The following is a 56,209-nucleotide window of genomic DNA, read 5'->3' on the forward strand; positions in this document are numbered from 1 at the left end:
CTGCCCGACAACCACCGGATGATCCAGACCTTCCGCGACGCCGGCTACAGCATCGCCAGCGAGTACGACGAGGGTGTGCTGGTCCTCGAGTTCCCCATCGACCCGACCGACACCGCCATCGGGGTGATGCGTGGGCGCGAGCACCGCGCCGAGTCGGCGTCCATCGAGCGGTTCTTCAACCCGCGGTCGGTGGCCATCATCGGCGCCAGCCGCCGTCAGGACACGATCGGCCAGGCGCTGGTGCGCCACCTGGTGACCGGTGACTTCACCGGCCGCGTCTACGTCGTCAACCCGAGTGCCGCAGCCGTCTCCGGGATGCCTGCCTACAAGACCGTCGGTGACATCCCCGACGACGTCGACGTCGCGATCGTGGCGGTGCCGGCAGACGCCGTCGAGGACGTGGTGCTCGACTGCGCCGCCAAAGGCGTCCACGGCCTGGTCGTCATCTCTTCGGGCTTCGCCGAGACCGGCGAGGAGGGCCGCAAGCGACAGCGCCGCCTGGTCGGGCTCTCTCGCTCCTACGGCCTGCGCCTGATCGGGCCCAACTGCCTCGGCATCATCAACACCGACCCGGCGGTCTCCATCAACGCCTCGCTGTCCTCGGTGATGCCCGCCCGCGGTCGTGCCGGGTTCTTCTGCCAGTCCGGCGCCCTCGGCTCGGCGATTCTCGAGAAGGTCGCCAACCGGGGCCTCGGTCTTTCCACCTTCGTCAGCGCCGGCAACCGTGCCGACGTCTCCGGCAACGACCTCCTCCAGTACTGGGAGGAGGACGAGTCGACCGAGGTCGTCCTGCTCTACCTCGAGTCGATCGGTAACCCCCGCAAGTTCTCCCGGATCGCGCGCCGAGTCTCCCTGCGCAAGCCGATCATCGCCGTGCGCTCGGGCCGCACCACCCAGGGCGTCCCGATGGGCCACGCCGTACGCCGGATCGCCGCGCCGCCGCAAGCCGTCGACGCGATGTTCCGCCAGGCCGGGGTGATCCAGGTCGACACCCTCGATGAGATGTTCGACGTCGCGCAGCTCCTGGCCCACCAGCCGCTGCCGCGCGGCCGTCGCGTGGCGATCGTCGGCAACTCCGACGCCCTCGGGCTGCTCGCCGCCGACGCGGCCGTCGCAGTCGGGCTGGTCGTCAACAAGTCGGTCGCGCTCGGCGCCGAGGCCACGGCCGAGGACTTCGAGGACGCGCTCGACGCCGCCATCGACGACCCCGAGATCGACTCGGTCATCGCCGTCTACATCCCGCCGCTCAACGTCTCCGGCGAGGACGTCGCCAACGTGCTCGCCGCGGTCGGTGAGCAGTCGGACAAGCCGCTCGTGTCGTCGTTCCTCGGTGCGGAGGGTGTGCCCGAGCTGCTGCGCGTGCCCGACGTGGCCGGATCGACGGCTGGTCGCGGCTCCGTGCCGTCGTACCCCGCCGTGGAGGCAGCCGTGCGCGCCCTCGCGCGCGTCGTCGAGTACGCCGTGTGGTTGCGCACCCCCGACGGCCCGGCGCCCGACCCGGCCGAGGTCGACCTCGGCTCGGCGCGCCAGCTGGTCAACTCCGTGCTCTCCGAGCACCCGCAGGGCAGCGGCCTCACACGCGAGCAGGTCGGCGAGCTGCTCGGTGCCTACGGCATCAAGCTGTGGGCGGCCCGTCCCGTCACCACGCTGCGGCAGGCCCAGGCGGCCGGTCGCGAGCTCGGCTGGGACGTCGTGCTGAAGGCGACCTCCCACCCGCTGCGCGAGCGGCCCGACCTGGCGCACGTATGGCGCAACATCGACTCGACCGCGGTCATGCGTGACGCCTGGGAGTCGCTGACCCAGCTCGTGGGCGACCCGGTGGCGGCCGGCTTCGTGGTCCAGAAGAACTCGCCCCCGGGCGTGCCCGTGGCAATCCGGAGCCTGGAGGACCCGCTCTTCGGGCCGGTCGTCTCCTTCGGGATCTCGGGGCCGATCATCGAGCTCCTGGCCGACAAGTCCTACCGGATCCCGCCGCTCGGGGCCCGGGACGCGGCCGCCATGGTGCGCGAGGTGAAGAGCTCGCCGATGCTCTTCGGCTACCGCGGCGCCGACGTCGTCGACGTCGAGGAGATCGAGCGGCTGATCAGCCGCGTGGCCCAGCTGCAGAACGACCTGCCCCAGATCAGCTCGCTCGAGCTGGGGCTCGTCCTGGCCGGCACGCACGGCTGCACGGTCCTCACCGCCGAGGCTCGGGTGGAGCAGGTGGCCGAGCTGCGCTCGGACCTGTTCGTGCGCCGGATGCCCGACCTGCTCGGGGACACGATCCCGGGCTGAGGCCTCGTGACAGACTGCCGCCATGCGCAGCACCCGCACCGACGACCGCGACCGGATCCTGGAGCTCAGGGAAGCCATCGACCGCACCGGCTACTACCCCGAGGTCGTTGCCGACGGGGTCGTCGCCGCGATCGCCGGTGAGCAGGTCGTGTCGTTCTTCGTCCACCACGAGCCGACCTTCGAGCGGGACGAGGTGCGCCGCCACCAGAGCGTCATCGTCCTCACGCCGTCGCGGCTGGTCCTGGCCCACACCGACGAGCACGCCGGCGACGACCTGCTGCCCGAGCCCTACACGTCCACCTCCACCGAGGCCGTGCGGCTCTCGGCGGTCAAGTCGGTCGTGGTCACGCGCATGACCGCCAACCCGACCGGCGGCCCCACGCCGCCGGCCGAGGCCGTCATGACCATCGGGTGGGGCGGCGTCAGCCGTCTCGACCTCGAGCCGGCCGGCTGCAGCGACCCCGAGTGCGACGCCGACCACGGCTACACCGGGGTGCTGGCCTCCGACGACTTCTCGCTGCGGGTCTCGGCCGCGGCCGACGGCCTCGACGCCGTCGCCGGGCTGCTGTCCTTCGCCGAGTCGCTCTCGGCGCGGACCCACTCCGGGTGAGCCACCCGCACTTCCTCGAGCCGGCCTACGGCCAGCGTTCGCTCGGCGACGTCGTCCCCGCGGTCGCCGCAGCACTCGGCGTCCCGGGAGCCGCGGAGCCGACGGGTCTGGTGCTGCCCGACGCCGCGTCGTACGTCGTGTTCCTGATCGACGGGCTCGGGGCCAACCTGCTGACTCGCTACGCCCACGCGGCGCCCTATCTCTCGGAGCTGCTGGCCGACCAGCTGCCGGCCGCCCCGGCGACGTGCGGGGTGCCGTCGACGACCGCGACCAGCCTCACCTCGCTCGGCACCGGACTGTCGCCCGGCTCGCACGGCCTGGTCGGCTTCACCTCGCGGGTGCCCGGCACCGGCAAGCTGCTCAACGCGCTCCTCTGGGACCAGGACGTCGACCCGCTGGAGTGGCAGCCGCACCAGACGGCGTTCGGGCGGCTCCAGGCGGCCGGTGTGCCCGTCACTGTCGTCAACAAGCGGGAGTTCGAGCGCAGCGGGTTGACCCGCGCAGCGCACCGGGGCGGTGACTACGTGGGTGCCGACCTGGTGGGGGAGCGGATCGCGGCCGCCGTGGCCTCGTCGGCCGTCCGACCGTCGCTGACCTACCTCTACGACGGCGACCTCGACCGGACCGGCCACCAGTGGGGCGTCGCGTCGAGCCAGTGGCTGATGCAGCTGTCGATGATCGACGCCGAGGCCGAGCAGCTGCGCGAGACCCTGCCGTCCCACGTGCGCCTGGTCGTCATCGCCGACCACGGCATGGTCGACTCGCCGACGGACCGCCGCATCGATGTCGACGAGCACCACGAGCTCCGGGACGGGGTAGCCCTGATGGGTGGTGAGGCTCGCTTCCGCCACCTCTACTGCCAGCGCGGCGCTATCGACGACGTCGTGGCGACGTGGTCGTCCGTGCTGGGGGAACGGGCCGAGGTGATGACCCGCTCGACCGCGATCGGTCGTGGCTGGTTCGGCCCCGTCGACGCCCTCGTCCTCCCGCGCCTCGGCGACGTCGTCGTCGCGTGCCGCTCCGACCACGCGATCCTCTCCACCCGCGACTTCGCCTACGAAGCCACCCTCGTCGGCCTGCACGGCTCGCTCACGCCGGACGAGATGCTGATCCCGCTGGTCGTCGACTGAGGCTTCCTCGGTGGTCGCGGCTCAGGGCAGGTCCACCTCAGGATCGTTGAGCCGCCAGATCGCGTGCAGCTCCTCCTGGGTCAGGTCGGAGAGCGCGAGCACCCGCTGCAGGACCTCGGACTTGCGCGCGGTGTAGGTCGCCACGTCGAGGCCGCCCTCGTCGGCGAGCGAGCGCTTCACCGCGGCGTAGTCCTCCCGCAGGTCAGACCGCTCCCGCAGGACATCGCGCACCGCGAGGTGATTGCGCACGTTGAGCGAGCCGGCCGTGCAGACGTAGACGTTGCGCCGTGGAGTCTCGTCGGGTGGTCGGAAGGCCTCGCGACCCGGGACACCCAGGTCGCCGCGGTGCACGTAGCCGACCGACACCAGCGCCTCGACCGCCGCGGGCACCTCCTGCTGCGGCACGACCACGTCGACGTCGATGATCGGCTTGGCCGCCAACCCCGGCACCGAGGTGGAGCCCACGTGCTCGACGGTCGCGCCCGGGACCCCCACCAGCACGGCGCGCAGGTCGCCCGCGATCCGCTCGAAGGCCAGCGGCCACGCGTCGTCGTACGACGTCACCTCGATCATGCACCCAGGCTTTCACGTCGCGTCGGAGATCTCGCCGGGCGAGGCTGGGCGGGAGCGATCGCCCCTGTCGCCCGGGGGTTCTCGTATGCGGTGGTCAAACGTTTGACCACCGCACGAGGGTGAGGTGTCGGCGGCCGGGGGTCTGGGCGCTGGGCTGCGACATCGCGCCGACTCGGGCTACTGCAGGACCATCCGCGGCTCGCCGTTGACGAGGCCGGTGCCGGCGATGGAGCAGCGGCCACCGCGGACGGCGCCGGCGTTGTAGGCCTGGCGGACGCAGGAGCGGGTTGCGAGCTGGGCCCAGTAGTTGGGGTGCAGCGACTCCTGGACGTAGTAGGGGCTGTCGGAGCAGCAGGTGGTGACGGTGCGGATCTGGTTGACCCATTCGGTCTGGTCGACCGCGCCGGCCGACTGCCAGCTCGCCAGGCCCCGCTCCTCGTAGAGCCCGACGGTGCCCTCGCAGAGCCGGCGGCCGTTGAAGGCCGACGACAGGTCGAGGATCTTGGCGTTGGGCAGGCCGGAGGCGGTGACGGCGCCGGTCACGGTGGAGTTGATGGTGGGTAGTGCGTAGTCGTTGGCCCAGTCGGCGTCGGCGTTCCAGAAGCCGCACCCGCCGGTGCTCTGGCGGGAGAAGCCGCTCTCGGAGTAGCGGATGCCGCTGCCGCGGGGGAGCGGCGAGGGGTAGGTCTGCACCAGGAGCGTCCACGACGTGTCGGCGTAGCCGGCGTTGCGCATGGCGGTCTGCACGTTGCGGAAGGCTCCGGCGACGCGGGCCTTCACGGCGGCGATGTTGGCGGCGGTGAAGTTCTCGACGACGGAGCCGTCGTCCTTGCAGTAGTCCTTGGCCCAGGTGGGGGAGGAGAGGAAGTCCACGACGCAGGACTGCACGATCGAGGCGAATTTGAAGTCGTTGCCGCCGATCGAGACCGACACCATGTCCACGTTGTGGGTCGCGGCGAACTGCTGGAGCGCCTTGGCCTGCCCGACCTGGCCGGCGCCGTTGTCGTAGAAGTCGAGGCCGGGCTTGAAGGTGTCGCTGTTGCCGCCGCCCGTGGCCGTGGTGGCGCCGGAGCAGGCGAGGTTGAGGCCGTTGACGCCGCCGCCGATGAAGACCTCGGCCGACCTGCTGCGGTGGCAGCGGGCGATCTGCTCGCCGGTGCCGGAGGCGTTGTCGAAGTACGCCGTGGGGCCGAGCGCGTCGGCCCGGCTGGAGGAGGCGTTGGAGCTGCCGGCCCAGCGGCCGGCCTCCCCGCTGATGTAGGAGTCGCCGAGGCTCACGACCCACGGTGCACCCACGCCGGGGCCGTCGGCCCGCGCGGGGCTCGAGGTCACCGGCACCGCCAGCAGCGCGATGACGAGCGCACCGAGCAGGGCGAGGCAGAGCCGGGGGGAGAGGATCGTGGGAAGTCCGAGAGAGGTCACGAGCCGACCGTAGGGAGCGCGTGCTGCGCGTCACAAGAGGGATGTCCCTTGCACCTGGCCCGGGATGAGAGGATCCGCCGGTGGCTGAGCTGACCTTCTGGACCGGGACGATGGATGCAGGCAAGTCGACCCTCGCGCTGCAGACCAACCACAACCACGCCGCGCGTGGTCGGTCCGGTCGGATCTTTACCTGCAAGGACCGTGCCGGCGAGGCGCACATCTCCTCGCGGCTCGGGCTGACCCACGACGCGATCGAGGTGACGCACGACTTCGACTTCTGGCGCTACGTCGTCGATTCGCTGACCCAGGGCGGGCGCATCGACTACCTGATCTGCGACGAGGTGCAGTTCTACTCCCGCGACCAGGTCGACGGCCTTGCCAAAGTGGTCGACGAGCTCCAGATCGACGTCTTCTGCTTCGGCATCCTCACCGACTTCCGCACCCAGCTCTTCGTGGGCTCGCAGCGGCTGGTCGAGCTGGCCGACCGCACCGAGGTGCTCCAGGTCGAGGCTCTCTGCTGGTGCGGCAAGCGAGCCACCCACAACGCCCGCACCGAGGACGGCATCATGGTCACCGAGGGCGAGGTCATCGTCGTGGGGGACGTCGAGGCCCAGGACGGCCCGCCGGCGGAGGTCGCCTACGAGGTCCTCTGCCGCCAGCACCACCGCCGCAAGCTCACCGCGGCCAGGGCCAAGGCCGTCAGCCTCGCGCCGGAGCCGCTGCCCTTCGGCTGACCGCGCCGGGCGGTCACACCACCGGCAGGTGAACGCTGGTCGACACCGCGGGGAGGTCCGTGACCTCCGCGCCACCGGACTCGTTGCGCCCTGCGTGACTACTCGCCGTACCGTCCTCGCCTCGGGTGCCGGGGCCTCCGCCGCCGCCCTCACCGCCCGCGCCACCGGCCCCGCAAGCTCCGCCGGCCCCGCAAACTCCGCCGACGCAGGCGCAGCCCGCCGCGTCTTCACCCACGGTGTCGCCTCGGGCGACCCGTTGCCCCAGGCCGTCGTGATCTGGACCCGCGTCACGCCGACGCCGGCCAGCAAGCCCGGCTCCGGCAAGGGCCCGCAGGTCGCCGTGCGCTGGGAGGTCGCGCGTGACGCCGGCTTCCGCCACGTCGTACGACGAGGGGTCGCCCGCACGGGGCCCTCCCGGGACCACACGGTCAAGGTCGACGTCACGGGCCTGACGCCCGCGACCTGGTTCCACTACCGCTTCGCCCTCACGACCGTCGACGGCGTCGTGCACAGCCGCACCGGTCGCACCCGCACGGCACCGGCGGCCGACAGCGACCCTGGCCACCTGCGACTCGGCTTCGCCTCCTGCTCCAACTTCCCCGAGGGCTTCTTCGCCGCCTACCGCGGGCTCGCTGCGCGCGACGACCTGCACGCAGTCGTGCACCTCGGCGACTACCTCTACGAGTCCGGGACGAAGAAGCTGCGGGCTCACGTGCCCGACCACGAGATCGTCTCCCTGGCCGACTACCGCCAACGCCACGCGCAGTACAAGACCGACCCGGACCTCCAGGACGCCCACGCGAAGTTCCCCTGGATCGTCACCTGGGACGACCACGAGGTCACCAACGACGCCTACCGCGACGGCGCCGAGAACCACACGCCGGGCAGCGGACCTGACGGCGAGGGCAGCTATGCCCGCCGTCGCGCTCGCGCGCACCGGGCGTACGACGAGTGGATGCCCGCGCGCCTCGACGGCACGGCCGCGCTGGGTGACGGCACCCGCCTCTACCGCAGGATCCGCTTCGGTCGGCTCGCCGAGCTGAGCATGCTCGACCTGCGGACCTACCGTGACCAGCAGGTGACCCAGACCGGCACCGATGCCACCGTCGACGACCCCGACCGCACCATCACGGGCCAGGCGCAGCTCGACTGGCTGACCGACGGGCTCGACGACGGGCGGGCGCAGTGGAAGCTCGTGGGCACCTCGGTGATGTTCGCCCCGCTCAAGGTGGTGGCCCTGCCGCGTGACGTCGTGGCAGCCATCAACACGCTCTCGCCCCTGCTGCCCGAGGACGGCGCCTACGTCAACCCCGACCAGTGGGACGGCTACACCGCCGACCGGCGCACCGTCATCGACCACCTGCAGGAGGCCGAGGTCTCCGACACGGTCTTCCTCACCGGCGACATCCACAGCGCATGGGCGATGGACGTGCCGGTCGACGCCGGGAGCTATCCGTTGACCGGGTCGGTGGCGGTCGAGTTCGTCTGCACCTCGGTGACGTCCGACAACCTCAAGGACGCGCTCGGCACCCCGCCCCGCTCGGCGCCCAACCTGGCGGCCGAGCAGGCGATCATGGCGGCCAACCAGCACATCAAGTACCTCAACTTCGACGATCACGGGTTCTGCGTCCTCGACGTCACCGCCGAGCGCACCCAGTGCGACTGGTTCGTCATCGGGTCCCGCGCCGACCGGCGCAGCCCGGTGCGCTGGACCCGCTCCTTCCGCACGCTCTCCGGCTCCAGCACGGTCCAGGAGGTCGACCGCCCTGTCTCCTGAGCCGGGCGTGGGTGAGGATGACGTGGTGACCGGACCTCTCATCGACACTGCCGAGCTCCGCGACCTCCTCGCCGCGCAGCAGCCCGTGACGTTGCTCGACGTCCGCTACCGGATGGGCAGCAGCACCGGGCCCCAGGAGCACGCCGAGGCGCACCTGCCCGGGGCGGCGTACGTCGACCTCGACGCTGACCTCGCCGCGCCCGCCGGTGAGGGCGGGCGCCATCCGTTGCCCGACCCGGGCGTGTTCGCCGAGGCGATGTGCCGCGCGGGGGTCCGCCTCGACCGCCCTGTCGTGGTCTATGACGACTGGGCGGCGCACGCGGCCGGTCGCGCGTGGTGGCTGCTGCGCTTCCACGGCCACTCCGACGTGCGGGTCCTCGACGGCGGCCTCGCCGCGTGGCGTGACGAGGGCGGCGAGCTCGGGCGCGGGCCGGTGCACCCCCAGCCCGGGGACTTCGCCTGCTCCGGCCGGCAGGGCATGCCCGTCGTCGACGCAGAGACCGTGCTCGATGTGACCGTGCTCGTCGACGCCCGCGCGGCCGAGCGCTTTCGTGGCGATGTCGAGCCGGTCGACCCGGTGGCCGGCCACATCCCCGGTGCCGTGAACGTGCCGACCTCGCGCAACCTGACCGCCGATGGGCGCTTCCGCTCGCCCGAGGAGCTCCGGGCGACCTATGCCGACGTCGGGGCCGTCGACGGCGCCGACGTGGCGGCGTACTGCGGCTCGGGCGTCACCGCCACCCACGACCTGCTGGCCCTCGAGGTCGCCGGCGTGCGCGCCGCTCTCTACCCCGGCAGCTGGAGCGGCTGGATCACCGACCCGACACGCCCGGTGGCCACCGGCTGAGTCCGCCACCAACGGGTACCGGGACGACATGTCGACACTCAACGCCCTGGTCCTCAACTGCACCCTGAAGAAGTCGCCCGCCGCGTCCAGCTCCGAGCTGCTCGCCACGGAGCTGGTCGCCGCGCTGGCCCAGCACGACGTCGAGAGCGAGATCGTGCGGGTCGTCGACCACGACGTCCGATTCGGCGTCTCCACCGATGAGGGCGACGGCGACGGGTGGCCCGCGATCCGAGCGAAGATGCTGGCCGCCGACATCTTCGTCGTGGCCACGCCGATCTGGATGGGCCAGCCGGGCTCGGTTGCCAAGATGGTCCTCGAGCGGCTCGACGCCGAGATCAGCGAGACCGACGACGAGGGCCGCATGTCGACCTTCGGGAAGGTCGCCGGTGTCGCGGTCGTGGGCAACGAGGACGGCGCCCACCACACCTCCGCCGAGCTCTTCCAGGCCCTCTGCGACGTCGGATTCACGATCCCCGCCAACGGCGTGACCTACTGGGTCGGCGAGGCCATGCAGGGCACCGACTACAACGACCTCACCGAGCGGCCCGAGAAGACCGCGCTGACCACCCGCACGCTCGCGGCCAACGCCGCGCACCTGGCCCGGCTGCTGAAGGGCTCGGACTACCCGCCCGTCAGCTGAGGTCGAGCGCCACGGCCATCACCAGTGGATGCCCTTGAACACCTTCGCCAGCATGATCTGCTCCGACTCGCGCGTGCCACCGGTGGCATCCGCGCCCTTGGCGGCCGCTGAGTCGGGGAAGACGTGATAGGCCATGTTGAGCACCCGGAAGGCGAGCTTGGGCGCGACCGTGTGCGCGATCGCTCCGGCATTGCCGAGCATCGTGTTGATCTCGTGGGGGCGCTCGACCATCGCGGTGACCACCAGGTCCGCGGCCTGCGCCGGTGAGATCGTGGGGAACTTGTCGTAGAGCTTGGTCGGCGCGATCATCGGCGTCCGCACGAGCGGCATGTGGATGTTGGTGAAGGTCACCCCGTCACCCACGAGCTCCGACGACACGACGTTGCTCCAGGAGTCCAGCGCCGCCTTCGAGGCGACGTACGCCGAGAACCGCGGCGGGTTGGTCTGCACCCCGATAGAGCTGATGTTGACGACGTGCCCGCGGTGCTGGTCGCGCATCGTCGGCACCAGCCCCATGATCAGCCGGATGGCCCCGAAGTAGTTGAGCTGCATGGTGCGCTCGAAGTCGTGGAAGCGGTCGTGCGAGAGCTTCAACGAGCGGCGGATCGAACGGCCGGCGTTGTTGATGACGAAGTCGACCGACGGCAGCTCGGTGACCATCTGCTCGCACAGCCGGTCGATCGCCTCGAGGTCGGAGAGGTCGCAGGGGTAGACGTGGGCGGTGCCGCCGCGCATCTCGATGGTGGCCTTGGTGTCCTCGAGCTTGTCCTTGCCGCGCGCGACGAGGACCGGGATGCCGCCGGCCTGGGCGACCTTGAGCGCCACGACCTGGCCGATGCCCGAAGATGCACCGGTGATGACCACGTGCTTGCCGGTCAGCGCCGCGCGGATCTTGGGGTCGCGGCCGGTCGACTCGTCGAGGTGCTCCTCCCAGTAGTTCCACAGGGTGCGGGCGTAGGACTCGAGGTCGGGCACCGCGATGCCTGACCCGGCCAGCGCCTTCTCGGTGCGGCGGGAGTCGAAGGCGGCCGTGAAGCCGGTGTGGGCGAGCACCTCGGCGGGGATGCCGAGGCGGCCGACGGTCTGGTCGAGCAGCAGCTGCACAGCCGGGTTCTTCACCAGGCCGGTGAGCACGTTGGAGGGACGCAGGCGCCGGGGGAGCAGCGCCATCGGACCGCCCTGGGTGAGCGAGCGGTCCAGGGGCATCACGAACGTCGGGGCGCCCGCCGCCTTGCAGAAGGCGTTGACCATGTCGAGGGTCGGCTGCGGCTCCGGGTTGACCAGGTGGAAGGCCTCTCCGTCGTGGCCGGGCAGGTGCGCGAGGTGGTCCATCGCCTTGGCGACGTAGTCGACGGGCACCACGTTGGTGTCGCCGAGGTCCATCCCGACCAGCGGCAGCCAAGCCGGCAGGGTGTCGCGCATGAGCTTCATCAGCGGGAAGAAGTAGTAGGGGCCGTCGACCTTGTCCATGGCCCCGGTCTGGCTGTCACCCACCACGATCGCGGGGCGGTAGACGCGCCACGGCACGCCCGCCTCCTCGCGCACGATGCGCTCGGACTCGAACTTCGTGCGGTGGTAGGGCGACGGCAGGTGCTGGCCCTCGTCGAACATCGTCTCGTCGAAACGACCCCGGAACTCCCCGGCCGCCGCCACGGAGGAGACCTGGTGGAAGCACCCGGCGCGCAGCGCGTCGGCGAGCGAGACCGCGTTGCGGGTGCCGCCGACGTTCATTGCCTCGTTGGTCGCGTCGTCGGCGGTCATGTCGTAGATCGCCGCGAGGTGGAAGAAGTGGTCGACGGACCCGGCGTGATCGGTCACCCAGTCGTCGTCGACGCCGAGGCCGGGCTCACCGAGGTCACCGACGACCGGCACCACCCTGGCGGAGCCCCAACGCTTGATCAGCGCCTCCATGCGGTTCATCGAGCCGGCGCGCACCAGGACGAAGATGTCGCCCTCGCGGTGGTCGACGAGCTCTTGGACGAGGTGGCGGCCGATGAACCCGGTGGCGCCGGTCACGAAGTACGACATGACCGGAGAGTACTAGCAGGTAACCCTCGGGGGCAGGGGTCGAGCGGGTCGGGCTACTGGTCGCCGCCGCCGAACATGATCTCGTCCCAGCTCGGCACCGAGGCACGCCCACGCTTCTTGGCGGGACGGCGGGCCGGCGGCTCGTTCTCGGCGGGGTCGTTCTTGTCGGGGTCGTTCTCGTCAGGGCCGCTCTCGGTCACGGACTCGGCGGCACTCTCCGCAGACGGCGCCTCGGCGGCGGCGGCCTCGGTGGCCTCCTCGCGTGCCTCCGGGTCGTCGGAGGCGGGGGAGTCGTCGAGGAACGCCTCGAGCGGGATGTCGCCGCCGAGGTCGGCGGTCGCGCCCTCCGGCTGGGGGTCGTCGCTGACCATCTCGATGACGTCGTCGCCCAGGGGCAGCTCGTCGGCAGGGACGGCGGACAGGCGTCGGGTGCGCGCGGAGCGCAGGTCGTCACGGGGCTCGGGGGCGGACGCGACGGCCTCGCCGACCAGCCAGCGGGCGTCCTCGTTTGCGAGGAGCACGAAGTTGCCCGGGGCGTCGAAGGTGAGCTCGGCAGTGCCCTTGCGCTTGATCGACTCGAAGGTCCCGCGCAGCGACCACCGCCCGTCCTCGCGCCGCCAGGCGTCCCACGTCACCGTGGTGGGGTCGACGTTGAGCGAGCGGAGGTGCGCCTCGACGGCGTCGCCGAGGGTGCGGGCACCGCCCGCCGGCTCGCCCGTCGTGCGACGCACGGTGGAGCGCTGCGCCCGGTCGGCGATGTGTTCACGCTCGGCGAGCACCGGCCCGGCGTAGATCATGATCTTCTCGATGCTGGTCTGCGCGGCCTGCGCGACGGCTTCGGGCGACTCGCCGGCCCGGATGCGGGCCTGGATGTCGCGGGGACGGAGGGATGAGTCCATCTGAATCTCCAACTGGCCGAGGCGAGAGCTGTCGCCGCGGAGTGCGGCCCGCAGGCGGCGGTCGAGGTCGAGGGTGAACTCCACCCCCGCATCGCTGACCAGGAGCAGGCGCTGTCCGTCGTCGCTCACTCCTGCGAGCGTGAGGTGCGCCATCGTTCTGCTTCCTGAGTCCTGCGGTGTGAGGTGGGGTGCCCTTGTGGCCGGGTGGCCTGCGGTGAGGACGACCCTACGCCAGCAGACAGGTGCTGCCCGGTCACCGGGCGGCGTGCCCACCGGCCAATCTCGGGCTGCCGGGGGCACTATTCTTCCCTGGTGCCGAGCACCCTGGTCGTCCTGGATCTGGTGGGGATCTTCGTCTTCGCCATCTCCGGCGCGCTGGTGGCCGTTCGCAAGGACCTCGACGTCTTCGGTGTGCTCGTCCTGGCCGGCACGACGGGCCTGGGCGGCGGCTTCCTGCGCGACGTCCTCATCGACGCCACGCCCCCCGCCGCGCTGGCAGACTGGCGCTACCTGCTGGTCCCCGCGGCGGCCGGACTGCTCGCCTTCGCCTTCCACCCGCTGCTCGGGCGGATGGAGCGCATGGTCAACGTCTTCGACGCCTTCGGGCTCGCGCTCTTCTGCGTCGCGGGCGCGACCAAGGCGCTGGAGTACGGCCTGGGTCCCTTGCCTGCGGCGCTCATGGGCATGCTGACCGGCATCGGCGGCGGGATGCTGCGCGACCTGATGGCCGGGCGCGTCCCCGTGGTCTTCCGCGGCGAGCTCTATGCGACCCCGGCCCTCGCCGGCGCAACCGTGGCCGTCCTCGGCACCCGCGCCGACCTGCCGGTCGTCGCCGTGGCCGTCACCGGTGCCGCGGTCTGCCTGACCTGGCGGCTGCTCGCCATGTGGCGTGGCTGGCAGGCCCCGATGCCCACGGGGCCCGCCAGCGTCTGAGCGTCGGGGTGGCTCAGCTCAGCCGCCCAGGACCTCTCCGACGGGCAGCTGCAGCTCGCCCTCGACCCCGGCGCCGTCGATCAGCAACGTGCAGCTCGACGTGGCGATCGAGCAGGAGAACAGGTCGGCGCTCGCCTCCTCGCTCTCGAGCGCGATCACCCGAACGGTCTCCTCGTCGACCCACTCGTAGACCGTGGAGAAGAAGTAGCGGGTCGGTATGCTCGGGGAGAGGTCGGTTCCGTCGCGGTTGACGACCTTCACCCACTCGCTGTCGGGGGCATAGCTGGTCGCCAGGGGCGACAACACCCCGCTGCCTTCCAGCACGCCGGGCAGCGGGCGTGCGGTTCCGCGGGTCTCGCCCAGCTCGACGCCCTCCTGCCCGTAGAACGCGAGGACGCCGGCCTGCACGTCGATCAGGTCGAAGCCGTTGACGGCGCGGGCGTCGACCACCGTGGTCCCACCGGTCGCGACGTCGACCGCGACCAGCCCGCGGGTGTCGCGCCAGTAGGCCGTGTCCCCGTCGATGGCGTAGAAGTAGGCCGGGTCGGTGTCGTCGGCCAGGTTGCTCATCCCCGGGCGGGTGGCCGAGTCGTCGTCGAGCACGATCTCGTCGTCGTCCTGGTCATAGACCTGGAACGCCGGCTGCTCCCCGGACCGGTCGACCCAGCCGACCAGCGAGCTGTCGTGGTCGCTGACCAGGCGGGGGTCCGTTGCGTCGACCGTGCCGACCTCGGTGACCTCGCCGCCGACGACGGAAAGCACGCGACCCCGGGCGTCGGCCACGACGTAGCCCACGTCGGTGCGGACGAAGGCCCGGATCGTCTCGCCGAGGTCCGTCTCGGCCGGACCGGCGTGCAGGATCGATCCGTCGGCCCAGGACACGAGGTCCGTGGGCAGCACGTCGGTGGCGAGGGCCCCGGCCGGGTCGGGAGTGCCGTCGTCGGAGACCAGGGCGGGGACGACCACCGCGGCAGTGACGGCCAGCGCCGCGAGGGAGCCGGCGGCGACGAGGCCGCGCCGGCGGCGTACGCGCCGGTCGCCGGAGCGCACCAGCAGGTCCAGGTCGGGGGGCGGGAAGTCCACGTCGACAGCGCGGTCGTGGAGCAGGTTTCGGAGCTTCTCGGTCATCGGTTCACCACCAGGTCAGGGAGGGGGAGGAGGTCGGCGTCGTCGCCGAGGTGCTCGCGGAGCTTGGCGATGCCGGCTGACACCTGGCTCTTGACCGTGCCGACGGCACAGCCCATCGCGTCCGCGGTCTGGACCTCGGTGAGGTCCTCGTAGTAGCGCAGTACGATCGCGGCACGCTGCCGCGGCGGGAGCTGCTGGAGGCCGTCCCAGAGCCACTGGCTCTGGGTGACCGCGTCGTCGTGGCCGCTGGTCCGGCCGGCGGGCAGGACCTCGGTGGTGCGCTCGTGGCTCCAGCTCTTGCGGCGGAACCACGAGATGGCCGTGGTCGTGATGGCCTTGCGGCAGTAGGCCTCCGCGTTGCCCTTGTCGCGCAGCCGCGGCCAGGCGGCGTAGGTCTTGACCAGCGTCTCCTGCACCAGGTCCTGTGCGAGGGCCTGGTCGCCCACCATCAGGTAGGCCGCTCGGTGCAGGGCGCCCGAGCGCCCGGTCACGAACTCGGCGAACTCGTCGCGTCGTGTCATCGCAGCTCCTTCGTCATCCTCATGCCCACCAGACGAGGTGACGTGAGGGAAAGGTTCGCCGGGTGGCTCAAGGCCCCAGGACCCGGCGCAGGTAGCCGTTGGAGAAGACCCGGTCGGGGTCGAGGCGGTCGCGCATGGCGAGGAAGTCGTCGAAGCGGGGGTAGAGCGGGGCCAGCCCGTCGGCCTGGCGCGTGTGGACCTTGCCCCAGTGGGGGCGGCCGCCGTGGACACGCATGACCTGCTCCATCAACGCGAAGTACGCCGTGTGGTCGGCGCGGCGGTGCGTGTGGAAGGCGAGGTAGAACGAGTCGCGCCCGCTGGCGGTCGACAGGGGCAGGTCGTCGGCGGGGGCGACCCGGATCTCGACGGGGAAGCTGACGGTCAGGTCGGAGGCGTCCAGGGCCGCTCGTGCCTCACGCAGGGCCGAGAGGCCGGCCGCACGCGGAACGGCGTACTCCATCTCCTTGAAGACGACATTGCGCTCGGTGGTGAAGACCCGGTGGGCCACGTCGCTGTAGGTGCGGGCGCCGAGCATCCGGGCGTTCATCCGGTTCATCCGGGGGATGACGCGCGGCGCGCGGTTGGCGGCGGCCGTGAGCAGCCCGAAGGCCTTGTTGGAGAGCAGCTCGTCGTCGACCCAGGCGCGGGTGCGTGACAGCGGCTCGGCCTCGGAGAGGTCGGCGGCGAGCCGGTCGTTGCGCTTGGTCAGCATCCGGTCGGAATGGGGGAACCAGTAGAGGTCGACGTGGTGGCTCTCGGCCACCATCTGGTCGAAGGAGCCGAGCGCCTCATCCCACCGCATCGGACGCTCGGTGGCCTCGAGCAGGAAGAGCGGCTCGACGCGGAAGGTGATGGCGGTGAGGACGCCGAGTGCGCCGAGGCCGATGCGGGCGTGCTCCAGGACGTCGGCGTTCTCCTCGGCCGTCGCACGCAGGACCTCGCCGGTGCCGGAGACCAGCTCGAGCCCGACGACCTGCGCCGCCAGGCTCGCCGCGACGCCGCCGGTGCCGTGGGTGCCGGTCGAGATCGCGCCGGCCAGCGTCTGCTCGGCGATGTCACCCATGTTGTGCAGGCTGAGGCCGAGACCCTCGAGGGCCGCGTTGAAGACCTTGAGCCGGGTGCCGGCCAGGGCGGTGACCGTCATCGCCTCCCGGTCGACGGCGACGATCCCGCTGAGCGAGTGGGGGAGCAGCATCGTGTGCTCGGGGGCCGAGATCGCGGTGAAGCTGTGGCCGGTGCCGATCATCTTCACCGTGGTGCCCTCGGTGCGCGCGCGGTGCACCTCGGCCACCACCGCGGCGGTGTCGACGGGCTGCGCCACCCGCTGCGGGCGCGCGCTGGCGAGGCCCGACCAGTTGACCCACTCAGTCACGTGTCACCACGGGCACCACGATAGGGCGGATCGCCTGGGCCGCCAGCAGGGCGAGCAGACCACCCGCGACCGGCACCAGGTAGGCGGCCGACGCGCCCTGGGTGTCGATCACGACCCCGGCCAGCGCCGCGCCGGGGGCGACGCCGGCGACCAGGCCCGTCTGGAGGAAGGCCATCCCCTCGGTGAGTCGCGAGGGCGGCAGCACCTTCTCCGAGAGCGACATGGTGGCGATCAGGGTCGGGGCGATGGCGAAGCCGGCCACGAAGAGCACCGCACCCATCACCACCATCGAGTCGATGAAGGTCAGGGGAAGCATCGCCACGGTCATGGCCCGTGCCCCCCAACGCAGCCGGTGGTCCGGGCCTCGGCGCCAGGTGACGGCACCGGTCATCACACCGGCGATCAGGGAACCGGCCGCCCAGAGCGCGAGCAGCACTCCGGCGTAGACCTTGGCGCCGCGCTCCTCGGCGAAGGCGACCGTCGCCACCTCGGCGGCGCCGAAGAGGAGTCCCAGGGCCGCGGAGACGACGGTCAGGGGGATCAACGTCCCCCACGGGATGCCCGGACGGTCGGCGCCCGGCTCCGGGCGCCGATGGGTCGGCGGCTCCGTACGACGCTGCGCGGCGAAGGCGTAGGTGCCCAGGACGCCGGTGACCAGGGCGGTGGTGAGACCGGCGACCGGGTGCACGGCCGTGGCGAGCACCGTGACCAGGATCGGACCGGTGATGAACACGGCCTCGTCGGCCACGGCCTCGAGCGCGAAGGCGGTCTGGAGCTCGTCGGGGTCGCGCGTCGCGTGCGACCACCGCGCTCGCACGCAGGTGGCGACCGAGGGCAACGAGGCGCCGGCCAGCACTGCGAAGAGGTAGGTCAGCAGGATCGGCCAGTCGGACTCGACCGACCACATCAGCAGCGCCAGCGCGACGCCCCAGATCGTGATGACCACCGGCAGGACCCGCGACTGCCCGACGCGGTCGATGAGGCGCCCCTGCAGGATCGCGAAGAGCGCGTTGGCCAGCAGGTGGGCGGCCGACACGGCTCCCGCGACGCCGTAGGAGCCCGAGGCGTCCTCGACGAGCAGCACGATCCCGAGCCCCACCATGGAGATCGGCAGGCGCGCCACGAGACCGGTCGCGCTGAAGAGGGCGGTGCCGGGGCGGGCCAGGATCCGACGGTAGGTGGCGAGCATGGGAGGTTGAGGGTAGGTCCATACGATGGGGTAGTGCCCAATCCTGACTCGTCGGTCCCCGCGGCCAACCCCGCCACCAACCCCGCCGCCAATCCCGCCGCCCCCTACGACGCCCTCCTCCTGGTCTCCTTCGGAGGCCCGGAGGCGCCCGAGGACGTGGTCCCGTTCCTCGAGAACGTCACCCATGGCCGGGGCATCCCGCGCGAGCGGCTCGAGCAGGTCGGCGAGCACTACTCCCTCTTCGGCGGCAAGTCCCCCATCAACGACCTCAACCGCGACCTCCTGAAGCGGATCGAGGCCGACCTGGCCGGCGCCGGGATCGACCTCCCGGTCTACTGGGGCAACCGCAACTGGGACCCCTACCTCAAGGACACGCTCGCGCAGATGGCCGCCGACGGCGTCACCCGAGCCGCCTGCTTCGTCACCAGCACCTACTCGTCGTGGTCGAGCTGCAGGCAGTACCGCGAGAACCTCTACGACGCCGTCGACGGCCTCGAGGGTGCCCCGCAGCTGGACAAGCTGCGCCACTACTTCAACCACCCGGGCTTCATCGAGCCGATCGTGGACGCCACGCTGGCCTCGCTCGCCGAGCTGCCCGAGGACGTCCGCGCCGGCGCCCACCTGGCCTTCGTCACGCACTCGATACCGCTCTCGATGAACGACACCAGCGGACCCGAGGGCGGCGCCTACGTCGACCAGCACCTCAGCGCCGTCACCGAGATCGCGCGCCAGGTGTCGCTCGTGACCGGCGTCGAGCACCCGTGGGAGCTGGCCTACTGCTCGCGCTCCGGCGCACCGCACGTCCCGTGGCTCGAGCCGGACGTCAACGACCACCTTGCGTCCCTGAAGGAGGCCGGTGCCCCCGCCGTCGTGTTGATCCCGAGCGGCTTCATCTCCGACCACATGGAGGTCATCTACGACCTCGACACCGAGGCACTGGCGACCGCGGAGGAGCTCGGGCTGCCGGCGCGACGCGCCGCGACGCCTGCCACCGACCCGCGCTTCGTGACGATGGTGCGCGACCTGCTGCTCGAGCGGGCCACCGCCGAGCGCGGCGAGGACGTCGTGCGCGCCAGCATCGGCCGACTCGACGCCCGGTGGGACAGGTGCCCCGTCGGGTGCTGCGCCAACCCGCGTGCCGACCGCCCCGCCCTCTGCGGCGACGCCTGAGCAGGCACCGAGATGACGATCGACATGACCGACGAGCTCGCAGACCTGGCCCTCGGGGCCGCCCGCCTGGCCGCTGACCTGATCCGGGGCCGCAAGGCCGACGGGGTCAGCGTCGCGGCCACCAAGACCAGTGACGTCGACATCGTCACCGAGGCAGACCGGGCCGCGGAGGCGCTGATCCGCGACACGATCCGCGCGCGACGGCCCGACGACGCGTTCCTCGGCGAGGAGGGCGACGACGAGGAGGGCACGACGGGAGTCCGCTGGGTCATCGACCCGATCGACGGCACCGTCAACTTCCTCTACGGCCTCCCCAACTACGCCGTGTCCATCGCCGCCGAGGTCGACGGCGAGGCCGTGGCCGGGGTCGTGCTCAACGTCGTCACCCGCACCGAGTACGTCGCCCGCAGCCAGGACGGCCACCTGGTCGCCCTGCGCGACGGCCGACAGATCGGCGTACGCGATCAGGCGCCGCTGTCACACCGCCTGATCGCCACGGGCTTCTCCTACGACCGCGAGGTCCGCGTGCTGCAGGCGGAGGCCGCCAGTCGGTTGCTGCCCCACATCCGCGACCTGCGTCGCCTCGGCTCGTGCGCCCTCGACCTGTGCCTGGTCGCCGACGGCTCGCTCGACGGCTACGTCGAGGAGGGCGTCAACCTGTGGGACCACGCGGCCGGTGGACTGATCGCCCGGACCGCCGGTGCGACGACTCGACTGGGCACGGGCGTGGGCGGCATGACGCTGCTCGTGTGTGGGCCCGCTCACGGCTTCGAGGAGCTCCACGCGGCCGTCGTCGACGCGGGGTTTGCCGCGCCTGGCACCATCACGGAACGCGGGGAATAGCAGCCGTTCACCCAACGTTCCACCGACCTACCGCCTAGCCGGTGTCGGCGGGGCCACGACGGTGGTGCACAATCTGGCCCGCCACACACACCCGCCCCACACAGCCGAAGGGAGTGAGCGACGCATGGCTACTGATTACGATGCACCGCGTAAGAACGAGGAAGACCAGTCCGAGGAGAGCATCGAAGAGCTCAAGGCGCGTCGCCACGACAAGAACTCCGGCAAGGTCGACGAGGACGAGACGGAAGCCGCCGAGGCCTTCGAGCTCCCCGGGGCCGACCTGTCCCACGAGGAGCTCGCCGTCGAGGTGAAGCCGAAGCAGGAGGACGAGTTCACCTGCATGAGCTGCTTCCTGGTCCACCACCGCAGCCAGCTGGCTGACAGCAAGAAGATGATCTGCCGCGACTGCGCCTAGGGACTTCTCCCTGGCCCAGCACGCCCCGGCTCACGAGACCGGCGTCGGCGCCTTCGGGTCCTGGCCGTCCCTCTGGAGGCCCGGGGGGAGATGTCCGGTCGACTTCGCGTAGTAGTGGGCCGCCTTGCGGGTGGCCATCATCCGGGCGAGCGCGATGAACGTGCCGCTCACCGTGGCCCAGGCCACCGCCTCCCACACGTCCACGTCGGGATCGGCGGGGTTGGCGGGCGGGTTCTTCCCCGTGGCGGCCTTCCAGGACGTGTTGAGTCCCTTCTTGGCGATCGCGGCCGCGCCGAGCGCGGCGGCGAGGGAGAAGACGGACCAGAGCTTGGAGCTGTCGGAAGCCATGGGCCAACCCTAACCAGGCGTCGTGTCACGCCTTCGGGGTGAGGTGCGGGTGAGCTCGCCGACGGCCGCCGCCAGCCGCTCCGGGTGCCGGGTGCTGAGGAGCCAGTAGGGCGTGGGGTCGGCCGCGTCGTGCAGCGAGATCTTGACCGAGCGCTTCAGGTAGGGACGCAGCAGCAGGAACGCGCGGACGTCGGCGTCCCGACCCGCCGTACGACGGGTGGCCTCGGCGTCCAGGGCCACCGCGACGCCGAGGTGGCGTGCCTCGATCGAGGCGCGACCGGCACGCAGGACCCCGTCGCGCACGGAGATCTGGGCGGACCCGAAGGAGATCATCGCGGCGGAGAGCAGCAGCATCGCGACGGCCGTGATCACCGAGGACAGCAGCCCGGGGAGGGCGACGACGAGAGCCAGCCACAGGCTCGCGACCAGCATCGTGCCCTGGACCCACCAGCGCAGGGGCACGCCGAGGCGCTCGCTGTAGGAGGAGGTCTCGGCGGTGCTGCTCACGAGACGAGTCTCCACTAAGGTCCCAGCGTGCTCACGCCCGACCCGTTCGCCCCGGTCCCCGTGGAGGTCGTCCGGCTGGATGCCGACCTCCCGCTCCCGTCCTACGCCCGTCCCGGCGACGCGGGAGCCGACCTCCTCACCACCGTGGACGTGACGTTGGCGCCGGGCGAGCGGGCGCTGGTGCCGACCGGCATCGCGATCGCCCTGCCCGACGGCTTCGTGGCGCTGGTGCACCCCCGATCGGGCCTCGCTGCGCGCCACGGGCTCTCGATCCTCAACACCCCCGGCACCATCGACGCGGGCTACCGCGGCGAGATCAAGGTGTTGCTCATCAACCACGACCCCACCGAGGCGATCGAGCTCCGGCGCGGTGACCGGATCGCGCAGCTGGTGATCCAGCGCTTCGAGCGGGCGGCGTTCGCGGAGGTCCGGGAACTCCCCGCCAGTGTGCGAGGAGACGGGGGTTACGGTTCTACTGGTGGCTTCGGCCATCCCACACCTCGAGGAGACAGTTCGTGAAGTTCCGCCGCAAGTCCGACGTCGACACCACCGCCGAGGCAGTGGAGGACGTGACCGACGAGGTGAGCGTGCCGGCAGGTCCCTTCGACGCCGAGGAGCTGCAGGAGGACGGGGTCGACCGTGTCGACCTGGGCTCCCTGGTCCTCACCCCCGAGCCGGGCCGCGAGCTGCGCCTCCAGGTCGACGAGGCCTCGGGCAACGTGCAGTCGGTCGTGCTCGCCGGCTCCGACGGTGCCGTGGAGCTGCGCGCCTTCTCCGCACCCCGCAACGGTGACCTCTGGGCCGACGTCCGCCCGCAGATCGCCGCCGACATGGAGTCGCGCGGCGGCACGGCCACCGAGCGCGAGGGCCGCTTCGGCACCGAGCTGCTCTGCCACATCGTGATCCAGCAGCCCGACGGCACCAAGGGTGCCCAGCCCTCACGGATCATCGGCGTCAACGGCTCCCGCTGGCTGCTCCGCGCGACCCTGCTGGGCCGCCCGGCCATCGACCCCGAGTCGTCGGCCGCCTGGGAGGAGACGATCGCCAAGGTCGCCGTACGGCGGGGCGCGCACGCCATGCCCGTCGGCGAGGCACTGCCGGTGGTCATGCCCGAGAACGCCCGCCGCGTCGAGCCTCCCACCGCCTGACGAGCGGGGCCGACGATGAGCAAGCTGCGCCGCACGATCAGCAAGTGGGCCAACAACGACGACGCCCATGCCCGCGACCTGCGCAAGACCTACAGCGGTGGGGAAGGCGTCGACTGCATCGTCGACGCGCCCGACCGTGAGGTCGTCCGCCTGCGCGGCACGCTCCGCACCGTCACGTTGCGACCGCGTGGAGGGGTGCCGGCCCTGGAGGCCGAGCTCTACGACGGCACCGGCGTGATCACCGTCGTCTGGCTCGGTCGTCGCCGGATCTCCGGCATCTCGCCGGGACGCTCCATCCAGGTCCAGGGCCGCATCGGCGCCCACGACGGGGTGCGGATCATCTACAACCCGCGCTACGAGCTGATGCCGTGAGCGAGCCCGACCCCGGGGCGGGGGAGCGGACACCGGAGCAGGCGCACGCCTCGGTCGCCACGGTCGAGGAGGTCGTGCGCGCCCAGCTGTCCAAGGCATTGGGTGGGCGCCGCGGGATGGTCGAGGCGGCGGTCCCGACCCTGCTCTTCACGGTGATGTGGCTGACGACCCGCGAGCTGGTCCTGGCCCTGGTCATCAGCATCGCCGCGGCCGTGGCGATGCTCGTGGTGCGGCTCGTGCAGCGCTCGACGACGCAGTTCGTCCTCAACGCGATCTTCGGGATCGGCATCGGCTGGCTCTTCGTCCGGATCGCGGCCAGTCGTGGGGGCAGCGAGGACGAGCAGGCGCTGGCCTACTTCCTCCCCGGGCTGATCTACAACTCCGGCTACACCGTGCTCCTCGGCTTCACCTGCCTGATCGGCTGGCCGCTGGTGGGCTTCATGGTCGGCAGCGTCACCGGCGACCCGACCGCCTGGCACGCCGACCGCCAGGTCGTGCGGCTGTGCACCAAGCTCACCTGGCTGCTCGCCCTGCCGTGCGCGCTGCGCGTCGCCGCACAGGCCCCGGTGTGGTTCGCCGGGCAGTCCGGCGCGATGGAGGCCGACACCGCGGTCGCGGTCCTCGGCATCATGAAGGTGGGTCTGGGCTGGCCGCTGCAGCTGGCCGCCCTCGGCGCCATGGTGTGGCTGCTCTCGCGCGACGCGACCCCGGTCTCGACCGGCGCGCGGCTCGATGCGGGTCCGTCCCCGACGTAGTACAGGTCGACCGCGGGAGCTCGCGAGGTCCCACACGTCCCCCAACGAGGGCGGTGGGCCACACCCGTGACGCGGGAGCCAGGCAGGGACGCCACCGTGGTTCCCGCAGGTCCCTCATCGTCGATCTCCACGAGCGGGTCGACGGGGTAGGCGACGACGTCCGTGCGTGCGTGCGACCCCTAGGGCCTACCGTGGGTGCCCGGCGCCAGCAGGCGCTCGAGCTCGTCCTCGCCGACGTCCGGCACGACGAACAGCAGCTCGTCGCCGGCCTCGACCGGCTGCTCGGGGTCGGGCACGTAGACCTGGCCGTCGCGCAGGATCGTCACCAACGCGCAGTTGTCGGGCAGCGGGATGAGCCCACTGGGCTTCCCGACGTAGGGCGAGTCCGCCGGCAGCGTCATCTCCACCAGGTTGGCATCGCCCTGGCGGAAGGTGAACAGCCGCACCAGGTCGCCGACCGTCACGGCCTCCTCGACGAGCGCCGACATGATGCGCGGGGTCGACACGTTGACGTCGACGCCCCAGGCCTCGGTGAAGAGCCACTCGTTGTTGGGGTGATTGACCCGCCCGACGGTGCGTGGCACGCCGAACTCGGTCTTGGCGAGCAGCGACGTGACCAGGTTGGCCTTGTCGTCACCGGTGGCCGCGATGACGACGTCGCACTTGTCGAGACGGGCCTCCTCGAGCGAGGACAGCTCGCAGGAGTCGGCCAGCAGCCACTCCGCGTCCGGCACCCGCTCGGGGTGGATGGAGCCCGGGTTCTTGTCGATGAGGAGGACCTCGTGACCGTTCTGGATCAGCTCACGCGCGATGGAACGTCCCACGGCGCCGGCTCCGGCGATCGCAACTCGCATCTCTTACGACTCCTCGGGTCCGCGTTCGATGACCTGGTAGGCGTGAGCGGCGTTCTCCTCGCGCATCACCAGGTGGAGCAGGTCGCCCTCCTGGATGACCGAGTCACGCGTGGGCAGCATGCCCTCGCCGAGCCGGTCGATCCAGGCGATCCGGCTCCGGGACTGCTCCTGGAACGTGATCGTCCGGTGCCCGATCCACGTCTCCTGGACGGGGACCTGGTCGAGCCGGATGGTGCCCGACGGGTCGCGGAAGTCGGGCTCGGCGCCGACCGGCAAGATCCGGCGCAGCACCTGGTCGGCCGTCCACTTCACCGTCGCGACCGTGGTGATGCCCAGGCGCTGGTAGACCTCGGCGCGGCCGGGGTCGTAGATGCGGGCGACGACCTGCTGGATCCCGAACGTCTCGCGCGCGACTCGCGCAGCGATGATGTTGGAGTTGTCGCCGCTGGAGACGGCGGCAAACGCGTCGGCGCGGCGGATGCCGGCCTTCTCGAGGACCTGCTGGTCGAAGCCGTAGCCGGTCACCTTGTCGCCGTTGAAGCCGGGCCCGAGGCGTCGGAACGCATCTGGCTCGCTGTCAATGACAGCCACGGTGTGGTTGCGGTCCTCGAGGCTGCGGGCGAGGGTCGAACCGACCCGGCCACAACCCATGATCACGACGTGCACGACGTAACCGTACTCGGCGGTGAGCCGTGCCGTACTGTTGCGGCTCGTGGGTGTCGGCGACGTCTCGAAACGAATACTCCTGGGACGCAAGTTGCGCAGCTCCCAGCTAGGGGAGACCCTTCTTCCCAAGCGGATCGCGCTGCCGGTCTTCGCGAGCGACGCGCTCTCCTCGGTGGCCTACGCCCCCGACGAGGTCTTCATCATGCTGTCGCTCGCCGGCGCGGCGCAGTACGTCTGGTCGTGGAAGATCGCCATCGCGGTCGCTCTCGTCATGGCCGCCGTCATCGCGTCCTACCGGCAGACCGTCCACGCCTACCCCAGCGGGGGCGGCGACTACGAGGTCGCGACGGTCAACCTCGGCGTCAACGCCGGCACCACGGTGGCCAGCGCCCTGCTCGTCGACTACGTCCTCACGGTCGCCGTGTCGATCTCGTCAGGCGCCCAGTACGCCGCCTCGGCCATCCCTGTGCTCAGCGGCCACGAGGCGGTCTTCGGCTCGGTGCTGGTCGTCGTGCTGATGGCGATGAACCTGCGTGGCATCCGGGAGTCCGGCACGTTCTTCGCCGTCCCGACGTACCTCTTCATGGTCGCCATCCTCGGCATGTGCCTCTTCGGGCTGGTGCGGCTGGCCCTCGGCACGCTGCCGGACGTGGAGAGCGCGGGGCTCTCGATCACGCCCGAGCCGGGCCTGGACGGCCCCCTCACGACCTTCGCTCTGCTCTTCCTCCTGGCCCGGGCCTTCTCGTCGGGCTGTGCCGCGCTGACCGGCGTCGAGGCGATCTCCAACGGCGTCCCGGCCTTCACCCGCCCCAAGAGCAAGAACGCCGCCACCACGTTGCTGCTCCTCGGCGTCATCGCCATCACGATGATGGTCAGCGTCATCGTGCTGGCCCGGCAGATGGGCATCCGCTACGTCGACCCCCACGACCTCGACCGACTGACGCGCAACGGCGAACCGCTCCCCGAGGGCTACGACCAGCACACGGTCATCGCCCAGATCGCCGACGCGGTCTTCAACAACTTCCCGCCGGGCTTCTACCTGGTCGTCTCCGTCACGGGCGTCATCCTGGTGCTCGCCGCCAACACGGCGTTCAACGGCTTCCCGGTGCTCGGATCGATCCTGGCCCAGGACGGTTACGCGCCACGTGCGCTGGGTTCGCGCGGCGACCGACTGGCCTACAGCAACGGCATCGTCTTCCTCGCCGTCATGGCGATCATCCTGATCCTGGCCTTCGACGCCCAGGTCACGCGTTTGATCCAGCTCTACATCGTGGGCGTCTTCGTGTCTTTCAACCTCAGCCAGCTCGGGATGATCCGGCACTGGACGCGCCACCTCGCCAGCGAGCGCGACCCGGCCAAGCGGGCCCACATGATCCGCTCGCGCGTCATCAACGCGATCGGCCTCACGTTCACCGCCGTGGTGCTGGTGATCGTGCTGGTCACCAAGTTCCTCGAGGGCGCCTGGATCACGATCCTGGCGATGCTGTTCTTCTACGCCTTGATGAAGGGCATCAAGGGCCACTACGACAAGGTCGCCGAGGAACTCGCCGCCGACGACGAGGACAAGGTCATGCCCACCCGGGTGCATGCGATCGTCCTGGTCTCCAAGCTGCACAAGCCGACCTTGCGCGCCCTGGCCTTCGCCAAGGCGACCCGGCCCAACGTGCTCGAGGGCGTCTACGTCGCCACGGACTCCGACGCGACCAACCGACTCCTGGAGGAGTGGGACGAGCGCCGCATGGACGTGCCGCTCAAGGTGCTCCACTCGCCCTACCGCGAGCTGATCCGCCCGATCGTGGAATATGCCACCGAGATCCGCAAGGCCAACCCGCGTGGGGTCGTCGCGGTCTACATCCCGGAGTACGTCGTCGGTCGCTGGTGGGAGCAGCTGCTGCACAACCAGACCGCGCTGCGGCTCAAGGGCCGATTGCTGTTCACCCCTGGCGTCATGGTCACGTCCGTGCCCTACCAGCTGCGCTCCTCCGAGATCGCCCGCGAGCGCGAGCTCCGCGAGGACACCCGGGTGCGCCCCGGTGACCTGCGTCGTGGCAACGTCGACGAGCGCTCCGAGCGCTCCGACCGCCAAGTCCCTCGGTAGCCACAGCCCCTGATGAGCCAGAACCCGTGATGAGGAACCTTCCATGACACGCCAGTCCAGCCGCCGCCCCCGCCACGGTCAGACCCGGCAGAAGCAGAGCCGCGGCGCCAGCGTGGTCGGCCAACGCTTCGAGGCCCAGGTCGGTCCCGTCGCCCACGGCGGGCACTGCATCGTGCGCCTGCCCGAGCCGGTCTCGCGGGTCGTCTTCACCCGTCACGCCCTGCCGGGCGAGCGGGTCGTCGTCGAGATCACCGAGGGCACCGAAGGCGACCGGTTCTGGCGCGGTGACGCCGTCGAGGTGCTCGAGGCGTCGCCCGACCGCGTCCCCGCCCCCTGCCCTGTGGCGGGGCCTGACCTGTGCGGTGGCTGCGACTTCCAGCACGTGACGCTCAAGCGCCAGCGCTCGCTCAAGGCCGAGGTGGTCCGGGAGCAGCTGCAACGCCTGGCGAAGCTCGACGTCGAGGTGAAGGTCGAGGCCGTGCCCGGCGACGTCGGGGGGCTGCACTGGCGCACGCGTCAGCGCTACGTCGAGCTGCCCGACGGCAAGCGGGGCATGCGCAAGCACCGTTCCCACGAGGTCGTCGAGATCGACGAGTGCCTCCTGGAGGCGCGCGAGCCCAGCGACCACGTGGTGGGGCCGCACGCGTTCATCGTCGAGGACGACGGGTTCTGGCAGGTCCACCCCGGCGCTCCCGACCTGCTGGTCGAGACCGTGATGGACATGCTCCAGCCGCAGCCGGGCGAGCGGGCGCTCGACCTCTACGCCGGCGTCGGGCTGTTCGCCCGCTTCCTCCTCGACGCCGTGGGTGAGACCGGTCGCGTCGTGGCCATCGAGTCCGACCCGACGGCCTCGCAGCAGTCACGTGCCAACGCGCCGGGGATCAAGACCGCCGCTGGACTCGTCGACCGGGTGCTCGCCCACGACTACGACGAGCCCTTCGACCTCGTGGTCCTCGACCCGACCCGTGAGGGGGCCAAGCGGGTCGTCGTCGAGCAGGTCGTCGACCGGGCCCCACGTGCGGTCGCCTACGTCGCCTGCGATCCGGCCGCTCTGGCTCGCGACGTGGCGATCTTCGCCGAGCACGGCTATGAGCTCACGAAGCTGCGCGCCTTCGACCTCTTCCCGATGACGCACCACGTGGAGTGCGTCGCACTGCTGACGCGTCGCTGACCCGCTCCTGGGTCGAGTCGAAGGCCGGGGCCGAGTCGGCGCGATGTCGCAGCGCCGTCCGGTCGTCGGCGGCCTGCGTCGGAGCGCTCCCGTAGCGTCGTGGCATGACGCAGATACAGACGGCCCCCAAGACCTGGTTCATCACCGGCTGCTCGCGCGGCTTCGGGCGCGAGTGGTCCATCGCCGCGCTCGAGCGCGGCGACCGGGTCGCAGCGACGGCGCGCGACACCTCCACGCTCGACGACCTCGTGCAGAAGTACGGCGACGCCGTCCTCCCGATCGAGCTCGACGTGACCGACCGCGACGCCGACTTCGCCGCGGTCGCGCAGGCGCACGCGCACTTCGGCGGGCTGGACGTCGTCGTCAACAACGCCGGCTACGGCCAGTTCGGCTTCATCGAGGAGCTCAGCGAGGCCGACTTCCGTGACCAGATGGAGACCAACGTCTTCGGTGCCATGTGGGTGACCCAGGCCGCGCTGCCGTTCCTGCGCGAGCAGGGGAGCGGCCATGTCCTCCAGGTCTCCTCGATCGGTGGGATCTCGGCGTTCCCCAACATCGGCGCCTACCACGCGTCGAAGTGGGCCCTCGAAGGCTTCTCCCAGTCGCTCGCACAGGAGGTCGCGTCCTTCGGCATCCGCGTGACCCTGATCGAGCCGGGCGGGTTCGCCACGGACTGGTCAGGCCCCTCGGCCAGCACGGCCACCGCTCTGCCGGCGTACGACGAGGTGCGGGCGCGTTTTGCCGAGGAGCGCGCCAAGCGGGCCGGCGCCGGTCCCGGTGACCCGACCGCCTCGGCAGCCGCCGTCCTGCACGTCGTCGACGCCGACGAGCCACCGCTGCGGGCGTTCCTTGGCACCGCACCGCTGGGGATCGCGCAGGCCGACTACGCTTCGCGCCTCGCGTCGTGGGAGGCCTGGCAGGACAACGCGGAGCTCGCCCAGGGCTGACGCCGGAGTGGGGGTCGGGGCGCCGCCGCCCGGTCGGCCTGTTGAGGATTGTTTCGACATCGGGTATCTTGATATCAAGACAAATCGTGTTGCGGATAAGGCATGCCTTACTACCCCGGTCCACCGTCACGTGGGCAAGATGGGTGGAGCAACCCACTGACTCAACGAGGAGACGGCTTGATGGCCAGTCAGGACAGCTTCGGCGCCAAGAGCACGTTGGACGTGGACGGGAAGTCCTACGAGATCTTCCGCCTCGCCGCGGTGACCGGGGAGGGCCTGGACGTCGAGAGCTTGCCGTTCTCCCTCAAGGTGCTGCTCGAGAACCTCCTCCGCACGGAGGACGGTGCCGACATCACCGCCGACGACATCAGGGCGTTGGCCGGGTGGGACGCGGAGGCGGAGCCCGACAAGGAGATCCAGTTCACGCCCGCCCGGGTGCTGATGCAGGACTTCACCGGCGTGCCGTGCGTCGTCGACCTCGCCACCATGCGCGAGGCGATGGCCGACCTCGGCGGCGACCCCGCCAAGATCAACCCGCTTGCGCCGGCCGAGATGGTCATCGACCACTCCGTCATCGCCGACGTCTTCGGCACCGCCGACGCCTTCGAGCGCAACGTCGAGATCGAGTACGAGCGCAACCGCGAGCGCTACCAGTTCCTGCGGTGGGGGCAGGGCGCCTTCGACGACTTCAAGGTCGTGCCCCCGGGCACCGGAATCGTGCACCAGGTCAACATCGAGCACCTCGCCCGCACCATCTTCACGCGCGAAGTCGACGGAGAGTTGCAGGCCTATCCCGACACCTGCGTCGGCACCGACTCCCACACCACGATGGTCAACGGCATCGGCGTCGTCGGCTGGGGTGTCGGTGGCATCGAGGCCGAGGCGGCCATGCTCGGCCAGCCGGTGTCCATGCTGATCCCGCGCGTCGTCGGCTTCAAGCTCAGCGGCGACCTGCCCGACGGCGCCACCGCCACCGACCTGGTCCTCACGATCACCGAGATGCTGCGCAAGCACGGCGTCGTCGGCAAGTTCGTCGAGTTCTACGGACCCGGTGTCTCGGTCCTTCCCCTCGCCAACCGCGCGACCATCGGCAACATGAGCCCGGAGTTCGGCTCGACGATCGCGGTCTTCCCGATCGACCAGCAGACCATCGACTACCTCCGCCTGACCGGTCGCTCCGAGGAGCAGCTCGCGCTGGTCGAGGCCTACTCCCAGGAGCAGGGCCTCTGGCACGACCCGGAGGCCGAGCCCCGCTTCTCCGAGAAGCTCGAGCTCGACATGTCCACCGTCGTCCCGTCGCTGGCCGGCCCCAAGCGTCCCCAGGACCGCGTCGAGGTCGCCACTGCCGGACCCGCCTTCGTCGAGGCGCTCAAGGACTACACCGACAATCCCGACGCGACCGTCGAGATCGAGCTCGACGGCGCCAAGCACACCATCGGCCACGGTGCGGTGACGATCGCAGCGATCACGTCGTGCACCAACACCTCCAACCCGTCGGTGATGATCGGCGCGGGCCTGCTGGCCAAGAAGGCCATCGAGAAGGGCCTGCAGCGCAAGCCGTGGGTCAAGACGACGCTGGCGCCCGGCTCGAAGGTCGTCTCGGACTACTACGAGAAGTCCGGGCTGACGCCCTACCTCGACAAGCTCGGCTTCAACCTCGTCGGCTATGGCTGCACCACGTGCATCGGCAACTCCGGGCCGCTGATCCCCGAGGTCTCGGCTGCCGTCAACGAGGCCGACCTCGCGGTCACCTCGGTGTTGTCGGGCAACCGCAACTTCGAGGGTCGGATCAACCCCGACATCAAGATGAACTACCTCGCGTCTCCGCCGCTGGTCGTCGCCTACGCGCTGGCCGGCTCGATGAACGTCGACCTGTTCAATGACCCGCTCGGCCAGGACCAGGACGGCAACGACGTCTTCCTCAAGGACATCTGGCCCACGCCGACCGAGGTCGAGGAGGTCATCGCCACCGCGATCACCTCCGAGATGTTCGGCAACGGCTACGCCGACGTCTTCGCCGGCGACGCGCAGTGGCAGGCGCTGCCCACGCCCGAGGGCAAGACCTTCGCGTGGGACCCCGAGTCGACCTACGTCCGCAAACCTCCCTACTTCGACGGCATGCCCGACGAGCCGGAGGCGGTCACCGACATCGAGGGCGCCCGCGTGCTCCTCAAGCTCGGCGACTCGGTCACCACCGACCACATCAGCCCGGCCGGTGCCATCAAGAAGGACTCGCCGGCAGGCCACTACCTCGCCGAGCACGGTGTGGGTCAGCGTGACTTCAACTCCTACGGCTCGCGCCGGGGCAACCACGAGGTCATGATCCGCGGCACGTTCGCCAACATCCGCCTGCGCAACCAGCTCGCCCCCGGCACCGAGGGTGGCGTCACGCGCGACTTCACGGCCGGCGGCGAGGTCACGTCGGTCTTCGAGGCCGCCGAGCACTACGTCGTGGCCGGCACCCCGCTGGTCGTGCTGTCGGGCAAGGAGTACGGCTCGGGCTCGTCGCGTGACTGGGCGGCCAAGGGCACCGCGCTGCTGGGCGTCAAGGCCGTCATTGCCGAGTCCTACGAGCGCATCCACCGCTCCAACCTGATCGGCATGGGCGTCCTCCCGCTGCAGTACCCCGCGGGTGAGAACGCAGAGTCGCTCGGCCTCACCGGCGAGGAGACGTTCACGATCACCGGCGTCACCGAGCTCAACGAGGGCCGCACCCCCAAGACCGTCAAGGTCAAGGCCGACGGCGTCGAGTTCGATGCCGTCGTCCGCATCGACACCCCCGGCGAGGCCAACTACTACCGCAACGGCGGGATCATGCACTACGTCCTGCGCAACCTGCGCAAGGCCTGATCCACCCCGCAGCACCCGCGACGCGAGCATCCCCCGAGCGGGGGTGCTCGCGTCGGCTTTTCGGGCAGACCCGGGGCCTCTTCGGGCGAACCGCTCGTCGGCCGCGCCGACATCCCCCACACTGGCTCCATGCCCCTCCTCACGACCTGGTTCTTGCGCGCCCTCGTGGTCGTGCTGGCCACAGGTCTGGCCGCGATCCCCGGTCAGGCGTCGGCCCGACCGGTGGTCCCGCGTGCCACGGCCCTACCGGCGCTGACCTTCGGGGTCAGCCTCCCGGACGCGCCGGGCAGCATGCAGTCGCTGGAGGACCTCGCTGCGCGGCTGGGACGCCGTCCCACGCAGGTGATGTGGTTCGACGCCTGGTCGCGAGGCACCGGCTTCCCCACCCAGCAGGCGGCCTCCGTGGCGGCCTTCGGCGCCACCCCCGTGATCACCTGGGAGCCGTGGGACCCGAGCCGGGGCACCGACCAGCCGACATACTCCCTCAAGGCGATCGCCGCGGGTCTGCATGACGCCTACGTCACGACCTGGGCGAAGCAGGCGCGGGCCTACGGCCAGCCCGTGACGCTCCGGTTCGCCCACGAGATGAACGGCACCTGGTATCCCTGGGCGGCCGGCGTCAACGGCAACACCGCCGCCGACTACGTCGCGGCGTGGAAGCGTGTCCGGGGGGTGTTCACGCGGCTCAAGGCCACCAACGTCTCCTGGTCGTGGTCGCCCAACGTGCCCTACCCGGGCAGCACGCCGCTGGCGTCGCTCTTCCCGGGGGACGCCCAGGTCAGCACCGTCGCGCTCGACGGCTACAACTGGGGCGGACTGCTCCCGGGCACGACCTGGCAGACCTTCCTCGACGTCTTCGACGACGGCCACGGCGAGGTGCGCTCGTTCACCAGCAAGCCGATCGCGATCGGTGAGGTCGGTGCGCCGGAGGTGGGAGGGGACAAGGCCGCCTGGATCCGCGACATGTTCGCGACGCTGGCGACCCGGCCGGAGGGGCTCACGGGGCTCACGGGGTTCACCTGGTTCAGCCACTTCAAGGAGGCCGACTGGCGCATCGACTCCAGCCCGACCGCGTTCGAGGCGTTCCGCACGGGCCTCGCCACCTACTGAGCCCACGCCTCGCGGCGCAGGGGAGCGCGCCGCTCTCGACCGTGCTCCCGGCGCGCGTCAGGAGCACCAGGACGGTCCGCCACGCGAGGCTGAGGACCTCCATGGCCGGACGCTGACCCAGTGCGGCGCACGACAGGGGACGGGCACGCTGCGCGCGTGATTCGACTTCCGGTTGGCGGGGACCTCAGGGCACTTGGCTACGGTGACGCCATGATCGTTGCCTTTAGCATCAGCCCGACGTCCGGGGACGAGACCGGGGGTGTCTCGGAGGCCGTCGCAGCCGCTGTCCGCGTCGTCCGGGAGTCCGGGCTTCCCCACGAAACAAATGCGATGTTCACCAACATCGAGGGGGAGTGGGACGAGGTGATGGCAGTGGTCAAGCGGGCCGTCGACGTCGTCGCCGAGGTGTCACCGCGCGTCGGGCTCGTCCTCAAGGCCGACATCCGCCCCGGCTGGACCGACCAGATGACCGCGAAGGTCGAGCGCCTCGAGCGCGCGCTGGAGGACTGATGTCCGGCTGGCCGCCGCCGCCGCCAGGTCCGCCTCAGGGTCCGGGGCCGGGTTGGACGCAGGGTTGGACGCCGCAGGGGGCAGGCCCGCCGCCGACCTCCTCGCCGTACGGCGCCGCGCTGGGTCCGCCGCCGCTCGGACCCCCTCCCGGGTGGTCCCCCGCCCCGCCGCCGCCCTCCAGCCAGGGCACGAAGGTCGGGATCGTGCTCGGCGTGGTGGGCGCGGTGCTGGTCATCGCGCTCGCGGTGCTGGTGCCCCTCGCAGTGAGCGCCAGCCGGGAGGACGAGCAGGTCGCGGTCGACTCGACCCTCGACGCGGTCGAGGTCTTCGAGGACCTTCCCACGACCCATGACGACGGCGAGATCAGCTATGACCAGTCGCCACCGGTCGGGGGTCCGCACAGCTCCGCCTGGCTCGACTGCGGTGCCTACGACGCCCCCGTCCCGGAGGAGAACGTGGTCCACGACCTCGAGCACGGCACGGTGTGGATCACCTACGAGCCCGGTCTCGACCAGGACGAGGTGGATGCCCTGACAGAGGTGCTGCCGCAGAACGGGATCCTCTCGCCCTACGACGACCTGCGCGCCCCCGTGGTCGTCACCGTCTGGGAGCGGCAGCTCGAGCTGACCGGTGCGGACGACCCGCGGCTGGAGATGTTCATCCGCGAGTTCGGTGCGGGGGAGACCGCGCCGGAGCCAATGGCGTCGTGCGCCGGCGGCCTGAGCCCCGACAGCGGCGGGACCAACGCGTGATGACCTCGCAGACCCGGACCTACCGCACCGGGAGCACGGAGGTGGTGCTCGACCTCACCGACGACTGCGCCGCGATCGTGGCGGGGCTCGGCGACGGCTTGCTCAACGTCTTCGTGCCGCATGCGACAGCGGGGCTTGCGATCATCGAGACCGGCGCCGGGTCCGACGACGACCTGCTCGCCGCGCTGGGTGAGCTGCTGCCGGCCGACGACCGCTGGCGGCACCGGCACGGCTCCCCGGGTCACGGGCGGTCCCATGTCATGCCGGCGATCGTGCCCCCGACGGTCACGGTGCCGGTGATCGGCGGGCGTCTCGCCCTGGGGACCTGGCAGAGCGTGTGCCTGGTCGACCTCAACCTGGACAACCCCGAGCGCGAGGTGCGCTTCAGCTTCCTGCTGTAACCGATGAGATCGAACACGCGTTCGACTAGGATATGTCCATGAAGCCTCTCGTCGCACCCCCGGGCTGGCCGCGCGAGGTCCGGCCGCCGGACGCCCCCGACTGGGAGGCGAGCGCCGCGGCCTGGCTGCTCGACCTGTGCCCGGCCGACTACCGCACCTATGCCGGGTTGCGTCGCCACGTCGTGGTGCTGGCCCGCTTCGCGGTGCTCCACGTCGAGGCCAACGAGGCGGCCTGCCGGCGCGGGCTGAGCGAGGCGAGGGCCTCCTTCCGCGAGGTGGCCAACGACGAGGTCATCGAGGCCGCGCTCCAGACCTTCCAGCTCGAGCAGGCACGTCTGATGGGCATCCGTCGCGCGGTGGGTCTTGTCGAGGATGCGCTGCGCGGTCGCCGCTACGTCGCGCGGCTCTGAGGGCTGGTCGGGCGTTGGACAATCGGATGGGTGGGTGAGCTCCCACGGCGACACTTCAACGACCACGGGGTGCCCGCCGAGGGAGTGGCGGTTCGTCCGCATACCTTGAGGAAGCGGACCGCTCAGCCCCGCGCCGGGACCCGATCAGCCGAGCCGAGTCGCCAGAGGGCGACCCCGTGGAGGCCGAGCTCGCGGGCGAGGGGACGCGACGGTCGAAGGAGCGCCCGTCGGACCACCAGATGACCGTGCCGTTGGACAACTGGGCCAGGTGTAGCCGTAACCGGCGACGCCCAGGTCGAGCCGGGAGGCGGGGACGGCCTCGAGGGCAGCGGTCACCGCGCGGCGCTGCCAGTCGGTCGGGCCGATCGGGCCGGGGCCGGACCAGGACGGGCCGTGGAGGTCGTAGGTCATCAGCACGACCGTGTCCGCGGCCCGACCCAACGCGCCGAGCTTGTAGCCGCGGCCGCGGAAGGCGGTCAGGCTCGTCGAGGCGCTCACGTCGATCGACACCGTGCGGGCCTCGGGCATGGCCGACTGCAACGCCCGCACCAGGCGCACCAGCTCGTCGGCGTCCTGGCGTCGCACCAGCTCCAGGTCGACGTTGACCCCGCTCCACCCTTGGGCTCGCACGAAGCCGGCCATCCGCGTCGCGACCCGGTCGATGTGGGCGGGATTGCTCAGCAGCAGGTGGGCGGCGCGGGCGTCGAAGCCACCCTGCCGGTTGCTGTAGTTGCTCAGCAGCAGCTCGGAGCGCAGTCCCTCGCGACGGGCGGTCCCCGCCAGGCGTCGTACGTCGGCGGTCGGGCGCGCCACCCAGGCACCGTCGGCAGTGATGCTGACCCCGGCGACGCTCACGGTCGTGAGTCCGCGGGCGTTCTCGGCCACCAGCCGGTCGGTCGCGCTGCCCAGGGCGAAGCCCGTGACGGACAGGCCCGACACGGACAGGACGGTGGCGAGCGCGGCGGTCAGGAGTGAGATCACGCGCCACTTTCGCACGGCTACGGTGGCGACATGCACCAGTTCGCGAGCGTCGCCCTCGTCGACCGCAGAGGCCGGGTCCTGCTCCAGGAGCGCGACTCGCGGCCGCGGATCGACCCGGACCGCTGGGGCTACCCGGGTGGTGGCGTGGAGCCCGGTGAGACCTACGAGCAGGCGGCCTACCGCGAGCTCGAGGAGGAGACCGGGGTGCGGCTGGAGCCGGGCACGCTCGAGCTCGTGGGGGAGTTCAGCTTCTGGAGCGAGGCCTGCGGAGGCACCGATGCGTTCTGCCTCTTTGCCGCCGGCACGGACCTCACCGAGGTGGAGTGTCACGAGGGTCGGCAGATGGTCTTCGTCGACCCGGGCGTCGCGACCGGGCTCGACCTGACCGCCTCGGCGCGCCTGACGCTGCGTGACTTCCTCACGTCCCCGATCTACGCCAAGGTGGGCCCATGACTTCGACCCTGCGCGTGATCCCCGTCCCCGGCCCCGGCGCTGAGGACGTCGTCGTCGGCACCAGCGGCCGCGACGAGGGCGCGGTGTTCACCGGCACCGAGGACGGTGCGATCTTCCGGATCAGCCACGACGGCCAGAAGGTCGACCGGGTCGCCCACACCGGCGGTCGCCCCCTCGGCATCGAGATCGATCCCGACGGCCGGCTCCTGGTCTGCGACGCCCACCTCGGGCTGCTGCGCATCGACACCGCGAGCGGCGCGATCGAGCCGATCACCGACAGCGTGGCCGGCACCCGGATGGTCTTCTGCAACAACGCTGCGATCGCCTCCGACGGCACGGTGTGGTTCAGCGACTCCTCGACCAAGTACGGCATCGAGAGGTGGAAGGACGACTTCGTCCAGAACACCCGCACCGGCAGGCTCATGAAGCTCTCGACCGACGGCGCCATCGAGGTCGTGCTCGACGGTCTGGCCTTCGCCAACGGCGTCGCCCTCTCGGCCGACGAGGACTTCGTCTGCGTCGCCGAGACCGCCGGCCGCACCGTCGTACGACGCTGGCTCACCGGCGACCGCAAGGGGATGCGCGACCTGCTCTGCTCGAACCTCCCGGGTTACCCCGACAACATCGCCCGGGGCAGCGACGGGCTCATCTGGGTCTCGATCGCCAGCCCGCTGGACCCTGTCGTCGAGCGGCTCCAGACGGCGCCGATGGTGCTGCGCAAGCTCGTCACCAAGATCCCCGAGGCGCTGCAGCCCAAGCCGAAGCACACCGTCCGGGTCCAGGCCTACGACAGCGCCGGCACCTTGGTCCACGACCTCGACGTGGACCCTCAGGAGAGCGGTGTGAGCTACCACATGGTCACCGGCGTGCGTGAGCACGACGGACGAGTCTGGATGGGGAGCCTCCACGAGGGCGCCGTCGCCGTGCTGGAGCGCTGACGGATCGGTGAACCGCCCGCGGACCCGTAAACTCGACGACATGGGTGTTCTCGACTCGATCGCCGGACCGCGCGACCTGCGCGGGCTGTCCGACGACCAGCTCACGACCCTGGCCGCGGAGATCCGTGACCAGCTCGTGCAGGCGGTCTCGCGCGTGGGCGGGCACCTGGGTCCCAACCTCGGCGTCGTCGAGCTCACGCTCGCCATCCACCGGGTCTTCGACTCACCGCGTGACCGCGTCGTCTTCGACACCGGGCACCAGGCCTACGTCCACAAGATGCTCACCGGCCGGGCCGCCGACTTTGTCGGCCTGCGCAAGGAGGGTGGTCTCTCCGGCTACCCCAGCCAGTCCGAGTCTCCCCACGACATCGTCGAGAACTCCCACGCCTCCACGGCGTTGAGCTATGCCGACGGCATCGCCAAGGCCTACGCGATCCGCGGTGAGGACCGCCACACCGTCGCCGTCATCGGTGACGGTGCCCTCACCGGGGGCATGGCCTGGGAGGCACTCAACAACATCGCGGTTGCCCGCGACTCCAAGCTCGTCGTCGTCGTCAACGACAACGGCCGCTCCTACACCCCGACCATCGGCGGGCTCGCCACCGCGCTGACGTCCCTGCGCACCAACCCGCGCTACGAGCAGGTGCTCGACCTGGTCAAGAAGCGCCTCAACGCGGTGCCCGGGGTCGGCCCGGCCGCCTACGACGCCCTGCACGCCATGAAGAAGGGCCTCAAGGACGCGCTCGCCCCGCAAGGTCTCTTCGAGGACCTCGGGCTCAAGTACATCGGTCCGGTCGACGGCCACGACCGCGACGCGATGGAGCACGCCCTCGCCCACGCCAAGAAGTTCGGTGGCCCGGTGATCGTGCACGCGATCACCCGCAAGGGATTCGGCTACGACGCGGCCGAGCAGCACGAGGCCGACCAGTTCCACTCGCCGCAGCCCTTCGACATCGAGACCGGCGAGGAGAAGGTCCGTGGTCGCATCTGGACCGACGTCTTCGCCGACGAGATGGTGCACCTGGGCGCGCGCCGCAAGGACGTCGTCGCGATCACCGCGGCGATGATGCACCCGGTCGGGCTCGACCAGTTCCAGGCCCGCTACCCCGAGCGCACCTTCGACGTCGGCATCGCCGAGCAGCACGCCGCCACCTCCGCGGCCGGCCTCGCGATCGGTGGCCTGCACCCCGTCGTGGCGATCTACGCCACGTTCCTCAACCGGGCCTTCGACCAGGTCCTCATGGACGTCGCCCTGCACCAGTGCGGCGTCACGTTCGTGCTCGACCGCGCCGGCGTCACGGGTGACGACGGCGCCAGCCACAACGGCATGTGGGACATGTCCATCCTCCAGGTCGTGCCCGGTCTGCGGCTCGCCGCGCCGCGCGACGCGACCCGCCTGCGCGAGCTGCTCAACGAGGCCGTCGACGTCGACGACGCCCCCACCGTCGTGCGCTTCTCCAAGGGCCCACCGCCCGCCGACATCCCGACCCATGCCAAGGCCGGTGGCGCCGACGTGCTCGTGCGCTCGGGTGCCAAGGACGTGCTCGTCGTCGCCGTCGGCTCGATGTGCGACGTCGCGGTCGAGGTCGCCGAGCGGCTCGACGCCCAGGGAATCGGGGTCACCGTCGTCGACCCCCGCTGGGTCAAACCGGTCGACCCCGCCATCGTGGAGCTCGCCCGCGAGCACCGGCTCGTCGTCAGCGTCGAGGACAGCGGTCGCATCGGCGGCTGCGGGGCGGTGCTCCTGCAGACGCTCAACGACGCCGGAGTCACCACCCCCTTCCGACTGCACGGCATCCCGCAGGAGTTCCTCCACCACGCGAAGCGCGCCGCGATCCTCGAGCGGATCGGCCTCACACCGCAGGCCCTCGCCCGCGGGATCGTCGAGGACATCACCGCGCTCGACACGGTGACCGACGACGAGTCCGTGGTCGATGTCGACCACCATCTCTGAGGCGCGAGGAAGGACGGGCTCCATCAAGGCACTCGTTCTCGGGATCGTGGCCTGCCTGGCGCTCGCCGGGTGCTCCGGCACGCCCGACGGTTCCTCGCCGCAGGCGGCACCGAGCGGGTCGGTCGCTCCGAGCGAGATCACGCTCCCGGTGCCGCCCGACCTGCTCGCGGAGTTCCGCGGGCTCCTCACCCGTCGCGCGGACGCCGTACGACGAGGAGACCGGGCGGTCTTCGAGCGCGGCGTCGCCCAGGGTCGTCCCGCGTTCCTGGCCGAGCAGCGCACCTACTTCGACAACCTGACCCAGCTCCCGATCGGGGAGCTGGCCTACGCCGTCGACCGGGGCAGCCTGCTGCGCGAGGGCGACGACTACTGGGTGGCCGTCGACGTCGTCCTCCAGCTCGAGGGCTTCGACGCCGTGCCCGTGACGATGCGCGACCGCTACCGCTTCTCCCCGTCGCGCCGCGACCCCGAGGCGTTCGTCCTCAGCTCCGTCACCGACCCCGCCTGGGAGGAGTTCACCGACACCCGGCCGCAGCCGTGGGACCTCGGGCCCATCGAGGTCGTGCGCGGCGTGGGCGTGCTGGGCATCTTCGACAGCACCAGCAGGGGCTCGTCGGCAGGGCTGGTGTCCTCGGTGGAGCGGGGGATCGCCGACGTTGCCGCCCAGGTGCCCTACGACTGGGACCGGAGCGTCGTCCTCTACGCCCTGTCGGACCCGGCCTTCCTGAGCACCATCGACGACCTGCCCGGGGGGGACCCGACCGCGATCGACGGCCTGGCGTTCCCCGTCGACGCCGGTCCCGGGAGCAACGAGATCGCCTCCACCCGCTTCGTCCTGAACCCCACGATGCTGGGCAGGGACGGGATCGAGCGCGACCGACTGGTGCGGCACGAGCTCACGCACGTGGCGCTGGGGCAGCGTGACGACCAGGCGCCGGTCTGGCTCAGCGAGGGTCTCGCCGAATACGTCTCCGTGCAGCCGCTGGCCCCGGAGGACCGGCGCATCACCCAGCAGGCCATCGACGCCGCCGAGGCCGGTGTCGACGCCCTGCCGGCCGACGACACCTTCAACGGCGACGCATCGTCGGCCAACTACGGCCTGTCGTGGTGGGCGTGCGAGTACGTCGCCTTGACCTATAGCCCCTCGATGCTGTGGAGCCTGCTCGACTACGTCACCGTCCCGGGTGCCGACCCGGGGCAGCGGATGCAGATGGCACTCGGGCTCAACTCCCGGCAGCTCGCCCGGGCCGGTGCGAAGCTGCTGATCTCGACGTTCGACCCGGCGTTCCTCGAGCCGACGCCCAGCCCGACGCCCAGCCCGACGCCTAGCCCGACGCCCAGCCGAAGCCCGACGGCCAGCCCGCTGGCCAGCCCGACGGGCACCCCGCCGGCCGCACCCACGGCTGCCCCGGCCGGGTGAGAAGGGTCTTGCCGCCGGATCACGACGAGAGGACAGTGGGGTCGTGGGCACCCCTGCGTTGCTGGGCGGCAACGACTTCGTCACCGACGGTGGGCTCGAGACCGACCTGATCTTCAACCGCGGCCTCGACCTCCCGCACTTCGCCGCGTTCCCGCTCGTCGAGGACGCCTCCGGTCGGGCCGTGCTGCAGGACTACTACCTCGGTTACGTCGAGGTCGCCCGGCGCGCCGGGGCGGGACTGCTGCTCGAGACCCCGACATGGCGGGCGAACCCTGACTGGGGACACCGGGTCGGCTACGACCTGCGCCATCTCGAGCACGCCAACCGCAAGGCGGTGCAGCTGCTCGACGAGCTGCGCTCCGAGCAGCTGATCGACGGCCCGGTCCTGGTCAGCGGCACGGTCGGGCCGCGAGGGGACGGCTACGTGGCGGGGGAGCGCGGCGACCCCGACGAAGCCGCGGCCTACCACGCACCTCAGCTCGCTGCGTTCGCCTCCGCGGGCGCCGACCTCGCCACCGCCTACACCTTGACCGGCCCGGAGGAGGCGATCGGCGTCGTCCGGGCCGCGCGCGAGGTGGGTCTGCCCGTGGCGGTGTCCTTCACCGTCGAGACCGACGGCCGACTCCCCGACGGCACCACGCTGGCCGACGCGGTCGCGATGGTCGACGCGGCCGACGGGCCCGACTGGTTCCTCGTGAACTGCGCCCACCCGCTCCACCTCGAGCCCGGCCTGGGCCACGGAGCGTGGCTGGAGCGCATCGTGGGTCTGCGTCCCAACGCCTCGACGCTCACCCACGCCGAGCTCGACGCCAGCGAGGTCCTCGACGAGGGGGACCTGGACCTGCTCGCCGCGTCCTTCGACCTGCTGCGCGCACGGCTGCCGCAGCTGCAGGTCGTCGGTGGCTGCTGCGGCACCGACGTCCGCCACGTCGCCCGGCTCTGGGGGCAGTGACCGCAGGGGCCTATCGTTTCCCCGTGACCACCGAACCCCGGCTCGTCCACATCGTCGACGAGGTGCCCCAGCTCGACGACACTTCGTCGTTGACCATGGTGGTGGTCCTCGACGGCTTCCTCGACGCGGGCAATGCCGCCGCCATCGCCAGTCGCCACCTCGTGGAGCTGACCGAGCGCCGCGTCGGCCCGGGCGATGGCGAGCAGAGCAACGGTCCGGTCGTCGCCACCTTCGACGTCGACCAGTTCCACGACTACCGGGCGCGCCGTCCCGCGATGTCCTTCGTGCGCGACCACTACGAGGGCTACGACGCCCCGCGCCTGGTCGTCCGACTCCTCCACGACTCCGGGGACACGCCGTACCTCCTGCTCCAGGGCCCCGAGCCCGACAATCGCTGGGAGGCCTTCACGCGCGCGGTGCTCGAGGTCGTCGAGCGCTTCGGCGTCACGCGCGTGGTGAACATGGGCTCGGTGCCGATGGCCGTGCCGCACACCCGCCCGATCGCGATCACCCATCATGCCAACAACGCCGACCTCATCTCCGGGGACAGTCCCTGGCGCGGTGAGCTCCGCATCCCCAGCAGCGCGCAGGCGCTGCTCGAGGTGCGCCTGGGCGAGTGGGGCCACGACGCCATGGGCTTCGTCGCCCACATCCCGCACTACCTCGCCCAGTTCGACTACCCGCGCGCCTCGCTGGCGCTGCTCGAGAACGTCGAGAGGGCCGGTCGCCTGATCATCGATCTCACCGACCTCCGCGCCGAGGCTGAGGGGCGTGAGGAGGAGGTCGCGCGCTACCTGTCCTCCAACGAGGAGGTGGCCGACGTGGTGGAGGCGCTCGAGCGTCAGTACGACGCGTTCGAGCGCGCCGAGGAGTCCGGCACCAGCCTGCTCGCCGCGGACCAGCCGCTGCCCACGGGCGAGGAGATCGGCCAGCAGTTCCAGCAGTTCCTCGCCGGGCTCGAAGGCCCCGACGAGCAGCAGGGCTGAGGCGGCGTGCCCCGCAACGCCGACGAGCTCGTCGAGCTCCTCGACCTCGAGCGGCTCGACGACAACCTGTTCCGCGGTCATCAGATGCCCTCGGTGCTGCCGCGCGTCTTCGGCGGCCAGGCCGCTGCCCAGGCACTGGTGGCCGCGAACCGCACGGTTGACCCGTCCTACGCCGTCCACTCGCTGCACTCCTACTTCCTCCAGCCCGGCGACACCGGGGCGCCGACGATCTTCGACGTCGACAACCTGCGCGACGGCAGGTCGTTCGCCACCCGGCGGGTGGTGGCGCGTCAGCACGGCCGCCCGATCTACGCGATGACGGCCAACTTCCAACGGGCCGAGGAGGGCTTCGACCACCAGGAGCCGATGCCGGAGGTGATCGCACCCGAGGACGCCATCGATGCCCGCGCCGCCGGTCGCGCCGCCGATCCCGGGCGCGACTCGCCCATGGACTCGGAGTGGGACGTCGTCGACTTCCGCTACGTCGGCAGCTCAGCCGACGGGCTGTTGCCCGAGGACGGTGAGCAGACGGCTCGCCAGCGTTTCTGGCTCCGGGTCTCCTCGGCGCTGCCCGACGACCCCTTCTGGCACGTCGCGGCGTTCACCTATCTCTCCGACATGACGCTGATGGGCGCAGCCCTCGCGCCGCACGGCGTGCGCGTGGGCAGCCCTGAGACCCTGATCGCCTCGTTGGACCACTCGGTGTGGTTCCACCGGCCGTTCCGCGCCGACGAGTGGTGGCTCTACGACCAGGTCTCGCCGGCTGCGGCCGGCGGTCGGGGCCTGGTGCTCGCCAAGGTCTACGCCCAGGACGGCACGCTCGGGGCAACGGTCGCGCAGGAGGCGCTGCTGCGCCGTCGCACCGGACCGGGGAGCCCGGCATGAGCGACGCGACCCCCACGCCGGCGCAGGTGCTCGTGGCGCTGCTCGACCTCGAGGACCTCGACGTCGACCTCTTCCGCGGCGCCCAGCCTGACTCGGCCCGCGCCCGGGTCTACGGCGGGCAGGTGGCCGGGCAGGCGCTGATCGCCGGCGCCCGCACGGTCGAGCCCGACTACGTCGTGCACTCCCTGCACTCCTACTTCCTGCTGCCCGGCGACTACCAGGTGCCGATCATCTACGACGTCGAGCGGATCCGCGACGGACGTTCGTTCGCGACCCGGCGCGTGGTCGCGCGCCAGCACGGTCGACCGATCTACTACCAGACCCTCGACTTCCAGCGGGCCGAGGAGGGCTTCGTCCACCAGGACCAGATGCCCACCGTCGGCACCCCTGACGAGGGGTTCGACCTCGTCGACCTGATGCGCGCGCGCGGCAACGCCGAGGCCGACGCGCTCGGCAAGGAGTGGGCGGCCCTCGACGTGCGTTACCTCGGCAACTCGCGCATCGGGCTCACGCCCGACCCCCAGCACCCGGCCCAGGCGCGGATGTGGATCCGGATCAACGGTGAGCTCGGCGACGACCCGCTGGAGCACCTCGCTGCCTTCACCTACGCCAGCGACGTCAGCCTCCTCGGCGCCTCCCTGACCGCGCACGACGCCTCGCCGTCGAGGACCCAGATGGCGTCCCTCGACCACACGATCTGGTTCCACCAGCCCTTCCGCGCCGACGCATGGTGGCTCTACGACCAGTGGTCGCCGTCGGCCAGTGGTGGTCGTGGCCTGTCGCTGGGTCGGATCTTCACCGAGGACGGGACCCTGGTCGCCACGGTGGCCCAGGAGGGCCTGATCCGGCCGCTCAAGGAGCGGGAGCCGGTCCAGCCCTCTTAGCATGACAGTGATGTAGTTCGTGACAGACACGCCGGACCCGTGGTTACGTGTGTTCACTTCTGTGACTGCTGGCGCCCGTGGTGTGCGTGTGACTCAGCGTCACTCCGACGTCCGAGGTGCTCCGCGATGTCCCGACCACGACGCCGTTCCGGCCCGCTGGCCGCCCTGGCGACCGGTGCGCTGACGGTGGCCACGCTCACCTCGACGTCGGCTCCGGGACACGGCGCGGCGCCCACGGTCGGCTTCGAGATGCCGTTCCCCTGCGCGCAGTCCTGGACCGGCACGACGCGCTCGGGCCACAGCCCCAGCCCGCACGCCATCGACTGGAACCGCGCCGACGACGACGGCCTGCCCGTCGTCGCCTCTGCGCCGGGCGTGGTCGCCACCGCCGTGCCGGGCGGGACCCGAGGCTATGGACGCTACGTCGTGCTCGAGCACGCCGGTGGTGCGCAGACCTACTACGCCCACCTGTCCTCGGTGAGTGTCGTGAAGGGCCAGAGCGTCGACCAGGGCGCACTGCTCGGCCGGGTCGGCTCGACGGGCAACAGCGGCGGGCCGCACCTGCACTTCGAGCAACGCGCCGGCGGGTCCGTCGCGGAACCGTGGTTCCACGGCGCCCGTTTCGTCATGGGGACCCAGGCCTCGCAGAACTGCGTGGACGTGCCGGTCGCGGGCAACTTCCTGGGCGACCCGGGCGCCGAGCTCGTCGTCTTCCGGCGTGCGGAGAAGGCGACCTTCGAGATCCAGCGACCCGGTCTCGCGCCCAAGGTGCTCCGCCTCGGCACCGCCACCGACCAGCCGGTCGTGGGCGACTGGGACGGCGACGGCCGGCTCAACCCCGGCATCCGCTCGCCAACGACCACGACCTTCACCCTGAAGATGCCCTCGGGTGTCCAGCAGGTGGTGCTCGGGGCCGCCGCCGACGTCCCGGTCTCGGGGGACTGGGACGGTGACGGCCGCTGGGAGGTCGGGGTGCGCCGAGCGGTCGACGGGGTCTTCCGGCTGCGCGCTCCCGACGGTGCGCTGACCGACGTACCCCTCGGCGACGTCGGCGACCTGCCCGTCACGGGTGACTGGGACGGTGACGGTGACACCGACCTCGGCGTCTATGACGTCGCGAGCGCGACGTTCACCCTGCGCCGTGTCGACGACGACGGCCTCGCGTGGCTGGCGCAGGTCGCCTTCGGGTCCGGTGACGACCTGCCGGTGACGGGGGACTGGGACGCCAACGGACGCACCGACCTCGGGGTGTGGGACCCGTCGAGCGCGACCTTCACGCTGCGTCAGGCGCCGGTGCCGTCGGCAGCCCGGGCAGAGACGTCGTCGGTCAGCTTCGGTCGTCGGCGCTGAGCCGACCTGACGCTGCACGTCGCGCGTCGGGTCGGCTGAGGGCCACGGTGCCGGCGGTCCTCATCGCTCGGCTCGTAGTCGGACGTACTCGATCGGGCTCCACCGCACCTCCGCCCGCCTGCGCCCGGGCCGTGGGACACCCATGCGTACGTCCGACCACGCGGGAGGTGGTCCGTTCTGACATGGCCAATCGTTTGACCACCCCCGGGGTCATGCCAGCGGGCCGCGGCACGGCAGACCAGGCGCCGGGAACGCAGTGCCGCCCCCGCAACGGGTCGCCATGGCCGAGGGCCAGGTGAGTGCCACCGGCTCTGTCGGCCGACTCCTCGTCCTGGCGGCTCGTCGTGGCGCGGGTGGTGGCGGGGCTCGCCACCGATGTCCTCAATGAGGTCCTGGGACGTGAGGCGGTCGCGAGCGTTCCGCCCGACCGGGCCGCCATGGGCAGCGGCGCCACCAACACCGCGCGTTACCTGGGCGTGGCCTGCGGGATCACGCTCTTCGTGAGCGTCGCGACCGACGACGGCCCTCAGAGGGCGGTGGTCGCTCCGACGAGGTGGGGCGCGCCGCTCCTGGGGTTGGTCAGCGAGAACGCGAAGCCGTCATCGGTCGGTGTCGAGCCGAACGCGACCTTGCCGGGCAGCAGGATCGGCTTCTTGAAGGCCACGTCGACGCGTACGGCGTCGGGCAGCCGGTTCTCCAGGGCAGCGATGCAGCGTGCCTTGCTCCACATGCCGTGGGCGATCTGGCGCGGGAAGCCCAACGCCTTGGCCGTCAGCGCGTAGAGGTGGATCGGGTTGTGGTCGCCCGAGACCCCGGCGTAGGTGCGACCGAGGTCGCCCGGGAGGCTCCACACGGTGCCGGTCGGGGCGGCCTCGGGGAACGAGGAGCCCGCGGAGGCGGCTTCGTCGCCCTTGCCGCGGCGCAGGTAGGTCGACGTGCTCTCCCAGACCAGCTCGCCGTCGGAGCGGGCCTCGCTGACGAAGCGGAAGATGGTGCCCTTGGGGTGCGGTTCGGACGGGCCGACGCTCACCTGCACGCCCAGGCTCTCGCCGATCGCGACCGGCCGGTGCCCGGTGATGGAGTTCTCCAGGTGCACCGTCCCGATGGCCGGGGCTGGGAAGGCCTGCTCGGTCATGATCGCCATGTGGAGAGGGAACGCCAGCATGTGCGGGTAGGGCAGTGGAGCGGCGTCCTTGGTCGGGAAGCCGCACACCCGCGCATAGGCGTCGACGTGCTCGCGCGTCACCTCGCTGGCCGGACGCGAGAACGCCAGGCCGTCGAAGCCGGCCGGTGCGGCCTTCCTGATGCCGGGCAGGGACCCGATGACCGGGAGGGACGGCAGGGCCGCCTTGAGCAGGAGGCCCAGGCCGCCGGGGGTGTCCTGCAGGATGCGGGTCTCCATCAGGCGCCCAGCATCATCTGGCCGCAGACGCGGACGACATTGCCGTTGACCGCGCTGGAGGCCGGGTTGGCAAACCACGCGATGGTCTCGGCGACGTCGACCGGCAGACCGCCCTGCGACATCGCGTTGAGGCGCTGACCGACCTCGCGGGTGGCGAAGGGGACGGCCGCGGTCATCGCGGTGATGATGAAGCCGGGGGCGACCGCGTTGATGGTGATGCCGTCCTCGAGCTCATCGGCCAGCGAGTCGACGAAACCGATGACGCCGGCCTTGGAAGCGGCATAGTTGGTCTGCCCGACGTTGCCGGCGATGCCGGCGATGCTGGCGACCCCGACGATGGAGCCGCCCTCGTTGACCACACCCTGGTCGAGCAGCTCACGGGTGATCAGCTCGGGAGCCGTCAGGTTGACCGCGATGACCGACGCCCAGCGTGACTCATCCATGTTGGCGAGCTTCTTGTCGCGGGTGATGCCGGCGTTGTGCACGACGACGTCCACACCACCGTGCTTCTCCTTGAGGTGGTGGGCGATGCGCTGTGGCGCGTCCTTGCCCGTGATGTCGAGGGTCAGCCAGTCGCCCTCCAGCTCGGCCATGAGGGCCTGCAGCTCGGAGGCGGCCTGGGGCACGTCGACGCCGACGACGGTCGCGCCGTCGCGGTGGAGGACGCGGGCGATCTGCTCGCCGATCCCGCGGCTGGCGCCGGTCACGAGCGCGACCTTGCCGGTCAGCGGCTTGGTCCAGTCGGTGACCGCGGGGACCTCGGTGGTGCCGTGGGCGCCGATCCGCACGACCTGGCCCGACACGTAGGCGGACTTGGGGGAGAGCAGGAAGCCCAGCGTGCTGGTGGCCGCGGCCTCCGCGCCCTCGGCGACGTAGACGACCTGGACGGTGCCGCCGTGGCCGATCTCCTTGCCGAGGCTGCGGGTGAAGCCCTCGAGCGCTCGCTGGGCGACCCGCTCCGAGCCCTCGACCAGCTCCGGCGGGGTGCCGAGCACGACCACGCGTGGGCAGCTGGTGAGCTTGCGCATCACCGGGGCGAAAAAGGCCCGGAGCGCTTCGAGCTCGGCGGCCGACGTGAGGCCGGTGGCGTCGAAGACCAGGCCCTTGAAGCGGGCGTCCTCAGCGAAGGTCTGCGTCGAGGCGATCCCGAGGGTGTCGAGCAGGCCGGGGAGCGACTCGGCCAGGCGACCACAACCACCCACGAGCACGGTGCCGTCGACCAGCGGTGCGCCGTCGACGTAGCGGTCGAGCTGCATCGGGGCAGGCAGGCCGAGGTTCTTGACCAGCAGCTTGCCGAGGGGGGACTGGGTGAAGCCCTGGTAACGGTCGCTCATGGGGTGGTGAGTCCTCCGGGTGTCGTGGGTGCGTGCGCCGACGAGCCGCGCGCGTGGTGGGGAACATGTAACTCCAGGTGTAACTCAGAGTCCACATTTCGTGACCTGGCCCTCATTGGCTTCTCTGGGAGCGGTGCTGGGGACAGGATGTGCGCATGATCGAACGTACCCGCCGGGTCGCCGTCATCGGCGGCAACAGGATCCCCTTCGCCCGTTCCAACACCGTCTATGCGGGGGTGTCCAACCAGGACATGCTCACCGCCGCGATCGACGGCCTGGTCGCCCGCTACGGACTCGAGGGTGAGCGCCTCGGCGAGGTCGTCGCCGGCGCCGTGCTCAAGCACGCCCGCGACTTCAACCTCACCCGCGAGGCCGTGCTCGGCTCCAAGCTGTCGCCCGAGACCCCCGCCACCGACATCCAGCAGGCGTGCGGCACCGGCCTGCAGGCCGCCATCCAGGTCGCCAACAAGATCGCCCTCGGCCAGATCGAGGTCGGCATCGCCGGCGGCACCGACACGACCTCGGACGCGCCCGTCGCGATCAGCGACAAGCTGCGCAAGAAGCTGATGAAGGTCAACGCCGCCCGCGACACCAGGTCGCGTCTGGCCGCCCTCGCGTCCATCCGTCCCGGCGACATCGGCCTGGAGATCCCGCAGAACGGTGAGCCCCGCACCCGGCTGTCGATGGGTGACCACGCAGCCCTCACCGCGCTGGAGTGGCAGGTCGGCCGCGAGGAGCAGGACGAGCTGGCGGCGCTGTCCCACCAGCACCTCGGTGCGGCCTACGACGCCGGCTTCCTCGACGACCAGGTCACTTCCTTCCGCGGCGTCGAGCGCGACAACAACCTGCGCCCCGACTCCTCCGTCGAGAAGCTCGCCAAGCTCAAGGCGGTCTTCGGCAAGGGCGGGGCCGCCACGATGACCGCCGGGAACTCGACGCCGCTGACCGATGGCGCGTCGGTGATCCTGCTGGCCTCCGAGGAGTGGGCGAAGGAGCACGACCTGCCGGTCCTCGCCTACCTCACGGCCTACGAGACGGCGGCCGTCGACTACGTGCACGGCGGCGAGGGTCTGCTGATGGCGCCCGCCTATGCGATGGCGCGGATGCTCCAGCGCGAAGGCCTGACCCTGCAGGACTTCGACTTCTACGAGATCCACGAGGCCTTCGCCTCGCAGGTGCTCTCGACCCTCAAGGCGTGGGAGGACCCGGTGTTCTGCAAGGAGCGCCTCGGTCTCGACGCCCCCATGGGCTCGATCGACCGCTCCAAGCTCAACGTCAACGGCTCCTCGTTGGCCGCGGGCCACCCCTTCGCCGCTACGGGCGGGCGCATCATCAACGTGCTCGCCAAGCTGCTCGCCGAGAAGGGTTCCGGTCGTGGGGTCATCTCGGTCTGCGCCGCCGGCGGCCAGGGCGTCACCGCGATCCTCGAGCGTCCCTGACTGACGCGCTTCACGCGCTTCACTCGCTTCACGCGCTTCACGAGCCCCCGACCGCAGCAGCGGTCGGGGGCTCGTGGGCGTCTGTGGGTGTCGGCGGGGTGGCCGCTCCATCAAGGTATGCCGACGAACCGCCACCTGCCACGGTGAACACCCCGTGGTGGGTGGCGTGTCGTCGTGGGGAGTGCTGCGCCGGAGTGCCTCGGCGTACGCCGGAGCGCGAGGTTGCGCCTCAGCGGGCGACGAGTGCGAGGGCCGAGGCGACCAGGTGTGAGCGGACCTGCTCGGGGGAGATCTCGCCGACGGTGGGGATGCCGGGGGCGGCCTCCTTGACCAGGATGCCGAGCCGCGCGATCTGGAGACCACCGAGCCCGCTCGCATAGAGCATGTTGGCCAGCAGGGTGGGGTCGTTGCCGGCGGAGAAGTCGCCCGAGGCGATGCCCTCCTCGATGGCCGCGGAGAGCAGGGCCAGGCACGACGAGATCGCGCGGCCGAGGCGGAAGAGAGCGCTCTCGCTGATCTCGTCGAGCAGCTCAGGACCGGGCCGGCGCATCAGCGCCTGGGCGCAGTCGACGAATGCCGGGTGCTCGAGGCCGTAGTCGACGAACGCGCCGACGATCCCCGTCAGCTTCTCCGGGGGAGTGCTGGCTGCGTCGGCCGCGGACGCCAGGGCGGCACGCAGCTCGTCGAGGTAGACCACCAGCGTGAGGGCGAACAGCTCCTCCTTGCCGGTGAAGTGGCGGTAGACGATCGCCCGGTTGATGCCGACTGCCCGCGCGATGTCCTCGATCTGTGCGTCCCGGACCCCGCGCTCGTCGAAGAGGGCGCGCGTGGCCGCGATGATGTCCGCCTCGCGCGCCCGACGGCGTACGGCGGCGGCCTTGCGACGGCCGTCGGTCTCGGGGGCCCGGGTGCTCATCGACCCAGCCTAGGAGAAGTGCAACTCCGAGTTGCACAGGTGTGACATGTTCGTCACGCGGTGTCGGGGCCACCCAGGAAGGCACGCACTGTCGCCAGGGTGTCGGCGTCGGCGGGCGTCTTGTCGTCGCGGTAGCGGACCACCCGGGCAAACCGGAGGGCCACGCCACCCGGGTAGCGCGACGAGCGCTGGACGCCGTCGAAGGCGACCTCGACGACCTGCTCGGGTCGGACGTGCACGACGGAGGACGAGCGCGAGGTCTCCAGCTCGAGGAAACGCTCGGTCTGCCAGGTGAGCATCGAGTCGGTCATTCCCTTGAAGGTCTTGCCGAGCATCACCAGGTCGCCGTCGGGGCCGAGGGCGCCGAGGTGGATGTTGGACAGCCAGCCCTCGCGGCGACCCGAGCCCCACTCGACGGCGAGGACGACCAGGTCGAGAGTGTGGACGGGCTTGACCTTGACCCACGACGAGCCGCGGCGGCCGGCGTCGTAGGCGGCGGACTGGTCCTTGACGACGACGCCCTCGTGGCCGGCGGCGAGCACGCTGCGCACGAAGTCGTCGGCGTCGGCCGGGTCGTCGGTGACGAGGCGGGGGGCGAGGTGCTCGGTCGGCACCAGGGCCTCGAGCGCCGCCAGTCGGGTGGTGGCCGGCTCGTCGAGGAGGTCGGTGCCGTCGAGGTGGAGCAGGTCGAAGAAGTAGGGAGTGACGTGGAGACCACCGTCCTGGCTCGCCCGGGCAGTGCGGGAGGCGGTCTCCTGGAACGGTCGTGGCCGCCCGGTCGCGTCCAGGGCCAGCGCCTCTCCGTCGAGGACGAACGTGTCGGCCGGCAAGGCGAGCGCGACGGCGACCACCTCGGGCAGCCGTGCGGTGACGTCCTCGAGGGTGCGGGTCGCGATCAGGACCTCGTCGCCGCAGCGGTGGACCTGGATGCGGATGCCGTCGAGCTTGGTGTCGATCGAGACCGCTGCTCCCTTGCCGGCCTTGGACATCGCCTCGACGACCGAGGGGGCGGACGAGGCGAGCATCGGCTGCACCGGTCGGAGCACCTCGAGGCCCACCAAGCCCAGAGCCGGCTCGCCGCCGGTGAAGGCCAGCCTCGCGGCGACGACCGTGGAGCCGGAGAGCATGGCGGCGCGGCGGACGGACGGGAGCGGGACCTCGGCGGCGAGCGCGACCGCCTCCTGCACGAGCGCCTCGAGCGCGCCCTGGCGCAGCGCGCCGGTCACGACCCCGCGCAGCCACTCCTGCTCGGAGGCCGTGGCACGACCGAAGAGCGAGGCCACGGCCGCGGCCCGCGTGGCTTGGGAGCCAGGGCCGGAGAGCACCGCGAGGTCGGCGAAGGCGGCGTCGACCTCGCGCACGGACAGGGAAGGCTCGGGCGCGGGGTCGGGGAGCGAGCCGAGGCCGCGCCAGCCCAGACCGGTGCGGCGTTGGAGCAGCGAGCCGCCGACGTAGGAGGTCACCACCTCGATCTCGTCGGTGTCGGCGCGGGCCAGGAGGTCGGCGAGTGCCACCACCTTTGCCTTGCGCGACCGGGTCGCCGCGACCGTGGTGGAGGTGGTGACGACGTCGAGGAGCAGCACGGCACCAGTCTGGACCAGACCGCCGACAGTGCCCCTGGGGGCCGTGGGTCCGTGACCGGGACTCGACCCCCCGGGCCCGGCTGTCCTCGCGGCTCGACCGGGGAGTGGGGCGGGCCGTGGAGTTGGTTGCTCTTCTGACCCCACGCACAGCCAACCCGTTCACGCCTCGTTTGTCTGACAACGGCCTCACCACGGTGTTCGACTCCCGCCTCGGTCTCGCGCCCGTCGCGCCCAGCAGCACCCGGCCGTGGGCACCACCGTGAAGGACCTCCTGCCCGGCATCGACTTCGACGCCGCGACGCTCGGCACGAAGCAGGGCGGCGACGACGTCTTCCGGGCCGGTCCGCGGGCCGACGTGGTCCGGGTGCGGCAGATCGCGTTCCCGACCACACAGGGCGGCCGGGCGACGTACGCCGTGCTGGTCGTGAAGAACATCGACGAGTCGTGGGCCCTCATCACCGACGCCGCCACCGGACGCCGCGGCGCCGGATGATCCGGGGCGCGACGCTCAGGTCGAGAGATCGACCACGACCACCGTGTAGTTGTCGGGAGCCTCCGCGGCCTCCACGGCCCGGGCGACACGGTCGGCGACGACGTCCGGGTCCCCGGAGCCCGTCAGGAGGCGAGTGAGCTCGTCGGGGTCGAGCGTGCTGTGCACGCCGTCGGTGGTGAGGACGAGCCGGTCGCCGGCCCGCACGTCGCAGCTGACACGGTCGGCGTCGGTGGCCTGCACCAGGACCCGGTTGAGCAGTGCCCGGTGCGGATGTGACCTGGCTTCGTCCTCGGTCAGCCGGCCCTCCTCGAGCAGCGCCTGCACGAGGGTGTGGTCGCGGGTCAGCCGCTCGAGCTTCCCGTCGCGCAGCCGGTGGGCGCGGGCGTCGCCGACGTGCGCCACCTGGGCCGTGTTGCCGACCAGCCACAGCGCGGTCAACGTCGTGCCCGCCTCCTCGTCGAGGTCCTGGGTCGCCTCGGCCACGGCGGTCGAGGCGCGCGTCACCGCGTCGCCCAGCAGGTCGCGCGCAGCAGCCGGCCCGTCGTCGTACGACGTGGTGTCGAGGGTCGTGAGTGCAGCAATCGCTGCTGCGCCGGGGCCGGGCGCAGCCCCGAAGCCGTCGGCCACGGCGAAGAGCCGGGCTCCGACGTGGACCGCGTCGAGCTGGTGGGTGCGGGCACCCCGGCCGTGGCGAGCGGCGGCCGTGGCGATCAGGGTCTCGTGCGGGTGCTGGTCGGTCATGGTGATCTCCTCGTGGTCGAGCTCTCGGACGAGGGAGGCCACGACGTCGCGGCGAGCGCGGTGGTCGGCCTCGACCTGCGACCAGTACGACGAGACCTCGGCCGCCCTGGTCCGGCCGGAGGTCGCGATGACCTCACCGATCCGGGCCAGGGGCATGCCGACGAGGCGCAGTCGCGCCACGACGCGGGCCTGGTCGAGCTGCTCGGGCAGGTAGCGCCGGTAGCCCGTCCACGGATCCACGTCGGCGGGCTGCAGCAGCCCCAGGTCGTCGTAGAGGCGCAGGGCCTTGGCGGTGAGGCCGCTGGCCCGGCCGAAGTCGCCGATGGTCAGGTAGTCCATCAGGCCATCCTCATCCCTCGGTGACTCTCACCGTTGCCTGGAGGCTCGGGCCTGTCCCTGGAGGAAGGTCAAGGAGTGCGGTCCCGCATCCGTCAGAGGTGCACGGCGATGCCGCAGCGCGGGCAGTGCGCGGCGCTGGTCTCGAGCGGCTGGCCGCACGAGCAGGAGGGCTCGTGGGCGACCGCGGAGCACCTCGGGAGGGAAGCTGTGATGACCATCGGGATCCTCGTCTCCAGGCGGGTGCCTGTCACGAAGGTGTTCGTAGCGAGCCGCGTCGCGGATGTCGGGGCGCACGCGGACACGAAGCACCTTCGTGTCCGGAGGGCTCAGCCGGTGGCGGTCAGCGATGCGGCCGGCCGTCGGCGTACGTCCAGACGTGCCTAGGCGGCGTCGGCCGGGGGAGCTGAGCGTCGGCCGGTCGCGCAGAAGGGGCTGATGCCCGTTGGTCCGTACGGCGGATCGGCTCGAGGTCAGCCGGTCGCGGCGACCGGCTCGCTGGCCTCGAGCACGGCCGCCGTGACAGCGCCCCGGATGACCTGGGCGAAGACGGTGTCGAGGTCGTCGACGCCGCCGAAGTAGCCGCTCACCTCCAGCGAGACGAAGCCGTGCAGCGCGGAGAAGACCGCCATGCCGGTGAGCAGGATGCGGTCCTCGGGCAGCCCGGTCGAGCGCACCATGACGGCCAGGGCCTCGATGGTGCCGGCGGCCGCCGCGAAGAAGCTCTCGCGATCGATCGGCGCGCGGGTCATGGCGGCGTAGCGGTGGGGATAGGAGCGGGCGAAGTCGCGCAGGGAGTGGCTGAGCACCCGCAGGCCGTCCGGACCGGCGTGGCCCATGGCGGCGCTGCGCACCTGGTTGCCGAGCAGCTGCATGGCCCGCACCTGGATCTCGGCGCGCAGGTCCTCGAGGTTGGCGACGTGGTTGTAGAGCGAGGACACCCGGGTGTCGAGCTCGCCGGCGAGCAGCGTCATCGTGAGCGCGTCGTAGCCCTCGCGGTCGACCAGGCCCTCAGCCGCGACGAGCACCGCCTCGTGGTCCAACCGGGGCCGACGGGCCCGGACGGGCGGTGCGGCGTCGGGGAAGGACGGCGACATGGGAGCACTCCTGTCGATGAATCTATTTCGTATCAGCATGAAGAACTATAGCCTTCGTGCCGTGTCCGACCTGTGCACCGACCGCTTCCGCGAGCTCGCGGACTCCCTCGGTGGGGTGGCGTGCGAGGACGCCTCACCGTTCGTCTACCTGCGCGACCCGCGGGACCTGGCGGACGTAACGATGCCGGTCGTCGAGCTGCTGATCCTGCTCGGTGCGGTGCTGGCCTTCCGCCACGCTTGGGTCCTCCGACGAGACACCGGCGACGCGACGAACCTCGGCGTCTGCCTGGCCGCGGTCGCCTACGTGCTCGTGCTGGAGCCGCCGCTCTACTTCCCGGCGCTCTTCGGGATCGACGACTACGTGTCGGCGGTGTTCGTCCACAACGAGTTCACCGTCGGACTGCTCTACCACCGGCTGCCGCTCTACATCCTGTTGCTCTACCCCGCGCTGGTCTACCTCGCCTGGGTGCTCGTCCAGCGGCTCGGCGTGCTCGAGCGGCACGGTCGGGTGCGGGGGGCCGTGATCGCCTCGGTGTGCGTGGGCGCGGTGCACCAGGGCTTCTACTCGATCTTCGACCAGTTCGGGCCGGACCACCTGTGGTGGGCCTGGGACACCGACACCCGCACCAACGCGATCCTCGTCGGTGACGTCCCGATGTCG

The 56,209-nt window shown here is 71.2% G+C and carries 56 protein-coding genes (2 of these 56 only partly in view); 36 read left to right on the forward strand and 20 right to left on the reverse strand.

All coding sequences use genetic code 11. The annotated features are described in order from the left end of the window. The 3 genes in view from BM204_RS07985 to BM204_RS07995 are tightly spaced (at most 22 nt apart) and all read left to right on the forward strand, a layout consistent with a single transcriptional unit that may run on beyond the window. On the forward strand, positions 1–2,274 hold the 3' portion of the coding sequence (locus BM204_RS07985) for a bifunctional acetate--CoA ligase family protein/GNAT family N-acetyltransferase (protein WP_091111876.1). It extends 441 nt beyond the left edge of the window; the window shows 2,274 of its 2,715 coding nt (coding positions 442–2,715); the start codon falls outside the window, past its left edge; its stop codon occupies positions 2,272–2,274. Positions 2,275–2,296: 22 nt separating this feature from the next. Continuing rightward, positions 2,297–2,884 (forward strand): DUF5998 family protein, encoded by a 588-nt coding sequence (locus BM204_RS07990; protein WP_091111878.1) that lies wholly within the window; start codon positions 2,297–2,299, stop codon positions 2,882–2,884. Next, entirely contained in the window at positions 2,881–4,014 is a 1,134-nt protein-coding gene (locus BM204_RS07995) for an alkaline phosphatase family protein (RefSeq protein WP_091111879.1), read from the forward strand. The genes BM204_RS07990 and BM204_RS07995 overlap by 4 nt, the downstream gene beginning before the upstream one ends. Positions 4,015–4,035: 21 nt before the next feature. Here BM204_RS07995 and BM204_RS08000 read toward each other — a convergent pair whose 3' ends face one another. Then, complete coding sequence (locus BM204_RS08000) at positions 4,036–4,587, reverse strand: GrpB family protein (RefSeq protein WP_091111881.1); 552 nt, start codon at positions 4,585–4,587, stop codon at positions 4,036–4,038. Positions 4,588–4,764: 177 nt separating this feature from the next. Beyond that, complete coding sequence (locus BM204_RS08005; protein WP_246165978.1) at positions 4,765–6,009, reverse strand: SGNH/GDSL hydrolase family protein; 1,245 nt, start codon at positions 6,007–6,009, stop codon at positions 4,765–4,767. An 80-nt stretch (positions 6,010–6,089) separates the two neighbouring features. Between BM204_RS08005 and BM204_RS08010 the strand changes: the two genes are divergently transcribed. The 4 genes from BM204_RS08010 (at position 6,090) to BM204_RS08025 (ending at position 10,007) form a co-directional block, all read left to right on the forward strand. After that, positions 6,090–6,743, forward strand: coding sequence for a thymidine kinase (locus BM204_RS08010; RefSeq protein ID WP_091111882.1), 654 nt, complete (start codon positions 6,090–6,092; stop codon positions 6,741–6,743). 94 nt (positions 6,744–6,837) lie between these two features. Continuing rightward, positions 6,838–8,520, forward strand: a complete 1,683-nt coding sequence (locus BM204_RS08015; RefSeq protein ID WP_091111884.1) for an alkaline phosphatase D family protein — start codon at positions 6,838–6,840, stop codon at positions 8,518–8,520. Between the two features lie 25 nt (positions 8,521–8,545). Further along, entirely contained in the window at positions 8,546–9,367 is an 822-nt protein-coding gene (locus BM204_RS08020; RefSeq protein WP_091112079.1) for a sulfurtransferase, read from the forward strand. A gap of 28 nt (positions 9,368–9,395) precedes the next feature. After that, the gene (locus BM204_RS08025) at positions 9,396–10,007 is read left to right on the forward strand and encodes a flavodoxin family protein (RefSeq protein ID WP_091111886.1); all 612 of its coding nucleotides are present in this window, start codon (positions 9,396–9,398) and stop codon (positions 10,005–10,007) included. 18 nt (positions 10,008–10,025) lie between these two features. On the opposite strand, the gene BM204_RS08030 is transcribed toward BM204_RS08025, so the two are convergent. Further along, positions 10,026–12,035: an SDR family oxidoreductase gene (locus BM204_RS08030; protein ID WP_091111888.1), complete on the reverse strand. Its 2,010-nt coding sequence runs from the start codon at positions 12,033–12,035 to the stop codon at positions 10,026–10,028. 53 nt (positions 12,036–12,088) lie between these two features. Next, on the reverse strand, positions 12,089–13,087 hold the full coding sequence (gene sepH / locus BM204_RS08035; protein WP_091111890.1) for a septation protein SepH: 999 nt from the start codon (positions 13,085–13,087) through the stop codon (positions 12,089–12,091). A 159-nt stretch (positions 13,088–13,246) separates the two neighbouring features. Here sepH and BM204_RS08040 point away from each other — a divergent pair, with 159 nt between their 5' ends. Beyond that, complete coding sequence (locus BM204_RS08040) at positions 13,247–13,867, forward strand: trimeric intracellular cation channel family protein (protein WP_307725890.1); 621 nt, start codon at positions 13,247–13,249, stop codon at positions 13,865–13,867. A gap of 18 nt (positions 13,868–13,885) precedes the next feature. Here BM204_RS08040 and BM204_RS08045 read toward each other — a convergent pair whose 3' ends face one another. The 4 genes from BM204_RS08045 to BM204_RS08060 form a co-directional block, all read right to left on the reverse strand. Then, complete coding sequence (locus tag BM204_RS08045) at positions 13,886–14,995, reverse strand: hypothetical protein (protein ID WP_091111891.1); 1,110 nt, start codon at positions 14,993–14,995, stop codon at positions 13,886–13,888. Further along, entirely contained in the window at positions 14,992–15,516 is a 525-nt protein-coding gene (locus BM204_RS08050; protein WP_091111893.1) for a SigE family RNA polymerase sigma factor, read from the reverse strand. Before BM204_RS08050 ends, BM204_RS08045 begins: the two co-directional genes overlap by 4 nt. Before the next feature lie 67 nt (positions 15,517–15,583). Next, entirely contained in the window at positions 15,584–16,888 is a 1,305-nt protein-coding gene (locus BM204_RS08055) for a D-arabinono-1,4-lactone oxidase (RefSeq protein WP_091111894.1), read from the reverse strand. Then, positions 16,881–18,077, reverse strand: a complete 1,197-nt coding sequence (locus tag BM204_RS08060) for an MFS transporter (protein ID WP_143099691.1) — start codon at positions 18,075–18,077, stop codon at positions 16,881–16,883. Before BM204_RS08060 ends, BM204_RS08055 begins: the two co-directional genes overlap by 8 nt. A gap of 33 nt (positions 18,078–18,110) precedes the next feature. Between BM204_RS08060 and BM204_RS08065 the strand changes: the two genes are divergently transcribed. The 3 genes from BM204_RS08065 to BM204_RS08075 all read left to right on the forward strand — a co-directional run bounded on the left by BM204_RS08065 (position 18,111) and on the right by BM204_RS08075 (position 20,505). Beyond that, the gene (locus BM204_RS08065) at positions 18,111–19,247 is read left to right on the forward strand and encodes a ferrochelatase (RefSeq protein WP_091111896.1); all 1,137 of its coding nucleotides are present in this window, start codon (positions 18,111–18,113) and stop codon (positions 19,245–19,247) included. Positions 19,248–19,259: 12 nt separating this feature from the next. After that, entirely contained in the window at positions 19,260–20,090 is an 831-nt protein-coding gene (locus BM204_RS08070; RefSeq protein ID WP_091111897.1) for an inositol monophosphatase family protein, read from the forward strand. A gap of 124 nt (positions 20,091–20,214) precedes the next feature. Then, positions 20,215–20,505: a DUF4193 domain-containing protein gene (locus tag BM204_RS08075; protein ID WP_091111899.1), complete on the forward strand. Its 291-nt coding sequence runs from the start codon at positions 20,215–20,217 to the stop codon at positions 20,503–20,505. A gap of 30 nt (positions 20,506–20,535) precedes the next feature. Here BM204_RS08075 and BM204_RS08080 read toward each other — a convergent pair whose 3' ends face one another. Together BM204_RS08080 and BM204_RS08085 are read right to left on the reverse strand one after the other, a co-directional pair. Next, positions 20,536–20,853, reverse strand: a complete 318-nt coding sequence (locus BM204_RS08080; RefSeq protein WP_091111901.1) for a DUF4235 domain-containing protein — start codon at positions 20,851–20,853, stop codon at positions 20,536–20,538. A 9-nt stretch (positions 20,854–20,862) separates the two neighbouring features. Continuing rightward, positions 20,863–21,360: a DUF3093 domain-containing protein gene (locus tag BM204_RS08085; protein ID WP_091111902.1), complete on the reverse strand. Its 498-nt coding sequence runs from the start codon at positions 21,358–21,360 to the stop codon at positions 20,863–20,865. Positions 21,361–21,387: 27 nt separating this feature from the next. Here BM204_RS08085 and dut point away from each other — a divergent pair, with 27 nt between their 5' ends. The 4 genes from dut to BM204_RS08105 are packed head-to-tail and all read left to right on the forward strand — an operon-like array spanning position 21,388 to position 23,635. Continuing rightward, positions 21,388–21,879, forward strand: coding sequence for a dUTP diphosphatase (gene dut / locus BM204_RS08090; RefSeq protein ID WP_091111904.1), 492 nt, complete (start codon positions 21,388–21,390; stop codon positions 21,877–21,879). Beyond that, positions 21,876–22,508, forward strand: coding sequence for a DUF3710 domain-containing protein (locus BM204_RS08095; protein WP_091111906.1), 633 nt, complete (start codon positions 21,876–21,878; stop codon positions 22,506–22,508). The genes dut and BM204_RS08095 overlap by 4 nt, the downstream gene beginning before the upstream one ends. 15 nt (positions 22,509–22,523) lie before the next feature. After that, positions 22,524–22,880, forward strand: coding sequence for an OB-fold nucleic acid binding domain-containing protein (locus BM204_RS08100; protein WP_091111907.1), 357 nt, complete (start codon positions 22,524–22,526; stop codon positions 22,878–22,880). Then, the gene (locus BM204_RS08105; RefSeq protein WP_218031144.1) at positions 22,877–23,635 is read left to right on the forward strand and encodes a DUF3159 domain-containing protein; all 759 of its coding nucleotides are present in this window, start codon (positions 22,877–22,879) and stop codon (positions 23,633–23,635) included. The genes BM204_RS08100 and BM204_RS08105 overlap by 4 nt, the downstream gene beginning before the upstream one ends. Before the next feature lie 179 nt (positions 23,636–23,814). Here BM204_RS08105 and BM204_RS08110 read toward each other — a convergent pair whose 3' ends face one another. Both BM204_RS08110 and BM204_RS08115 read right to left on the reverse strand, forming a co-directional pair. Further along, complete coding sequence (locus tag BM204_RS08110; RefSeq protein WP_091111909.1) at positions 23,815–24,489, reverse strand: potassium channel family protein; 675 nt, start codon at positions 24,487–24,489, stop codon at positions 23,815–23,817. A gap of 3 nt (positions 24,490–24,492) precedes the next feature. Next, the gene (locus tag BM204_RS08115; RefSeq protein WP_091111911.1) at positions 24,493–25,155 is read right to left on the reverse strand and encodes a potassium channel family protein; all 663 of its coding nucleotides are present in this window, start codon (positions 25,153–25,155) and stop codon (positions 24,493–24,495) included. Positions 25,156–25,201: 46 nt separating this feature from the next. Here BM204_RS08115 and BM204_RS08120 point away from each other — a divergent pair, with 46 nt between their 5' ends. The 9 genes from BM204_RS08120 to BM204_RS08160 all read left to right on the forward strand — a co-directional run bounded on the left by BM204_RS08120 (position 25,202) and on the right by BM204_RS08160 (position 35,404). Further along, positions 25,202–27,253, forward strand: a complete 2,052-nt coding sequence (locus tag BM204_RS08120; protein WP_170259093.1) for an APC family permease — start codon at positions 25,202–25,204, stop codon at positions 27,251–27,253. Positions 27,254–27,296: 43 nt separating this feature from the next. Then, positions 27,297–28,424, forward strand: coding sequence for a class I SAM-dependent RNA methyltransferase (locus BM204_RS08125; protein ID WP_091111912.1), 1,128 nt, complete (start codon positions 27,297–27,299; stop codon positions 28,422–28,424). 104 nt (positions 28,425–28,528) lie between these two features. Further along, positions 28,529–29,371 (forward strand): SDR family oxidoreductase, encoded by an 843-nt coding sequence (locus BM204_RS08130; RefSeq protein WP_091111913.1) that lies wholly within the window; start codon positions 28,529–28,531, stop codon positions 29,369–29,371. A gap of 180 nt (positions 29,372–29,551) precedes the next feature. Next, positions 29,552–32,221, forward strand: a complete 2,670-nt coding sequence (gene acnA / locus BM204_RS08135) for an aconitate hydratase AcnA (RefSeq protein WP_091111915.1) — start codon at positions 29,552–29,554, stop codon at positions 32,219–32,221. Positions 32,222–32,350: 129 nt separating this feature from the next. Further along, positions 32,351–33,331, forward strand: coding sequence for a glycoside hydrolase family 26 protein (locus BM204_RS08140; RefSeq protein WP_091111917.1), 981 nt, complete (start codon positions 32,351–32,353; stop codon positions 33,329–33,331). A 210-nt stretch (positions 33,332–33,541) separates the two neighbouring features. Next, positions 33,542–33,841, forward strand: a complete 300-nt coding sequence (locus BM204_RS08145) for a thiamine-binding protein (protein WP_091111919.1) — start codon at positions 33,542–33,544, stop codon at positions 33,839–33,841. A 203-nt stretch (positions 33,842–34,044) separates the two neighbouring features. Then, positions 34,045–34,593 (forward strand): thioredoxin-like domain-containing protein, encoded by a 549-nt coding sequence (locus tag BM204_RS08150; RefSeq protein ID WP_170259086.1) that lies wholly within the window; start codon positions 34,045–34,047, stop codon positions 34,591–34,593. Next, positions 34,593–34,994 carry a YjbQ family protein gene (locus BM204_RS08155; protein WP_091112091.1) on the forward strand — a complete coding sequence of 134 codons (402 nt, stop codon included), beginning with the start codon at positions 34,593–34,595 and terminating at the stop codon, positions 34,992–34,994. Before BM204_RS08150 ends, BM204_RS08155 begins: the two co-directional genes overlap by 1 nt. A 38-nt stretch (positions 34,995–35,032) precedes the next feature. Then, on the forward strand, positions 35,033–35,404 hold the full coding sequence (locus BM204_RS08160) for a hypothetical protein (protein ID WP_091112094.1): 372 nt from the start codon (positions 35,033–35,035) through the stop codon (positions 35,402–35,404). Positions 35,405–35,548: 144 nt separating this feature from the next. Here the strand turns inward: BM204_RS08160 and BM204_RS08165 are convergent, their stop codons facing one another. After that, positions 35,549–36,385 carry a glycosyl hydrolase family 18 protein gene (locus tag BM204_RS08165; protein ID WP_170259087.1) on the reverse strand — a complete coding sequence of 279 codons (837 nt, stop codon included), beginning with the start codon at positions 36,383–36,385 and terminating at the stop codon, positions 35,549–35,551. Positions 36,386–36,415: 30 nt separating this feature from the next. Here BM204_RS08165 and BM204_RS08170 point away from each other — a divergent pair, with 30 nt between their 5' ends. The 9 genes from BM204_RS08170 (at position 36,416) to BM204_RS08210 (ending at position 46,207) form a co-directional block, all read left to right on the forward strand. Next, positions 36,416–36,838: an NUDIX domain-containing protein gene (locus BM204_RS08170; RefSeq protein WP_091112096.1), complete on the forward strand. Its 423-nt coding sequence runs from the start codon at positions 36,416–36,418 to the stop codon at positions 36,836–36,838. Continuing rightward, complete coding sequence (locus tag BM204_RS08175; RefSeq protein ID WP_091111924.1) at positions 36,835–37,776, forward strand: SMP-30/gluconolactonase/LRE family protein; 942 nt, start codon at positions 36,835–36,837, stop codon at positions 37,774–37,776. The genes BM204_RS08170 and BM204_RS08175 overlap by 4 nt, the downstream gene beginning before the upstream one ends. 40 nt (positions 37,777–37,816) lie before the next feature. After that, a complete protein-coding gene (dxs, locus tag BM204_RS08180; RefSeq protein WP_091111925.1) occupies positions 37,817–39,730 on the forward strand; it encodes a 1-deoxy-D-xylulose-5-phosphate synthase in 1,914 nt (637 codons plus the stop codon). After that, positions 39,711–41,150, forward strand: coding sequence for a hypothetical protein (locus BM204_RS08185; protein WP_091111927.1), 1,440 nt, complete (start codon positions 39,711–39,713; stop codon positions 41,148–41,150). Before dxs ends, BM204_RS08185 begins: the two co-directional genes overlap by 20 nt. 43 nt (positions 41,151–41,193) lie before the next feature. After that, the gene (locus BM204_RS08190; RefSeq protein WP_091111928.1) at positions 41,194–42,102 is read left to right on the forward strand and encodes a homocysteine S-methyltransferase family protein; all 909 of its coding nucleotides are present in this window, start codon (positions 41,194–41,196) and stop codon (positions 42,100–42,102) included. Between the two features lie 23 nt (positions 42,103–42,125). Continuing rightward, entirely contained in the window at positions 42,126–43,088 is a 963-nt protein-coding gene (locus BM204_RS08195; protein ID WP_246165981.1) for a PAC2 family protein, read from the forward strand. Between the two features lie 6 nt (positions 43,089–43,094). Then, a complete protein-coding gene (locus BM204_RS08200) occupies positions 43,095–43,973 on the forward strand; it encodes an acyl-CoA thioesterase (protein ID WP_091111930.1) in 879 nt (292 codons plus the stop codon). Next, entirely contained in the window at positions 43,970–44,857 is an 888-nt protein-coding gene (locus tag BM204_RS08205; protein ID WP_091111931.1) for an acyl-CoA thioesterase, read from the forward strand. The genes BM204_RS08200 and BM204_RS08205 overlap by 4 nt, the downstream gene beginning before the upstream one ends. 126 nt (positions 44,858–44,983) lie before the next feature. Continuing rightward, positions 44,984–46,207 carry a M23 family metallopeptidase gene (locus tag BM204_RS08210; protein ID WP_091111933.1) on the forward strand — a complete coding sequence of 408 codons (1,224 nt, stop codon included), beginning with the start codon at positions 44,984–44,986 and terminating at the stop codon, positions 46,205–46,207. Between the two features lie 526 nt (positions 46,208–46,733). Here BM204_RS08210 and BM204_RS08215 read toward each other — a convergent pair. Together BM204_RS08215 and BM204_RS08220 are read right to left on the reverse strand one after the other, a co-directional pair. Next, the gene (locus BM204_RS08215; RefSeq protein ID WP_091111934.1) at positions 46,734–47,609 is read right to left on the reverse strand and encodes a MaoC/PaaZ C-terminal domain-containing protein; all 876 of its coding nucleotides are present in this window, start codon (positions 47,607–47,609) and stop codon (positions 46,734–46,736) included. Further along, complete coding sequence (locus BM204_RS08220; RefSeq protein WP_091111936.1) at positions 47,609–48,943, reverse strand: 3-oxoacyl-ACP reductase; 1,335 nt, start codon at positions 48,941–48,943, stop codon at positions 47,609–47,611. The genes BM204_RS08215 and BM204_RS08220 overlap by 1 nt, the downstream gene beginning before the upstream one ends. Before the next feature lie 155 nt (positions 48,944–49,098). On the opposite strand from BM204_RS08220, the gene BM204_RS08225 reads away from it, so the two are divergent. After that, a complete protein-coding gene (locus BM204_RS08225; protein WP_091111938.1) occupies positions 49,099–50,382 on the forward strand; it encodes an acetyl-CoA C-acetyltransferase in 1,284 nt (427 codons plus the stop codon). Positions 50,383–50,611: 229 nt separating this feature from the next. Here the strand turns inward: BM204_RS08225 and BM204_RS08230 are convergent, their stop codons facing one another. Together BM204_RS08230 and BM204_RS08235 are read right to left on the reverse strand one after the other, a co-directional pair. Continuing rightward, the gene (locus BM204_RS08230) at positions 50,612–51,298 is read right to left on the reverse strand and encodes a TetR/AcrR family transcriptional regulator (RefSeq protein ID WP_091111939.1); all 687 of its coding nucleotides are present in this window, start codon (positions 51,296–51,298) and stop codon (positions 50,612–50,614) included. Positions 51,299–51,351: 53 nt separating this feature from the next. Beyond that, positions 51,352–52,881, reverse strand: a complete 1,530-nt coding sequence (locus BM204_RS08235) for an ATP-dependent DNA ligase (RefSeq protein ID WP_091111941.1) — start codon at positions 52,879–52,881, stop codon at positions 51,352–51,354. Positions 52,882–53,128: 247 nt separating this feature from the next. On the opposite strand from BM204_RS08235, the gene BM204_RS08240 reads away from it, so the two are divergent. Further along, on the forward strand, positions 53,129–53,374 hold the full coding sequence (locus BM204_RS08240; RefSeq protein ID WP_091111942.1) for a hypothetical protein: 246 nt from the start codon (positions 53,129–53,131) through the stop codon (positions 53,372–53,374). A gap of 15 nt (positions 53,375–53,389) precedes the next feature. Here the strand turns inward: BM204_RS08240 and BM204_RS08245 are convergent, their stop codons facing one another. From BM204_RS08245 to BM204_RS08255, 3 genes are all read right to left on the reverse strand, one after another. After that, on the reverse strand, positions 53,390–54,454 hold the full coding sequence (locus tag BM204_RS08245; protein ID WP_091111944.1) for a MerR family transcriptional regulator: 1,065 nt from the start codon (positions 54,452–54,454) through the stop codon (positions 53,390–53,392). A gap of 92 nt (positions 54,455–54,546) precedes the next feature. Then, positions 54,547–54,705 carry a hypothetical protein gene (locus BM204_RS22600; protein WP_170259088.1) on the reverse strand — a complete coding sequence of 53 codons (159 nt, stop codon included), beginning with the start codon at positions 54,703–54,705 and terminating at the stop codon, positions 54,547–54,549. 219 nt (positions 54,706–54,924) lie between these two features. After that, complete coding sequence (locus tag BM204_RS08255) at positions 54,925–55,548, reverse strand: TetR/AcrR family transcriptional regulator (protein ID WP_170259089.1); 624 nt, start codon at positions 55,546–55,548, stop codon at positions 54,925–54,927. Positions 55,549–55,585: 37 nt separating this feature from the next. Here BM204_RS08255 and BM204_RS08260 point away from each other — a divergent pair, with 37 nt between their 5' ends. Then, positions 55,586–56,209 carry the 5' portion of a hypothetical protein gene (locus tag BM204_RS08260; RefSeq protein ID WP_143099692.1) on the forward strand. The gene runs 537 nt beyond the window's last position, so the window shows 624 of its 1,161 coding nt (coding positions 1–624); it begins with the start codon at positions 55,586–55,588; its stop codon lies off the right edge, out of view.

It is taken from the genome of Nocardioides psychrotolerans, assembly GCF_900113685.1.
In the GTDB taxonomy this organism is placed as follows: domain Bacteria; phylum Actinomycetota; class Actinomycetes; order Propionibacteriales; family Nocardioidaceae; genus Nocardioides; species Nocardioides psychrotolerans.

Excerpts from the sequence above, each read along its gene's own strand:
- BM204_RS07990 (WP_091111878.1), top strand. The coding sequence starts at position 2,297 with ATGCGCAGCACCCGCACCGACGACCGCGACCGGATCCTGGAGCTCAGG.
- BM204_RS08000 (WP_091111881.1), bottom strand. The coding sequence starts at position 4,587 with ATGATCGAGGTGACGTCGTACGACGACGCGTGGCCGCTGGCCTTCGAG.
- BM204_RS08025 (WP_091111886.1), top strand. The coding sequence starts at position 9,396 with ATGTCGACACTCAACGCCCTGGTCCTCAACTGCACCCTGAAGAAGTCG.
- BM204_RS08030 (WP_091111888.1), bottom strand. The coding sequence starts at position 12,035 with ATGTCGTACTTCGTGACCGGCGCCACCGGGTTCATCGGCCGCCACCTC.
- sepH (WP_091111890.1), bottom strand. The coding sequence starts at position 13,087 with ATGGCGCACCTCACGCTCGCAGGAGTGAGCGACGACGGACAGCGCCTG.
- BM204_RS08045 (WP_091111891.1), bottom strand. The coding sequence starts at position 14,995 with ATGACCGAGAAGCTCCGAAACCTGCTCCACGACCGCGCTGTCGACGTG.
- BM204_RS08050 (WP_091111893.1), bottom strand. The coding sequence starts at position 15,516 with ATGACACGACGCGACGAGTTCGCCGAGTTCGTGACCGGGCGCTCGGGC.
- BM204_RS08060 (WP_143099691.1), bottom strand. The coding sequence starts at position 18,077 with ATGCTCGCCACCTACCGTCGGATCCTGGCCCGCCCCGGCACCGCCCTC.
- BM204_RS08070 (WP_091111897.1), top strand. The coding sequence starts at position 19,260 with ATGACGATCGACATGACCGACGAGCTCGCAGACCTGGCCCTCGGGGCC.
- BM204_RS08075 (WP_091111899.1), top strand. The coding sequence starts at position 20,215 with ATGGCTACTGATTACGATGCACCGCGTAAGAACGAGGAAGACCAGTCC.
- BM204_RS08080 (WP_091111901.1), bottom strand. The coding sequence starts at position 20,853 with ATGGCTTCCGACAGCTCCAAGCTCTGGTCCGTCTTCTCCCTCGCCGCC.
- BM204_RS08100 (WP_091111907.1), top strand. The coding sequence starts at position 22,524 with ATGAGCAAGCTGCGCCGCACGATCAGCAAGTGGGCCAACAACGACGAC.
- BM204_RS08110 (WP_091111909.1), bottom strand. The coding sequence starts at position 24,489 with ATGCGAGTTGCGATCGCCGGAGCCGGCGCCGTGGGACGTTCCATCGCG.
- BM204_RS08125 (WP_091111912.1), top strand. The coding sequence starts at position 27,297 with ATGACACGCCAGTCCAGCCGCCGCCCCCGCCACGGTCAGACCCGGCAG.
- BM204_RS08130 (WP_091111913.1), top strand. The coding sequence starts at position 28,529 with ATGACGCAGATACAGACGGCCCCCAAGACCTGGTTCATCACCGGCTGC.
- acnA (WP_091111915.1), top strand. The coding sequence starts at position 29,552 with ATGGCCAGTCAGGACAGCTTCGGCGCCAAGAGCACGTTGGACGTGGAC.
- BM204_RS08140 (WP_091111917.1), top strand. The coding sequence starts at position 32,351 with ATGCCCCTCCTCACGACCTGGTTCTTGCGCGCCCTCGTGGTCGTGCTG.
- BM204_RS08145 (WP_091111919.1), top strand. The coding sequence starts at position 33,542 with ATGATCGTTGCCTTTAGCATCAGCCCGACGTCCGGGGACGAGACCGGG.
- BM204_RS08155 (WP_091112091.1), top strand. The coding sequence starts at position 34,593 with ATGACCTCGCAGACCCGGACCTACCGCACCGGGAGCACGGAGGTGGTG.
- BM204_RS08160 (WP_091112094.1), top strand. The coding sequence starts at position 35,033 with ATGAAGCCTCTCGTCGCACCCCCGGGCTGGCCGCGCGAGGTCCGGCCG.
- BM204_RS08170 (WP_091112096.1), top strand. The coding sequence starts at position 36,416 with ATGCACCAGTTCGCGAGCGTCGCCCTCGTCGACCGCAGAGGCCGGGTC.
- BM204_RS08175 (WP_091111924.1), top strand. The coding sequence starts at position 36,835 with ATGACTTCGACCCTGCGCGTGATCCCCGTCCCCGGCCCCGGCGCTGAG.
- dxs (WP_091111925.1), top strand. The coding sequence starts at position 37,817 with ATGGGTGTTCTCGACTCGATCGCCGGACCGCGCGACCTGCGCGGGCTG.
- BM204_RS08185 (WP_091111927.1), top strand. The coding sequence starts at position 39,711 with ATGTCGACCACCATCTCTGAGGCGCGAGGAAGGACGGGCTCCATCAAG.
- BM204_RS08205 (WP_091111931.1), top strand. The coding sequence starts at position 43,970 with ATGAGCGACGCGACCCCCACGCCGGCGCAGGTGCTCGTGGCGCTGCTC.
- BM204_RS08210 (WP_091111933.1), top strand. The coding sequence starts at position 44,984 with ATGTCCCGACCACGACGCCGTTCCGGCCCGCTGGCCGCCCTGGCGACC.
- BM204_RS08215 (WP_091111934.1), bottom strand. The coding sequence starts at position 47,609 with ATGGAGACCCGCATCCTGCAGGACACCCCCGGCGGCCTGGGCCTCCTG.
- BM204_RS08220 (WP_091111936.1), bottom strand. The coding sequence starts at position 48,943 with ATGAGCGACCGTTACCAGGGCTTCACCCAGTCCCCCCTCGGCAAGCTG.
- BM204_RS08225 (WP_091111938.1), top strand. The coding sequence starts at position 49,099 with ATGATCGAACGTACCCGCCGGGTCGCCGTCATCGGCGGCAACAGGATC.
- BM204_RS08230 (WP_091111939.1), bottom strand. The coding sequence starts at position 51,298 with ATGAGCACCCGGGCCCCCGAGACCGACGGCCGTCGCAAGGCCGCCGCC.
- BM204_RS08245 (WP_091111944.1), bottom strand. The coding sequence starts at position 54,454 with ATGGACTACCTGACCATCGGCGACTTCGGCCGGGCCAGCGGCCTCACC.
- BM204_RS08255 (WP_170259089.1), bottom strand. The coding sequence starts at position 55,548 with ATGTCGCCGTCCTTCCCCGACGCCGCACCGCCCGTCCGGGCCCGTCGG.